The following is a 49,086-nucleotide window of genomic DNA, read 5'->3' as shown; positions in this document are numbered from 1 at the left end:
ACCTGCCGATATGCCATCCCCAGATCCTCTTCAGATGTCTCTTAGAGAATCGCAGATTCGCGATTTACGCAAAGCCCTCGCAAGCGGGAGAGGTGGAGCAAGCCGCACGGCCGGTGATCTTCCGACTCACCTCAACTATGAAACTTCAGCCCATCGACGATCTTGTCGATCACCTTGCGCTCGGCGCGCACGGCGAGACCGACGAGGTTGAGATCGGCCCGCGCCACCGCCCTCACCGCTTCGCGGTTGGCAGCATCGTGCGTGGTCTTGAACATGTCCTCGGTATAGACCGCCGGCTTGACGCTGCGCGTCAGCGCCCGATCGAGCGCGCGCGTCAATGCGGAACCGTCGGCACCATAGATCAGAATCGGCTGTCCGATCAGCGCGTGATATTTCGTACCCGACGCGTCCTCATAGGGCTCGCCGATGCATTCCGGAAAGGCCGCGGCAATGCCGCTGGTAAGGAAGGCCGCGACGTTGAACTTCTGCCAGGCCTGAAGATCGGTGCGGATCACGACGGCGATCTTGGTATCGAACTGCATGCAACTCCTCGACTGTCATTCCGGACTCGATGCTACGCAACATCGGAATGACGGCAACAGGAATCAACCCTTCGCGTCGCAGGCCCAGGCGCGGATGACGCATTCCTTGCCGCCGTATTTGTAGCATTCGCGCGTGGCGGCATTGAGCGTGGCCGAGATCTTCGGCTTGACGGCATAGCCATAGGCGCCGCAGGGATTGGAAAGGTCGACCGACATCGCGGCGCAGGCGCGCTTCATCGTCACGGTCGTGCAATCGCCCTTGCACTGCTTCTGCGCCGCCGCACGCGCATCGTGCTCGGCGCCATAATCAAAGGCCTGGCCATAGGCGCCGCACTTGCCGACCGCAAATGCTCCGGCGGCGTGCGCATCCGTGATATGGCGAGCGCCCGCGACGCAGACGGACAGCGCAAAGAAAAACATCGCGCAACGGCGCGCGACGACGTTCGAAGCCATGGAAAAACCCCTCCCCCCAAGGCAGGTGAAGGCGACTCTAACCTTCGGTCGTTTCCACTTGGTGAACGCGTGGTTGAAAAGCCGCGCCGGAATAGCGGTATGAATATGCACTTTATAGTTGTGTTTTTCAATCGCGTTATTTAAGGTCGTGAAGCTCCAAGCAGAGAGCCGGAGGAAGCGACCATGCGCCACATCAATGCAATGCTGTTCGGAATGCTCGCGTCGGCCTGTCTCGTCGGACCCTTGCCCGCATATGCGCAGTCGGTGAACTGGACCTGGACCAACCAGTATGGCTCGACCCTGGCCATCACCAACGTCAACACGACCACGGGCGCCATCACGGGGACCTACACCAACAACGCCGCAAACAGCTGCGACGAGGGCAAGCCGCAAGGCGTAACGGGTTGGCTGGCCTACGGCAACACAGGCACCGCGATCAGTTTCTCGGTGAACTTCCTTGGCTGCGGATCGACCACCGTCTGGACCGGGCAATTGAACAATTCATCGGGATTCCAGGGATTGTGGTATCTGTCCCTCGCAGAAGCCGTCGCGTGGAACGGCATCAGCGCGGGCGCCGACACGTTTACGTTCAACAACGGCGACAAGACCCTGTTGACGAAGAGCGGTGTCGAGCTGAAGGCCGGGGTCGAGAAGCTATCGAACACCAAGAAGTAGGCGAGCCGCGGACATCGGCGCTGTGCGCCTTTGCCCACTCTAGGGCAGCGTCAGCCCCGCCGTGCCGCTTCCAATGCCTGCGGCGTGTCGATGTCGAGAAAGGCGCTCTCGCCGTCGACCGGCACTTCGGCGACCGCCTCGGTGTGCTTCGCTATCAGGTGACGCGCGCCGACATCGCCGTCGAGCGTCATCAACTCCTTGAAGAAGCGGCGCGACCACAGCACGGGATTGCCGCGGCGGCCCTCGCTGACGGGCACGACGATGAGATTGCCGCGGTCGGGTGCGAACGCGTCGATGAGACGGTCGATCAGACCGGCATCGATCAGCGGCATGTCGCCGAGGCAGACCACAGCGCCGTCGCAAGCTTCGGGAACGGCCGCGATGCCCGCCTTGACCGAGCTTGCGATGCCGCCGGCGAAATCCGGATTCTTGACGATACGCACCTTCAGACCTTTCAAGGCTTGCTCGATCAGCTCGGTCTGATGGCCGGTGACGACGATGACCTCCGATGCTTTCGAGGCCAGCGCCTGCTCGGTCGCAATCCGCACCAGCTTCTTGCCGTCGAGCTCGGCCAGTAGCTTGTTCGGCCCCCCCATCCGGGTCGAACGGCCCGCTGCGAGCACGATGACCGCGACGTGGTTGTTGCCCTCGATCTCCGGTTTTGCGCGCGGCTGCGGGCGCGTGACGATCTCCATGAGCAGGCCACCGACGCCCATGCCCATCAGCTCGGACCGCGTCACCTTGATGCCGGCCAGCAGCCGCATCAGTACCCAATCGAACCCGTTCTCGACCGGCGAGCGCGCGCAGCCGGGCGCGCCCAGCACTGGCACGGTGCCGGCCCGGGCAATCAGCAGCAGATTGCCGGGATCGACCGGCATGCCGAAATGCTCGATCTCGCCGCCGATGCCGGTCACGGCCGCAGGGATCACGTCGCGGCGGTCGGCGATCGCGGATGCCCCGAACACGATCACGAGCTCGGCGCCAAGTCCCAGTAATTCCTTGATCGCAGCCGAAAGCGCCTGCTCCTCATGCGGGACCCGCCGCTCGGCGATGATGCCGGCGCCGGCTGGCGCCAGCCGCTCGGCGGTGACGCGCAACGTCTTGTCGATCACCTTGGAGGACAGGCCGGGCAGAAGCGTCGAGACCACGCCGACGCGCTTGATAACGTAAGGCGCGATCTTCAGAACGTCGCGACCCGCGGCCTTCACGGCGGCATCACGCAAGTTTCCTTCGACGCCGAACGGGATGATCTTGACGGTGCCGACCATCTCGCCCTCGACCACCGGCTTGAAGGCCGAGAGCGTGGCAAAGGTAATGGCTTCGTCGATATTGTTGATGCGGTCCACCGCGGCGCGATCGATCACCAGCACGCCGGGGCGCGCGGCGAACAGATTGGCACGACCGGTGAAGGCCCGCTCGACATGAATGCCGTCGCCACCGACGGCGAGCGCGATGCTGGCAGCCGCGATGTCCTCGGAGACATCGCCCTCCTCCATCCGCACCACCACGACGTCCTTGATGCCGGCGCGCTCCAGCGCCTCGACCTCGGCAGGGCCGATCGTCGTGCCCTTCTTCAGCACCAGCGGTCCCTGGCGCAGGGTGTGGACGGTCACCCCGCCGATCGCATCCCTGGGGCTCGCCGGGCCGAATTTCATGCGGCTTCTTCTTTTTCTTTGGGCGGCAGCCGAAGCACCGCCGTGATCTCGGCCATGATCGACACCGCGATCTCGGATGGCGAGACCGCGCCGATCGCAAGCCCGATGGGCGCGCGGATGCGCGCGATGTCAGCCTCCTTGGCGCCCTGCGCCCGCAGCCGGTCGCCGCGCTTGGCATGCGTCTTCCGCGAGCCGAGTGCGCCGATATAGAAGCAGTTGCGCTCGAAGGCGTGCAGCAGCGCGGGGTCGTCGATCTTGGGATCGTGCGTCACCGCGACGAAGGCCGTGTAGGCATCGACGTTGAGCGGCGGCAGCGCCGTGTCGGGCCATTCCGCGACCAGTGGAACGTCGGGGAAGCGCTCGGGGCTCGCAAAGGCCGTGCGCGGATCGACCACGGTGACGTCGTAGCCGAGCGAGCGCGCCAGCGGTGCCAGGGCCTGGCTGATATGGACGGCGCCGACGATGACGAGCTTGGCGGTCGGGGCATAGACGTTGAGGAAGAGCTTCTTGCCGCCGGCTTCGACACTGGCGCTCTTGCCCATGCGAAGCTGCTTGTCGAGCTCGGCGCGCAGGGGATCCTTACTGAAGTCCTCGGCCTTCACCAGGCGTTGCTCGCCGCTCTCGGTGTCGGTCACCAGGATCACCGGCCGGCGCGCGGCGCGCTCGGCATTGAGTTCGTGCAGGATTGCGAGCTTCACGGCTAGCCGACCTTCTCGACGAAGACGCGGATGGTGCCGCCGCAGGACAGCCCGACATTCCAGGCAGTCTCGTCGGCAACGCCAAACTCCAGCATCCTGGGCTTGCCGCTCTGGATCACATCCATGGCCTCGGTGACCACGGCGCCCTCGACGCAGCCGCCGGAGACGGACCCCAGGAACGTGCCCTCGTCATTGATGACGAGGCTCGAGCCCGCCGGACGCGGTGCCGAGCCCCAGGTCTCCACCACGGTGGCGAGCGCGACGCCACGGCCGGCCTTCTGCCAGTCCTCCGCCGCCTTCAGAATATCCTCGTCGCGATCGAGCATGGCTACCTCTCAGGCTGCGGAGCGGATCAGGCTGCGGTGATGCGGCGGCAGCGGCCCGGAGAGCGTGATGATCAGCTCCTGGATCGAGCTCAAATTATGTACCGGACGGAATTCGTCAACGTGCGGGAGCATCATTTTGATGCCCTGCGCCTTGGCCTCGAAGCCGCCGAACCGCAGCAGCGGGTTGAGCCAGATCAGCCGCCGGCAGGAGCGGTGCAGCCGGTCCATCTCGAAGGCCAGCTTGGAATCGGCCTCCCGCTCGAGCCCGTCGGAGATCAGCAGCACGATGGCGCCCTGGCTCAGCACGCGCCGCGCCCACAATTTGTTGAAATTGTGCAGGGACGCCGAGATCCGCGTGCCGCCGGCCCAGTCCTCGACGGAGGCCGAGCAGCTCGCCAGCGCCTCGTCAGGGTCGCGCTGACGCAGCGCCCGGGTCACGTTGGTGAGGCGAGTGCCGAACAGGAACACCGAGACACGTTTTCGCGCGTCCCCTATGGCATGCAGGAAATGCAGGAACAGGCGGGTGTACTCGCTCATAGAACCCGAGATGTCGAGCAGCGCGACGATCGGGGCCGGTTTCTCGATCCGCCCGAGGCGATGGATGTCGATGATGTCGCCGCCGGTGCGCAACGAGGCGCGCAGTGTGCGGCGGAGATCGAGGCGCAGGCCGCGGGGATCGGGCCGGTGCCGACGCGTCAGAAGCTCGGCCTGCGGCAACCGCATTCGCTCGACGGCGCGGAGCGCTTCGGTGATCTCGGCCGCGCTCATCTGCGCAAAATCCTTTTTCTGAAGGATTTCCTTGTCGGAGACCGACAGGCGCAAATCCTGCTCCTGGTGCTGCGGCGTCTCCGTCATGCGCGGCTGCGACATCGCCTCCTGCACACGACGCGAGCCTGCCTGCGGCTTCTTCTTGGCCTGCTCCGGCAACGGCACCGAATCCAGCATGTGCTTCCACTCTTCCGAGGCGCGGAAGAACAGGTTGAAGGCTTGCTTGAAGATCAGCGCATGCTCGTGGCGCTTGACGAAAATCGCCTCAAGCGTGGTGAAGACGTCGGCGCGTTTGCCGATGTCGATCACCTCAAGCGCGCTCATGGCATCGATGACCGCACCCGGCCCAACCGGCATGCCGGCCGAACGCAGCGCGCGGGCGAAGCCCACGACGTTGTCGGCGAATTGCTCGGTTTGCTCAGGCGCCAGGTGATTGATGGCCATGGTCTGCTGTCTCTGCCGTCATTCCGGGGCACGCGAAGCGTGAACCCGGAATCCATTTATCCATAATCCCCGCCGCACAATGGATTCCGGGCTCGCGACTTCGTCGCACCAGGAATGACGGCTAGTCGCTCGTCGCTTCCTTCAGCACCTTCTGCAAGGTGTCGCCCTGCATCCGCGTGATGTCGTCCTGGTATTTGAGCAGCGCGCCCAGCGTGTCGCCGACCACTTGCGGGGTCAGCGAGCGGGCGTCGAGCTCCGACAGTGCGGTGGCCCAGTCGATGGTCTCGGCGACGCCCGGCGACTTGTAGAAATCCTGATTGCGTAGTGCCTGGACGAAGCGCACGACCTGCTGCGACAATTTTGCGGAGATGCCCGGCACGCGCGACTTGACGATCGCGAGCTCGCGATCCGCGTCGGGATAATCGACCCAGTGATAGAGACAGCGCCGCTTCAGCGCGTCGTGGATCTCGCGGGTGCGGTTGGAGGTGATGATGACAATCGGCGGGCTCGGCGCCTTCACGGTGCCGAATTCGGGAATCGTCACCTGGAAGTCGCTGAGGATTTCGAGCAGATACGCCTCGAACGCCTCGTCGGCGCGGTCGAGCTCGTCGATCAGAAGGACCGGCGGCCCGGCGACGTCGGGCTCCAGCGCCTGGAGCAGCGGTCGCTTGATCATGTAGCGATCGGCGAAGATGTCGGACGACAATTGATCGCGATCGGTGTCGCCGGCGGCTTCCGCCATCCGGATCGCGATCATCTGCGCGGCGCTATTCCACTCGTAGACCGCCGAGGAGACGTCGAGGCCTTCGTAACACTGCAGACGGATCAGCTTCCGCCCCAGTGCCGCCGACAGCACTTTTGCGATCTCGGTCTTGCCGACGCCGGCCTCGCCTTCCAGAAACAGCGGCCGGCCCATGCGCAGCGACAGATAGGTCACCGTGGCCAGCGATCGCTCGGCGAGATAGCCGCGCGACGTCAGGAGTTCGAGCATCGAATCGACCGATGCCGGCAAGGCACCGGACGTGTTGGCCACTGAGGTCATGAAAAAGCCAGTCTCGCTACGCCCTCACCGGGACAAGTTTGGGCCGAGGCGTGAGGATCACTCACTCCTTGGCGTTGGCGGCGTCGAGGGCACGCCGCGTCAGCACGCCGATGAGGTGCGCGCGGTATTCGGCGCTGCCATGGATGTCGCTGTTGAGGCCGTCGGCCGGCACCTCGATGCCGTCAAGCGCTTTCGCGGCGAAACGCTTTTTCAGGGCTTCCTCGAACGCGGTGACACGGAACACGCCTTCGGAGCCGGCGCCGGTGACCGCGACCCGCACGTCGGAGGGACGCCGCGCCACGAACACGCCGACCAGCGCGTAACGCGAGGCCTGGTTGCGGAACTTGATATAGGCCGCCTTCTTCGGCAGCGGGAACATCACCTTGGTGATGATCTCGTCGGCTTCGAGCGCCGTCGTGAACAGGCCTTGGAAATACTCCTCTGCCTTGAGGCGGCGCTTGTTGGTGACGATGGTGGCGCCCAGCGCCAACACGGCAGCCGGATAGTCGGCAGTCGGATCGTTGTTGGCGAGCGAGCCGCCGATCGTGCCCTTGTGGCGCACGGCGGGATCGCCGATCTGGCCGGCAAGGTTCGCGAGCGCCGGGATCGCCTCGCCGACGATAGCCGAGGTTGCGACCTCGGCATGCCTGGCGGTGGCACCGATCACGAGCGCGCGGCCCTTCATCTCGATCGTGTTGAGCCCATCGATATGGGAGAGGTCGACCAGATGCGGCGGGCTGGCGAGGCGCTGCTTCATGACGGGAATCAGCGTGTGGCCGCCGGCGATCACCTTGGCGTCTTCGTTCTTCACCAGGAGGTTGGCGGCCTGCCGAACTGTCCCGGGGCGATGGTATTTGAAGTCGTACATCTGAATGTCCTGATCGCAGAGTGCGCGCGCGGTTTACGCGAGATCGGATTTCGCCATCGCCTTGGCGCCGGCGGAGATCGAGGTGACGATGTTCTGGTAGCCGGTGCAGCGGCAGAGATTGCCTTCCAGCTCCTCGCGGATGGTGTGGTCGTCGAGCTCGTTGCCCTTGCGATGGACGATGTCGATCGCGGTCATGATCATGCCGGGCGTGCAGAAGCCGCACTGCAGTCCATGGTGTTCGCGGAAGGCCTCCTGCATCGGATGCAGCGGCGCGCCGTCGGCGGCCAACCCCTCGATCGTCTTGACCTCGTGGCCATCGGCCATCACGGCGAGCGTGGTGCAGGACTTCACGGCCTTGCCGTCCAGATGCACGACGCAGGCGCCGCACTGCGAGGTGTCGCAGCCGACATGGGTGCCGGTGAGCCGCAGATTCTCGCGCAGGAACTGCACCAGCAGGGTGCGGGGATCGACGTTGGCCGTGACAGGATTGCCGTTCACGATGAGGGAGATTTTTGCCATAAGCACTCTCTATCAGCGCCCCGACGGGTCCCGTCGAAGCGGTTCTTATAATTATTCCGACCCATCATATGGGCCATTATGCCCCGGGGCAACATCACCGGGAATGCAAGGCGCCATGACAAAACGCGATATGCCGGAAGGCGCAATGCTTGAGGTATCGGCCCTCAGCCCTGTACCGCCTTGGCGAAGTTCGCGAAAAATTCGTCGGCCAGTTTCTTGGCGGCGCCGTTGATCAGGCGCTGGCCGAGCTGCGCCAACTTGCCGCCGATCTGCGCCTCGACCTCGTAGGACAAAAGCGTACCGCCGTCCTTCTCCGCAAGCTTGACCACGGCGCCTCCCTTGGCGAACCCAGCCACCCCGCCCTCGCCTTCGCCGGAGATCTTGTAGCCGTTCGGCGGATCGAGATCGGACAGCGTGACCTTGCCCTTGAAGCGCGCCGACACCGGGCCGACCTTCATTTTCGCCGTCGCACGAAAGCCGCCATCCTCGGTCTTCTCCAGCTCCTCGCAGCCGGGGATGCAGGCCTTTAGCACCTCGGCATCGTTGAGCTTGGCCCACACGGCCTCGCGCGGCGCCGCAAGCTGGACTTCGCCGTTCATCGTCATGGCCATTGGGTGCCTCCCGGGATGGATCGCGCAACTAAACTATAAGGCAGCTCAAGTACCGCACGGAGGCGGCAAAAGAAAGGGTGGCCTCGGTCACGTGCAATGCATATTCGCAACTGCAAAAAGCTTGCGCCGCCGGTTTGGGATTGGCACAGGCGGGCCATGGTGGTTAGGTCCCGCACAATATGAGCACATCCCTCTCCCCCCTGCTCGCGCCGATGCTGTCGAGCGTGGCCATGCGCGCGGTCTGCGACGACCGGTCGACCCTCCAGAACATGCTCGATTTCGAGGCAGCACTGGCCCGAGCCGAGGCGGCCACGGGTGTGATTCCCGCGTCCGCGGTGGGCCCGATCGAAACCGCGTGCAAGGCCGATGTCTTTGACATGGCCGCGCTGGCCGAGGCCGCCACTAGATCCGGCAATCTCGCGATCCCCCTGGTCAAGATTCTGACCGCCAATGTCGGCAGGGCCGACGCAGAGGCCGCCCGCTACGTGCATTGGGGCGCGACCAGCCAGGACGTCATCGACACCGCGACCATGCTCACGCTTCGCGCCGGCATCGATGCATTGGACGCCGATCTCAGCCGCGCCATCAAGGGCTTTGCCGCACTGGCGCGGGCCCACCGCAACACGGCAATGGTGGCGCGAACCTGGCTCCAGCACGCCCTGCCGATGCCGTTCGGCCTGAAGGCCGCCGAATATGCCGCAAGCCTCGCCCGCGCCCGCTGCCGCCTCAGGCGGCTCTCCCGCGAGGGCCTCGCACTGCAATTCGGCGGCGCGGCCGGCACGCTTGCAGCCCTTGGCGACAAGGGGCTCGTCGTTTCCGAACGGCTGGCGCAGGAGCTGAACCTGCCGCTGCCCGAAGCGCCCTGGCACACCCATCGCGACCGCATCGCGGAAGCCGCGTCGAGCTTTGCGATTCTCGCCGGAAGCTGCGGCAAGATCGCGCGCGACGTCTCGCTGCTGATGCAGACCGACGTTGCCGAGGCGTTCGAGCCGGCAGGGGAAGGCCGCGGCGGCTCCTCGACCATGCCGCACAAGCGCAACCCGGTCGCGGCCGCAAGTGCGCTCGGCTGCGCAACCATGGCGCCGCAGCTCGCCGCGACGATTTTCGCGGCCCAGGTGCAGGACCATGAGCGCAGCGCTGGCCCGTGGCACGCGGAATGGCCGACGCTGCCGCAATTGATGCTGGTCACCTCCGGTGCCCTCGCAGCCATAGTCGACATCGCGGAAGGACTCGATGTCGATGCGGCGCGCATGCGCAGCAATCTCGATGCGACCCACGGCCTGATCATGGCGGAAGCGGTCACCTTTGCGCTGGCCGAGACGATCGGCAAGAGCGATGCGCATCATCTCGTCGAAGCCGCGAGCAAGCGCGCGGTCGCCGAGAAGAAGCATCTGCGCGAGGTGCTCGCAGCCGATTCGCAGGTCACTGCGCATCTTTCGCCGGAAAAAATTGCGGCGTTGTTCGAGCCGATGGCCTATCAAGGCGCTTCCCAAGGCCTGATCGATCGCCTGCTCGACAGCCTCGAACGCGAATAAAACAGTCCTGACCGCAAATAAACGGAGACGCCCGCATGCCCATGATCGATGCCGACGGTTGCCTGATCAACGTCTCCGTCGAGGGCCGCGACGGCGGGCCGACGCTGATGCTGTCAAACTCGCTCGGCTGCACGCTGCAGATGTGGGAGCCGCAGATGAAGGCACTGACGCAGATATTCCGCGTCATCCGCTACGACCGCCGCGGCCACGGCAAGTCCAACGTTCCGCCTGGCACCTATACGATGGAGCGCTTCGGCCGCGACGTGCTGGCCATCCTCGACGACCTCAATATCGAGAAAGTGCACTGGTGCGGCCTGTCGATGGGCGGCATGGTCGGGCAATGGCTGGGCGCGAACGCGCCGGAGCGCTTCGGCAAGCTCATCCTCGCCAACACCTCCTGCTACTATGCCGAGCCAACCAAATGGCTCGAGCGCATCGACGCCGTGAAGAAGGGCGGCATCGCTTCCGTCGCCGATGCCGTTATCGCCGGCTGGCTCACCCAGGATTTCCGCGAGCGCGCGCCCGACATCACCGCCAGGATGAAGGCGATGCTGCTGGCCTCGCCGGTCGAAGGCTATCTCGCCTGCTGCGAGGCGCTGTCGACGCTCGACCAGCGCGCGCTGCTGCCGAAGATCAAGAGCCCGACACTGGTGATCGCCGGCCGCCACGACATGGCGACGCCGATTTCGGCGGGTGAATTGATCCGCTCAAGCATTCCCGGCGCGAGCATGACCATCATCGACGCCGCCCACATTTCCAATGTCGAGCAGCCGCACGCGTTCACCGACGCGGTGGTGGGCTTTTTGACGCAACGTTAGTCACAACCGTCATTGCGAGCGCAGCGAAGCAATCCAGAAATCCCTCCGCGGTGACAGACTGGATTGCTTCGCTACCTCGCGATGACGGAGAGGAGGATAGAGAATGGACGACCAGAAACGCCGCGATGCCGGCATGAACGTGCGCCGAAAAGTGCTGGGCAATGCCTGGGTCGACAAGTCGATCGCGGGTCGCAATGCATTCAACACCGATTTCCAGGACATGATCACCCGCTACGCCTGGGGCGAGATCTGGACGCGGCCGCATTTCGACGAGCGCACGCGGCGCGTGCTGGTTATCGGCACCATGGTTGCGCTTGGCCAATGGGACGAATTCCGCCTGCATGTGCGCGCGGCCCTCGCCGAGGGCGGCTTCACGCCCGACGACATCAAGGAAATCCTGCTGCAGCAGGCGATCTATTGCGGCGTGCCGGCGGCGAACCACGCCGTCAAGGAAGCCTCAGCGATTGTGCAGGAGCTCGGCCTGCTCAAGACCTAGCGGCGGAGTGGCCTCTACGGTCTTCTGAACGATCTTGGGCGCCGCCTCGGGCCGTTCGATCACCACCACGACGGCGGCACCGAGCAAGAGCAGGAGCTCGGTGGCGTGCAGCCGCAGCGCGGCCATCTCGCCGACCTTCGAAGCCATGATCATGCTCGCAAACGAGATCAGGCTGCCGATCGCAAGCGCAATGCCGAGCGCTTCGTCGCTACCCCCGTTCTTGCGGATGCGGGGAATGCAGAGCAGCGCAAGGTAGATCGCAAAGAACGCCACCACCGTCAGTCGCCCCAGTGCCAGCAGCCAGGCGGCGCGCACCGTGTCCATCCCCGCCATCTGGAGATGGTCGCTGAGGAAAAGCGCCACTGCGACGCTCGGCCGCTCATAGAGCCCGTGCACCGGCGCCACCATGATGTTGAAGGCGACGAGGGTCCAGGCCGGGATGAAATAGGCCGCCAGAAGTGCGCCGTTGACCGAACCGATCCGCCAGTTTCCGAACATGCCGCTTCCCGCTTCGTTTGGTCCGCGCCTTCGATGGAAGGCTTTGCCGGGAGCTAACTCGCATCAGACTGTGGCGGCAATTTAAACCCTTTGTTTACCTTAACTGGCACCCACAGGCTTCCAATTGGGGCACGGGGGAACCGGTTCCGCCCATTGCGGGGGGAACCAGAGCGCCAAATGATCTCTGTAAAAGCCTTGATGCGGAGGCGGGGCCGGTTGCAGCCGCCAGTTCCCTCCTGTTACAAAACGAGAATGCTTAAGGGCTGCCGGGGCCCGAGAAGAAACCAGCACTCTCTCTCGAAGAGCTCCCTTTGAGCCGCGTCAGATTTGGGTACGGCAGCCTATGGATTATTTCGCCCAGCAGCTCATCAACGGCCTCGTGCTCGGCTCGATCTACGGGCTGATCGCGATCGGCTACACGATGGTCTACGGCATCGTCGGCATGATCAACTTCGCCCATGGCGATGTCTTCATGATCGGCGGCTTCATCGCGCTGATCACCTTCCTGCTCCTGGTCTCGACCGGCCTGACCGCGGTCCCGGTGATCCTGTTGATCGTGATCCTGGTCTCGATGGCGGTCACCGCCCTGTATGGCTGGACCATCGAGCGCATAGCCTACCGTCCGCTGCGCCACTCCTTCCGCCTCGCGCCGATGCTGTCGGCGATCGGCATGTCGTTCGTGCTGACCAACTATTCGCAGGTGGCGCAAGGCGCGCGGGTGAAGCCAGTGCCGCCAGTGATCACCGGCGGCTACACGCTGCACGAGAGCGCCGATGGCTTCATCATCCAGCTCTCCAACATCCAGATCGTGGTGGTCATCACCACCATCGTGCTGCTGGCGATCTTCACCTGGCTGGTGTCGCGCACCCGGCTCGGGCGCGACATGCGCGCCTGCGAGCAGGACCAGACCATGGCGGCGCTGCTCGGCGTCAACGTCGACCGCACCATCTCCATGACCTTCGTGATCGGCGCTGCGCTCGCCGCAGTGGCCGGCCTGATGTACCTGCTCTATTACGGCCTGGTCGATTTCTTCATGGGCTTCGTCGCCGGCATCAAGGCGTTCACCGCGGCCGTGCTCGGCGGCATCGGCTCGCTGCCCGGCGCCATGCTCGGGGGGCTGGCGATCGGGCTGATCGAGACGTTCTGGTCGGCCTATTTCTCGGTCGAATACAAGGACGTCGCCGCGTTCTCGATCCTGATCGTCGTGCTGATCTTCATGCCGACCGGCCTGCTCGGCCGCCCCGAAGTCGAAAAAGTCTGACGGTCGCGCGTGAAAACTCCCTCGATCAATACGGCCAAAACTGCATCGGGCATCCCCGCTCTCCTGAAGACCGCCTGCGTCAACGCGCTGATCGCGCTGGTGCTGTTCTCGCTGATGGTCGGCGTCCGCACCGAAGCCGGTTCCGACGGCCAGCTCACCTATTGGACGCGCTTCGGCGAGGTCGCCTCCCTCGTCGCCGCCGTGTTCGGCGGCTCGATCGTGCTCGAGCTGCTCAAGCAATGGATCGGACCGAGCGGCGCCGAGAAGCTGGTGCCGCCGGCGGTGCAGAGCGGAATGTCGTTCCTCGGCCGCTATCTCGCACCGGCGCTCCTGATCTTCACGCTGCTGGTGCCCGTGATCTTCTATGACCAGCGCTACATCCTCGATCTCGCCATCCTCGTGCTCACCTATGTGATGCTTGGCTGGGGGCTGAACGTCGTGGTCGGGCTGGCCGGCCTGCTCGATCTCGGCTACGTCGCCTTCTATGCGGTCGGCGCCTATTCTTACGCGCTGCTCGCGACCAATTTCGGCTGGTCATTCTGGATCTGCCTGCCGCTAGCGGGCGTCCTCGCCGCATTCTGGGGCGTGCTGCTCGGCTTCCCCGTGCTGCGCCTGCGCGGCGACTATCTCGCCATCGTGACGCTCGCCTTCGGCGAGATCATCCGCCTCGTCATCATCAATTGGCAGGATCTGACAGGCGGGCCCAACGGCGTCTCCAGCATTCCCCGCCCCTCCTTCTTCGGTATCCCCCTCGACAACAGCGACAACGGGCTCGCCGCCAGGCTCGGCATCGAATATTCGCCGACCCACCGCATCGTCTTCCTGTTCTACCTGATCCTGGCGCTCGCGCTGCTCACCAACTGGGTGACGATCCGGCTGCGCCGCCTGCCGATCGGCCGCGCCTGGGAAGCCCTGCGCGAGGACGAGGTCGCCTGCCGTGCGCTCGGCATCAACACCACGACCACCAAGCTCACGGCATTCGCGACCGGTGCGATGTTCGGCGGCTTTGCCGGCGCGTTCTTCGCGACCCGCCAGGGCTTCATCAGCCCGGAATCCTTCACCTTCCAGGAATCGGCGCTGGTGCTCGCCATCGTCGTGCTCGGCGGCATGGGCTCGCAGCTTGGCGTGGCGCTCTCCGCGCTCGCCATGATCGGGGGCTTCGAGCTGTTCCGCAGCCTCGAGAGCTACCGCATGCTGGTGTTCGGCATGGCCATGGTGCTGATCATGATCTGGCGGCCGCGCGGCCTGATCGGCCATCGCGCGCCGACCGTGTACCTGACCAAGGCCCACGCGATCTCATCCGACCTCGTCAAGGAGGGGCACGGATGAGCCGCGACCAGATTCTCGAGGTCGACCGGCTCACCATGCGCTTCGGCGGCATCGTCGCAGTCCAGGACCTGTCGTTTGCTGCAGAGCGGAACAAGATCACCGCGCTGATCGGACCCAACGGTGCCGGTAAGACGACGGTCTTCAACTGCATCACCGGGTTCTACAAGCCGAGCGGCGGCGCCATCCGCCTCAGCCATGACGACGGCAAGGTGATCGCGCTGGAACGGCTGAACGATTTCCGCATCGCCAAGCAGGCCAAGGTCGCCCGCACCTTCCAGAATATCCGCCTGTTTCCCGGCATGACCGCGCTGGAAAACCTGATGGTGGCGCAGCACAACGCGCTGATGCGCGCCTCCGGCTTCACCTTGCTCGGGCTCATTGGCGCGCCCGTCTACCGCGGCGCCGAGAAACGCGCGATCGATCTCGCCACCGACTGGCTCAAGCGGGTCAATTTGCTCGATCGCGCCGACGATGCCGCCGGTAATTTTGCCTATGGCGACCAGCGACGGCTCGAGATCGCACGCGCGATGTGCACCGAACCCGCGCTCTTGTGCCTGGACGAACCCGCCGCCGGCCTCAATGCGCGCGAGAGTGCCGCCCTGAGCGAACTGCTGCTGTCGATCCGCAACGAGCTCGGCACCTCGATCCTGCTGATCGAGCACGACATGTCTGTGGTGATGGAGATCTCCGACCACATCGTGGTGATGGACCACGGTGTGAAGATCTCTGAAGGCTCCCCGCGCGAGGTTCGCGACGATCCAAAGGTGATCGCCGCTTATCTCGGCACCGATGAGGAAGAGGCGGTGGCCGTGATGGAGAGCGGGTCGTGACATCGCCCACTGCCCTGCTCGCGGTCCACGGCCTTCGCGCCTCCTACGGCAAGATCGAGGCGCTGAAAGGCGTCGACCTCGATATCAATGCCGGCGAGATCGTGGCGCTGATCGGCGCCAATGGTGCCGGCAAATCGACACTAATGATGACGATCTTCGGCAAGCCGCGCGCCCGCGCCGGCCAGATCCTGTACGAAGGCCGTGACATCACCGAAGTGCCCACCCACGAGATCGCGCATTTGCGCATCGCGCAATCGCCGGAAGGCCGCCGCATCTTCCCGCGCATGAGCGTGGCGGAAAATCTCCAGATGGGGGCGGACGCCACCGAATGCACCGACGCGGAACGCGAGGCGACGCTACAACGCGTGTTCACGCTGTTTCCGCGGCTGAAGGAACGCTACGGCCAGCGTGGCGGAACCCTGTCCGGCGGCGAGCAGCAGATGCTGGCCATCGGCCGCGCCTTGATGAGCCGTCCTCGCCTGCTCCTGCTCGACGAGCCCTCGCTCGGTCTGGCGCCGCTGATCGCGCGCCAGATTTTCGATGCGATCCGCACCCTGAACCGGCAGGATGGCCTGACCGTGCTGATCGTCGAGCAGAACGCCAACCATGCGCTCAAGCTCGCCCATCGCGGCTATGTCATGGTCAATGGCCTGATCACGCTGGCCGGGACCGGCGCCGAGTTGTTGCAGCGCCCCGAGATTCGCGCCGCCTACCTGGAAGGCGGCCGGCACGGTTGAGGCCGCCCAAGGCGAACCCGTGCTGCCGAATGTGGCGAGATATCTCTGCCCATGCCCGTATTTTGCCGGTGACTTCTCCTCGAATTCATTCAAGAATGGCGCCGGTTTGAACCGGGTATGCCCGGTAACTTCCACAGGCGACCACCCTCGAGGTATCTCATGAAATCACTGAAGCTCATCGGTCTGGCATTCGGCGCATCGATCGCGCTGTCGAGCGCAGCATTCGCGCAGGATGTCACCGTCGCAGTCGCAGGTCCGATGACCGGCGGCGAGTCCGCTTTCGGCCGCCAGATGAAGAACGGCGCCGAGATGGCCGTAGCCGACATCAACGCCGCCGGCGGTCTCAATGGCAAGAAGCTCGCGCTGTCCGTCGAGGACGACGCCTGCGATCCGAAGCAGGCGCGCTCGATCGCCGAGAAGATCGCCGGCGCGAAAATCCCCTTCGTGGCCGGGCATTATTGCTCGTCGTCGTCGATCCCGGCGTCGGAAGCCTATGCCGACGGCAACGTGCTCCAGATTACTCCCGCCTCCACCAATCCGAAGTTCACCGATAGCGGCCTGTGGAACGTGGCGCGCGTCTGCGGCCGCGACGACCAGCAGGGCCTGGTCGCCGCCCAGTACATCGCCAAGAACTACAAGGGCAAGAACATCGCCATCCTCAACGACAAGACCACCTACGGCAAGGGTCTTGCGGACGAGACCAAGAAGGCGCTCAACAAGGCGGGCGTCACCGAGAAGATGTACGAGTCCTACAATAAGGGCGACAAGGACTTCAACGCGATCGTCTCGCGACTGAAGCGCGACAACATCGATCTCGTCTATGTCGGGGGCTACCATCAGGAGAGCGGCCTAATCTTGCGCCAGATGCGCGACCAGGGCCTCAAGACCGTGCTGATGGCCGGCGACGCGCTCGCCGACAAGGAATACGCCTCCATCACCGGCCCGGCCGGCGAAGGCACGCTGTTCACCTTCGGCCCCGATCCGCGCAACAAGCCGACCGCGAAGAAGATCGTCGAGGCCTTTAAGGCCAAGAACATCGATCCCGAGGGCTACACGCTCTACACCTATGCGGCGATGCAGGTCTGGTCGCAGGCGGCCAAGAAGGCCGGCACCACAGATGCCAAGAAGGTCATGGCGGCCATCAAGGCCGGCAAGTGGGACACCGTGATCGGGCCGATCGAGTATGACGCCAAGGGCGACATCAAGCAGCTCGACTACGTCGTCTACAAATGGGACGCCAAGGGCGGCTACGCCGCGATCAGCGGCAACGGCACCTAAGCACGGTTGCCGGGGCCTGAAGGCCTCATCAAATCATCATCGCGCCCCGGCTTGCCCCGGGGCGTTTCTTCCTGCGTCAGGATCAGACGGCTGCGGGCAGCGCGCCGTCCGCCGCGACTTGGGCCTTCCTTAGCGCTTGAAGAAGATCGTTCGGCCGAAACGGCTTTTGCAGGCAGACCACGTTGGCAAGGTGAGGCGATTGTTCCATGAAATCCAGCGCCGTCATCCCCGACACGGCAACGACCGGGAGGGTCGGTGCAAGCTCGCGCAGGGTCGCGATGACCTCGACGCCGCTGGTATCGCCGAGGAAAATGTCCACGATTGCCGCATCGAAGCGGGCCTCGGTGAAGGCTTTTACCCCGGCTGCGCCGCTATCGGCCTCAACGACGTCGTAACGGTTGACGCGCAGCACGATCGCGACCATCGCCCGGACGTCCTTCTGGTCGTCGATGATGAGAACGCGGGGCATAGGAACAACTCCCGGATCGTGAAATCAAAATGCTGATTCAAACCTGGAACCCGTAGCAGCGGGAGAGCATTATAGCACCGTCCAGTAAAGCGCATCTTACCCGATCCCCCGTGCGCGTTCCCCCTAAAATTAAGTAAGCTGTAACCTTCGGTTGAGTCGCGGTGGGTTTTGTCATGATGCGTGCCCAGAACCCGCTACCATGGACGGAAACTGATTAAGCCAAATGAGATTGGCAAAAATGCTCAAGACCGATCTGCGAGAGCTGCACGTGTCCGCGCCGACCGATCGGAACACATTCCTTTCGACGCTGCCGGCCACCCCGAAAGACCGCACCGCAGCATTGACGATCGTGGGCGTCTCCTCGATCCTGTTCGCAATGGCCGTGCCCTTCGCAGGTATCCCGCTGCTGCCTGTGCCAGCCTTCGTCGCGAGCTATCAATCCGCTCTCGTCGTCGCGGACATCGTGACGGCGGTCCTGCTGTTGTCGCAGTTTGCGGTGCTCAGGACCCGCGCGCTGCTCGTGCTCGCGGCCGGCTATCTGTTCACCGCCGCCGCGGCCGTGGTCCACGCCCTCACCTTCCCCGGACTCTTTTCGCCGACCGGGTTGCTGGGGGCCAACCAGCAGACCACGGTCTGGCTCTACATGATCTGGCACGGCGGCTTCCCACTCTGTGTGCTGGCCTATGCCTGGCTGAAGGAGGCCGAGGGCGGCGCCAGGATCGCGGGCTCGGCAAGCAAGGCGATCTACGCCAGCGTGGTCGGCGTCGTCGCGGTCATGATCGTCTTGACCTGGGCCGTCACTGCCCAGCACGACCTGCTTCCGGTCCTGCTGCGCGATGGCCGTTACACGCAGATCATGATCGGCGTGGTGTCCTTTGTCTGGTCCTTGAGCTTCGCCGCGCTGGTCTCGCTGTGGTTCCGCCGTCCGCATTCGGTCATCGATGTATGGCTCATGGTGGTGATGTGCGCATGGCTGTTCGACATCGCGCTGTCGGCGATCGTCAACGTCGCGCGCTTCGATCTCGGCTTCTACGCCGGTCGTGTCTACGGCCTTTGCGCGGCGACCTTCGTGCTTGCGGTGCTCCTGATCGAAAATGTCCGCCTCCAGGCGCACACGCTGGGCCTCGTCGGCAGGCTGCGCCAGCAGTCGGCATTGGATCGCGACTACTACGGCAAGCGCCTTGCCCTGTACGGCGCCGTCGTCGAATCCGCCAATGATGCCATCATCACGAAGACGCTCGACGGCGTCATCACGGGCTGGAACAAGGCCGCCGAACATCTGTTCGGCTATGCCGCCGCGGAGGCCATCGGGCAGCCCATCGACATCATCGTGCCGGAGGACCGCAAGGCCGAGGTCAGGGGTATCCTGAACCGGGTCGGCGGCAACGAAACGATCGCCCAGCACGAGACGGTCCGCATCCGCAAGGACGGCCGGCGCGTCGATGTCGTCCTCAATGTTTCTCCGCTCAAAACAGCCAGCGGAGAGATCATCGGCGCCTCCAAGATCGCCCACGACATCACGGAAGAGAAGCAGGCACGAGAAAAACTGCGCCGCGAGGTCGAGGAGCGGGAGCGGATCTTCGAGACCTCACAGGACCTGATCCTGGTCACCGACGGTTTTGGCAATTTCATCCAGGTCAGCCCGAGCGTGAAGACCATTCTCGGCTTGAATCCGGAAGACATGATCGGGCACAGCGCCACCGAGTTCATTCATCCCGATGACCTCCAGAAGACGCGCGACGAGATGCGCGCGGCGCGGCGTGGCGCGGTCAAGCGCAGCTTCGAGGCACGCTACTACCATTACGACGGTCACGAGGTCACGCTGAACTGGATGGGCACCTGGTCCGAGCCGGTCAAGCGCCATTTCTTCATCGGCCGCGACCTCACCGAGAAGCAGGCAGCCGAGGCGCAGTTCAGGCACGTCCAGAAGATGGATTCCATCGGTCAACTGACCGGCGGTGTCGCGCACGACTTCAACAATGTGCTGACCGTCATCACCGGCACCATCGGCATTTTGGCGGACGCCGTCGCTGACCGTCCCGAACTCGCCGCCATCACCAAGCTGATCGACGACGCCGCCGAGCGCGGCGCGCAACTGACCAAGCATCTGCTCGCCTTCGCCCGCAAGCAGCCGCTCCAGCCGCGCGAAATCGACGTCAACGCATTGACGCTCGAGGCCGCAAAGCTGCTGCATCCCACGCTCGGCGAGCAGATCACCATCATGCCGCAGCTCACCGAGGATGCGTGGCCGGCACTGATCGACCCCGGCCAGCTTTCCACCGCGATCCTCAATCTCGCGCTGAACGCGCGCGATGCCATGCCCGACGGCGGCACGCTGGTGCTGGAGACCCGCAACATCTTCCTCGACGACGGCTATGCCAGCATGAATCCCGACGTGGTGGCCGGCAATTACGTCATGATCGCCGTCAGCGATACCGGCTCCGGAATCCCGCCGGAGTTGATGGACCGGGTGTTCGATCCCTTCTTCACCACGAAGGAGGTCGGCAAGGGCACCGGCCTCGGGCTCAGCATGGTGTTCGGCTTCGTCAAGCAGTCCGGCGGACACATCAAGATCTACAGCGAGGAAGGCCACGGCACGAGCGTGAAGATCTACCTGCCGCGCTCGAGCGGCGTGCAGGAGACCGATTTCGAGGCGCTCCAGAACGCACCCGTCACCGGCGGCCGCGAAAAGATCCTGATCGTCGAGGACGACGCGCTGGTACGGCAATATGTCGTGACTCAGATCAAGAGCCTCGGCTATACCGCCCTCGAAGCCGCCAACGCGGCCGAGGCCCTCGTCATCATCGACGCCGACAAGAACATCGACCTGCTGTTCACGGACGTCATCATGCCCGGCAACATGAACGGCCGCCAGCTCGCCGACGAGGCGGCTCGCCGCCGCCCCGATTTGAAGACGCTGTTCACCTCGGGCTACACCGAGAACGCTATCGTCCATCACGGGCGGCTCGATTCCGGCGTGCTGCTGCTGGCGAAGCCCTACCGCAAGTCCGAACTCGCCAAGATGCTGCGGACCGCGCTCGCGGGTTGAGCCTGCGGCATCCCTGCGATATCGCTGAAGCGAGCACCTTTCAGCCTTCGGAGCCGCCTTGAAAAACCTTCTCACCGATATCGCCGGCGTCCGCGTCGGCCATGCCGAGGATGCGAAAATCGCCACTGGCACGACCGCAATCATCTTCGACGCCCCCGCGGTTGCGGCCATCGATGTTCGCGGCGGCGGACCCGGCACGCGCGAAGACGCGTTGCTCGACCTCGCCAGCACCGTCGATCGCGTTGACGCGATTGCGCTGTCCGGCGGCTCCGCCTTTGGAATCGACGCCGGCGGCGGCATCCAGGCCTGGCTCGCCGAACAAGGCCGCGGCCTTCGGATTCGCGAAGCGGTGATTCCGATCGTGCCGGGCGCGATCGTTTTCGACCTGCTCAACGGTGGCAACAAGGCTTGGGGACGCTTCGCGCCCTATCGCGATCTCGGCTACGCCGCAGCGTTGGCAGCCAGCGACGATTTCGCACTGGGCAGCGTCGGCGCCGGCCTTGGAGCCACCACCGCAATCTTCAAGGGCGGACTGGGGTCGGCCTCCGCGGTCCTGGCCAATGGTATCAAGGTCGCAGCGATCATGGTCGTCAACGCGGTCGGCAGCACAACCGTTGGCGAAGGGCCTTGGTTCTGGGCTGCGCCGTTCGAGGAGAACGGCGAGTTCGGCGGGCGCGGTCTGCCGTCCGCGTTCACGCCGGACATGCTGGCGATGCGCATCAAGGGCGGACCCGCCGCGAGCGCGCGTGAGAACACCACGATCGGCCTCGTCGTTACCGATGCCATGCTGACCAAGGCCCAGGCCAAGCGGCTTGCGATGATCGCGCATACCGGGTTCGCCCGTGCGATTTATCCGGTGCATGCTCCAACCGATGGCGACGTGCTGTTCGCCGCCGCAACGGGCGAGAAGCCGATCGAGCCGCTGGTTGGCCTCACCGAGCTCGGAACCGTCGCCGCCAACGTGGTCGCACGCGCGATCGCTCGCGGCGTCTATAATGCGACGGCCCTGCCGTTTGCCGGCGCACTGCCGGCGTGGAAGGATCGGTTCGGCTAGAAACGAAATGGCGGAAACGGCGTTACCCCGAGGGAACGAGGCGCACCGCCATGCCGTCTTCCGTGATCCGGTTTTTCCGCTATGCGCCCGCGACGCGCGAACTGAAAGTGACTTTCGTCAGCGGACGCCTCTATGTCTACGAGGACGTCCCGCCCGAGGTCGCCGCCGCATTCAAGGCCGCGCGCTCAAAGGGTACCTTCTTCAATCAAGAGATCCGCGATCGGTATGTCTACCGTGACATCACTCACGAATATGCGGGCTAGCCGTGAGCAGGGTTACACGCTCATCGACATCGATGAACCTGCAGTCGCTGAGGCGCCTTGTCCCTGCCCGCCCTGCCGCTGCATCAACTGCGCGAACAGATCGTACGCCGAATTACGAGAGCTGGAGGCGCCCGGGACCGTCGTCGACATCTTGAAGCCGTCGGCGTAGGTGACGGTGGTGGTGGTCGATCCGTCGGCGCCGGTCGTCGAGGTCGAGGTCGAGCCGCCCTTGGCCTGCGAGGAGGAATCCGAGCCGCTGCCGGACGCATCGCCCGCACCTTGCGCGTGATGGTGGCCGCGATGGCCGCTCTTCAGCGCCTTCGACATCTCATCGAGGCTGACGCTGCCGTCCGTGTTCGAATCCAGCTTCGAGAAAACGTCGTCGGCCTGCGCGAGGTTGGTGCCGCCGGCACCGAGCGCATTCTCGAATTCCGATTTGGTGATCTTGCCGTCGCCATCGCCATCGATCTGCGAGAACAGATCCTTCAGGGCGGCGTCGCGGCGCGTCGAGGACGAGGACGTCGAACTCGACGAGGTCGAGCCGGCAGTGCTGCTCGTACTGTCCGAGGATTGGCTCTGCGCGGCGAACAGCGCGTTCATCGTCTCCGGCGAGATCTGCGGGGTTTTGCCCGCATTGACCGATGAGGTCGCGCCGGTCGTGCTGTTGCTGCCGCTGTCGATCGCGAACGGATTGGTCGCAGGCTTTTGCGAGGACCCCGTCTTCTGCGTCGACGTGGACGATTTTGAATTTGTCAGCGACTGGATCGCGTCGAGCGCGCTCGATACGGCCCCAAGAGCGAACAACATTGCACAACTCCAACCGATGCGGCATGCCGCGGCCAATGTTCTGTTCAGGTGAAGTCAGCAAGCGCCGTGCCAGCGCAAAAAGCTCAATGAAATCCGCTTTCACCGCACTTTGCACGGCCGGGAACACCGGCAATTCATGCCGGGCGCGGCAGAAATTTCCGCCCACAGGAAGCACGCCGCCCCTGCATTGCCCGGCTGAGAGGCCCATGTTAGGCGAGTCCATCTTTCACGGCCGCCACGGGAAACCGCCATGACCCAAGCCTTCGCTCCCCGCCCCCTGGCAATCGCGCCCTCGATCCTGGCTTCGGATTTCTCCAGGCTCGGCGAGGAGGTGCGCGCCGTGGACGCCGCCGGAGCCGACTGGATCCATCTCGACGTCATGGACGGGCACTTCGTTCCCAACATCTCGTATGGCCCCGACGTCATCAAGGCGATGCGTCCGCACACCAAGAAGATCTTCGACGCGCATCTGATGATCTCGCCCTGCGACCCCTATCTCGAGGCCTTCGCGAAAGCCGGCTGCGACCACATCACCGTGCATGCCGAGGCCGGTCCTCATCTGCACCGCTCGCTTCAGGCGATCCGCGCACTCGGCAAGAAGGCCGGCGTTTCGCTCAATCCGGGCACGCCGATCAGCGCACTCGAATACGTCCTGGACCTGGTCGACCTCGTGCTGGTGATGTCGGTCAATCCCGGCTTCGGCGGCCAGGCCTTCATCCCCTCCGCGATCGGCAAGATCCGCGACATCCGCGCAATGACAGCGGGCCGCCCGATCGACATCGAGGTCGATGGCGGCGTCGGCGCCGACGTCGCAGGTCCCCTGGCCGCGGCCGGGGCCAACGCCTTCGTCGCCGGCACGTCCGTGTTCAGGGGCGGCACGCAGGACGCCTACAAGACCAACATCGCCGCGATCCGCAACGCCGCCGCGGCTGCACGCGGCGAGGCGATCTGAGGGCCCGCTCGGCTCCGCAGACGTGCGGCTTCTACGGGTGCTGCGGCGCGCAATGCCTAAATTTGCAACCTTGATCCGTACTCCTCCGGGCTTCCCTGATTCGCGCAAATCACCGCTAGTGATTCTTGCCTGTTTTCGCGGGAGCACATCATGACGACGACCCTGGTTTGGACTGGCGTGGCGTTGTGGCTTGGTTTTTGTGCGTTTGTTGTGTTTGGTCCATCGGCCGGACCGGTGAAGGTCTCGGCTCGCTCGACCCGCATCGCTCGTCGCGACTGGTATCGGGCCTGACCCCATGCAGATCGAGTTCGTGAAGCGTCAGCCGAAGCGCCGGTGCCGCATCCCGCGGCGCCCGCATCCCGACCTCGATTTTTTCTTCGGTCGGCTCGAACGCACCGAAGGCGAGATGCGCGACGACACCGGGCCCGAGACGGGCCTGGATCACCCGCTCCGGTCACCGCGCCGGCAATGAATTCTTTTCTGGACCAAGCTCATGAAGCCGCATTGCCCGAACTGCCTGAAGGAAATGACCAAGGCATCCGCGTCGCGTAATCTGTTCAACTGCGAGCCCTGCCGCGAGATCATCCAGTTCTTCGGCGGCAGCGCGGATCACGGCGAGCCCGGCCCGCAATTCTCCTGGCCGATCCGTCGTAAGCGCTCCGTCCACACCGCTCACGCGGCCTGAACCTCCACGATCCAGAGCGCGGCCCTATCCGACCTCCTCGCCCGCATCCGCAGCCATTCGCGGCGGCCGGACCACGGTGACGGTGCAGGCCGCTTCCGAGGCCACCTTGGCCGAGACGCTGCCGAGCAGCGTGCGCCGGAACGAGCCCTGCCGCGCGCCGATGATGACGTGGTCGACGTGGTTGACCTCGCAAAACTCCAGGATGGCCGCCGCGGGATCGACGGCTTCCAGTACGTGAGCCGACAGCCGGCTCTCATCCAGCTTGAGCGGAGTGGCCCAGTGCCTGAGCGCCACCAACCGGTCGATATGCTTGTTGGAGCCCTGCTCATCCAGCGTCCTGTCGATCGCGATGCGGTTGAGCTTCAGCACGTTGAGACATGCGAGCCGCGCCGACGGCAGCGTGGCGAGAATGCGTTCCGTCGTCATGCGCAGAGCCTCGTTCAACTCCGGCTCGCCTTCCGCCGTATCGAGCGCGACCGCAACGATCGGGCTCGATGCGATTTGGGCTGCGACATCCGATTTCGCGCGGGGCGCCATGCCCCCCTGGTTGAACCGGCGGCGCCATGCGACGCTGAGCGGATCGCGCTTCATTCGCTCCGAGCGCATCGTGAGCCTGATTTGGTCCGGATGGGTCAGATCGAAGGCGAGCTGCGACGCCGTCGGATAGCGCCGCACCGGCTCGATCTCGAGGCACCGCAGCGCCACCTCCTGGAGCCAGGGCGGATAGTCGGCGCGAAGCGAGCGCGGCGGGTGCGGATCGCGCCATAGCCGGCGCCGCATCGCACGCAGCGTCTCGCCCTCGCCGAACGGCCGCTCGCCGGTCGTGAAGAAATAGAGCAGCACGCCCAGCGAGAACAGATCGCTGCGCGGATCGTCGCGCACCCCCGACAGCCGTTCCGGCGCCATATAGGGCGCGGTGCCGTAAGGAAGGCGGAATTCCTCCTGCAACAGGTCCGGCAGATGGTTGTGATGCGACAGGCCATAGTCGATCAGCACCGCCTCGCCGCTCTCGCGGAACATGATGCTGCTCGGCTTGATGTCGTGATGGATCACGTTCTGCCGGTGCAAATCCGCGAGCCCCGTCGCGATCCTGGCGACGAGCTGCCGCGCCTCGTCATACGGCAGCGGCAGGTCGGGCAACCGCTTGTAAAGCGTGGTCCCGGAGATGCGCTCGATCACGACATAGGCCTGGTGGGCGAAATCGCCGGTGCCGAAACATGAGGGCACGTGCGGCCCGGCCAGCCGCGGCAGGATCATCATCTCCATCTCGAAGGAGACGATCGCGGCAGGGTCCTCGCCCTCCGACACCCGCGGAATTTTCATCAGCAGCGGCACGTCGAGGCCGGGACGGGTGACGGTCCACAGCGTCGCCATTCCGCCGGCATGGACGCATTCGCCGATCGTGTAGCCGTCGATCGCTGCGCCTGATTTGACGAGGGGTTTCGGCATCGGCCTCTAGCGCCCCTGCGACAGCCGGTCGGCGAGCCAATGCGGCAGGCCGTTCTCACGGATCCGGTTCGCGGCCGTCTCGACGTCGTAGGGCGCGCGGCAATAGGTGATCTGGCACGAGACCGTGTCGAACAGCGCGAAAGCCGCGGATGGATCGCTATCGCGCGGCTGGCCGACCGAGCCGAGCACAGCAAGCCATTGCCGCCCGCGCAGCAGCGGTACGGAGACGTCGGTCTTGGGCACGAGTCCCGACATCTTCGCCGTCACCGACATCGAATAGATCGCCGGGCGGTGGATGTGGCCGCAGAAGGTGACATGAGCCGGCGTCGCGATCAGGCTTTTGGCGGCGTCGGCGGTCGATCGGACATAGTGCCAGCTTCGGGGGCTGGAGGCTTCCGAATGCACGAACAGACGATCGCCGTCCTCCACCAGCATCGGCAATTCCGCCAGGAACCGCCGCTGCGCGGTGTCGAGCCGGCCGCGCGTCCATTCGATCGCGATTTGCGCCTCGGCATTCATGGTCTCGGCGGAGGAATTCACCGCCTGGTCATGATTGCCGCGCACGGCGACGGCGCCCTGGGCAACCAGCTCCATCGCGGTATCCACCACCCATTCCGGATCGGCGCCATAGCCGACGAAGTCGCCAAGCAAGATAAAGCGCTCGGCGCCACGCGCCCGCGCGACCTTCAGGCACGCCTCGAACGCCTGCCGGTTGCCGTGAATATCCGAGAAGACAGCGAGAAGCACGCACCCTCCACCCCTCGAACCTTATTGGGAGCCGATAAGGCCAAATTGAGGGAGGTCAAGAACATGCGCCAGCGGCGCGCGGTTTGCCAGCGCTGCCCTGTCGCGATGGTGAAGAGCCTATTGCTCGTCCTTCGGCGGCATCCGGGGCGGCGGAATCGGGGTGAACACGGCGCCTTGCGCGCCGACCGGGGGTGCCGCGAATTCGCCGGTCGAGGAATCGCCGCCGCTCGTCTCCAAGATCGTCTTGGGGGTCACATATTCCCGGACCATGTCGATGAGGCTGCCATCGCCGCCGCCGAAATCGGCGGCCCGGCCGCCTTGCGGATGTCCCAGCGCGATCTCGTTCTCCGCCGCGTGCGTCTTGTCGGCCAGCGTGTCATTGTAGGGCACACGAAAGGCGCGCGGGATGCCGCTCGGCCGATTGTCCTCGTCGAGCTGCTCGACCCAGAGATAGATCGAGCCGGGATCGCCCTCGAGCGAATGCGGCTCGACGATGCGGGCCTTCAGCAGCTTGAAGGAGACCGGCAGCCGGTCGGCGCTGGCCCAGCCGAGCAGCCCGCGCATTTCCGTGAAGCTGACGACATAGAAGGCGCTGGTCACGACCACCGCGACCGCCTTGAACGACCAGTGCAGCCGCGCATAGACGAGCACGACCAGCAGCAGCGCGCCGATGACGGCGTAGGCTATCGATAGCGTGAGGATGACCGTCTGCAAGCTAGTCACGGCGCACTCTCACAGCGTTCTTGCTCACACCGGTGTTCGGGTCGAGATCGGCGCCGTTGCGCCAGCCGCTGCGGAACGTCTCCAGCAGCGATTTCGGCCGCTGGTCCACATTGACGACCTTGCCTTCGGCATCGAGCCGGAACCGCACCGCGGTCTTCTCGTCGCCGGTGTGATCGACCGTGAACTTGTTATCGAAGATCACCTGCGCCGTCGGATTGAGTTTTTGCACCTTGACATTGGCCGTGACGGGTTCGCCGGTCGTCGCGACGAAATGTGAGACATTGACGGTGTATTCGCCGGCAATGATGCCGCGCACCGTGACGATCTCCTCGCGAATCGGCGAGGCAATCTTCTTGCCGTTGACGACGATGAAGTCGTTGGCTCCGCCCCGGTCGTCGCGATCGAGCGTGAGGAAGCCGGCCTCGCGGTGGCGATACCAGGCGATGTTGCCGGCGGGATCCTGCACGAACAGGTCGAGATCGTCGGGGTGGCTGTCCGGCCAGTCCAGCGTGATCATGAACTCGGCCTTGGAATCGATCTTGCCGTCCTTGGCGTCCGGCGAGACCGCGAGCAGCGCGAGGAAGAACAGGAAAGCGATCACCTGGAGCGCCTTGAACAGCATCACGCCCAAGGGATCGAACGGCTCCTCGCGCGGATAGAGACCGAAATCATCCATCATGTCGCGATTCCAGCCCCCTTGATTCCAGAACCCTTGTGCTCCAGCACCGGCGTCACATAGGTCTCGGTCAGCACCACCGCATCCGAGAACACCCGCTGGGTCGCGGCATCCAGCATGTAATACTGGATGCGGACCAGAATCGAGCCAACGAGACCCGCCAGCGTCGTGTACATCGCGACCGCCATGCCGTCGCTCATCAACCCCATCGAGGATCGCATCGCGACCTTGTCAGCGGCATCCAGCCCCGCGATCGGCGCCAGCATGATGATGAAGCCGACGATGGTGCCGAGCAGGCCGAGCTTCATCAGCGTGTCCGAGACAAAGGCGCCGAAGCCGTTGGAGCCGCGCAGCCGGTCGGCGAGCGTGCGCAGCAATAGCGTCTGGTCCACCGGGCGGTAATCCTGCGCCGCGGCCTTGGTCACGAGACTCTCGATGTGGTCCCGCACCAGCCCGCGTGGCAGCGCGGCTGCGCCGCCGGCCTCGAGCGCCCTGCCGCCCTCGAGCGCCGCGAGCACCGCGCGGCAGCGCCGGGCTGCCGCGCCCTCACGGGCAATGGCCCGCGTACGCAGGAAGCAGTGACCGCAAGTGACGACATAGAGCAGCGCGATCAAGCTGGAAATGTAGGTCCGGTCCGAGGTCAGCATCAGGCGGATCAGGCCGAACCGCCACAGCAGCACGACGGCGAAGATCGAAAGCCCGGTGAAGATCATCCAGAACAGGAGCGCACTGCGCTCGGATGGGTCGGCAGCAGGCCCCGCGATCGGCCCAATCGTCATCGAACTCATGCTGCACCGCTCCTGGCCGTGAATACCGCCCATTAGATCAAAGCCGCCGCGCCCGGTCCAAAGAGCCATGCCCAATCCGGCTTGGGAAATTTGCCCGAGCTGCCATCCTGCCGATCCCCGCAATTGGCAAGGCGCGGCGGCGTTGTTAGGCTGACCTTAGCAAACTTTGGGGTGATCGCATGCGCCTTGTGCTTCAGCTTGTCGCCCGTCTGTTTCTCATCGTCGTGCTCTGCCTTGGTGCGGCGACCATCTGGGCCACGTTCGACGCCTATCGCAGCGTCGACCGGGCGACCGCGGCCTCGGCGCAGCGGGTCGCCCAGGCGCTTCAGGCCCTGTATTGGCACGAATTCTTGTTGCGTAGCAGCAGAACACGCGAGCAGCTTCTGCCGGTTCCGGAGTGGCGCACGCTGGAGACGATGAAGCTGATCTCCCCTGGCGTCTGCGTCGAATTCCAACCTGCCATCGCATTCGAAAAGTCGCTCTGCGGCCAGAGTGAGGGGCTCGGCAAGGCGCCGCCGCGCTGGTTCGCGTCGATTGTGCCGACCTTCCTTGGCAGCCATGCCGAAGTGATACGGCCGGTCAGTCCCCGCGCGGCGACCGCCGGAACGGTGGTCGCGACGCCGGATGAAGCGGCCGCCATCTCGCTCGCCTGGGAGTACATCCTCAACGTGATCGACGTGGCGCTTTTGATGGCGGCGGCGATCGCGCTCCTGGCTTCGCTCGCGATTGCGCATGCGCTGGCGCCGGCGCGCACGATCGTGACCGCCTTGCAGCGCATGGCCCGCGGTCAGTATCGGACGAAACTGCCGCGCTTCCGCTCGATGGAGCTGGCGATGATCGGCAGCGCCGTCGACGAGCTCGGCGGCCGGTTGGAGGAAGCGACCGAACAGCGCGCGGCGCTGACGCGGCGCCTGATCGAGATCCGCGACGACGAACGCCGCGCGCTCGCCCGCGAGTTGCACGACGAGTTCGGACAAAATCTCTCGGCCATCCTCGCCTTCGCCAACACCATCGAGACGGCGAGCACGAAGGCAGACAAGCGCAACGACATCGTGCAGGACGCGCGGATGATCTCGCAGGCCACGCATCATCTGATGGCCTCGCTGCGCGACGCGCTGAAGCGCCTGCGCAATCCCCTGCCCGCCGAGCTCGGACTGGAGGCGAGCCTCGTGAATTTGGTGGATAGCTGGCGCTCGCAGAGCTCGGTGCGGCCGACGATTCAGCTCGATCTCAGGGGCGACCTCACCGACATCAGCGGCCCGGCCGCGACCACCGCCTATCGCGTCGCGCAGGAATGCCTGACCAACGCGTTGCGCCACGGCACGGCACGCGAGATTTCTCTGCACGTCGAGCGGCGCACGGGCGACGACGATGCATTGCTGATCCGTGTCGATGACGATGGCGGCGGCGACGCAGCACGCGTCAAGCAGTCGGCCGGCTTTGGCCTCACGGGCATCCGCGAGCGCGTCGCAGCGGCCGGCGGATCATTCTCGATCCTGCCCGCCCGAGGCGGACTCAGCATCGCCGCCACCATCCCGCTCGCCGCGTGAGGCCGGGATGAACGAGATTATGGCAACAGGCATCTCCGTGCTGTTGGTCGACGACCATCCGATCGTGCGGCAGGGCTATCGGCGCGTGCTGGAGAGCCAGGGCGATCTGCATGTCGTGGCGGAAGCCGACAACGCCGCGGATGCCTACAGCGCCTTCAAGGCGCGCGATCCCGATGTGGTCTTGCTGGATATCTCCATGCCCGGCGCGAGCGGGCTGGAAGCCATCCGCAACATCCGCGCGCGGAGCCCGCGGGCGCGGATCCTCGTTTTCACCATGCACAACGAGGCCGTGCTGGTGAAGGCAGCCTTCAGTGCCGGCGCCAGCGGCTTCGTCACCAAAAGTAGCGAGCCGTCCGCGGTCGTGTCCGCGATCCGCAGCGTGGCGCGCGGCGAACGCGCCATGAGCGACGACATCGCGCACATCCTGGCCGAGGACAGCCTGTCGGCGGGCTCTGCGCTGGATCAACTGGGAGAACGCGAGATCGAGATTCTGCGCCAATTCGCCGGCGGCGCCACGACCGAACAGATCGCAACGAATCTCAATCTCAGCGTCAAGACGGTGCAGAACTATCACTATCTGATCAAGACCAAGACCGGCGCGCGCACGGATGCGCAGCTCGTACGATTGGCGGCGAATTGCGGACTGACGAAGATCTAGAGGGTGACGGCGTGCCGTTCGCTGCGACCAGAATATCTGGTCCCCGACTGGCCACCCCCAACGAAGGTCTCCAAGTCTCTCTTAGATTGTGCTACGCTCCACCACAGGCACGGCATCCAGCATCAAGCGGCCAGTGGATGTGTGTCCGGCTCCGATCTTTCGACTGGAGCCAATTTGGACGGCTCTCGAAGCCGCCCTCGTTCCCGTTGTATGTCTTGCACGACAACAGGAGACGCTTCCATGAACATCAGGGACAGCCTTCTTGCAGCACTGATCGCCTCCAGCGTTTTCGCGACCGGGCTTACGGAAAGCGCGGCAGCTGAGGCGAAAGACCAGATCACCATTCTCTATGACGCCTTCGGCACCAATGACGCGATGACAAAGGACTGGGGTTTCTCCGCCCTTGTCGAAATCGCGGGAAAACGCATCCTGTTCGATACGGGTAACGATCCCGAAATATTCGCGGCGAACGTGAAGGCCAAGGGAGTTGATCTCTCGGACCTCGACTTTGTCGTTCTTTCGCACCGCCACTCCGATCACATGGCGGGCTTGTCCTACCTCCTGAGCATCAATCCAACCGTCAAGATCTACGCGCCAAAGGAGGGATTTGGCATCTACGGCTCGTCCTTGCCGTCCAGCTTCTACCGCAAAGACGAGGCCTTGCCGCCGGAGATGCGGTACTATTCAGGCAAGCCGCCCGCGACGATGAAGTTCGGCACGGCATGGGCCCACGCGAACTTCGAACTGATCGATCAGACCACCGAGATCGCTCCCGGTATCACGCTTATCTCGCTGATTTCCGACGCACCGGGGACGAGAGAACTCAAGGAGCTGTCCTTGGCCGTCAACACGGCCGACGGCTTGGTCCTTCTGGTCGGTTGCTCGCACCCCGGGATCGAGCGCATCGTCGAAGCGGCGGCGGGTATCAATCCCAGGATTCATCTCATCGCGGGAGGATTTCATCTGGTCGTCGCACCTGACGAAGCTATCGCGAAAGTCGTTACCGCCCTGAAGGACAGGTTCAAGGTCGACAGCGTAGCCCCGGGACATTGCACCGGTGAGCCGACTTTTGCCGCGCTCAAGACGGCGTTCGGCGACAACTATCTCTACGCAGGCCTCGGCACGTCGATTCCGGTTGCAACGGTTGCGGGCGTGAATGTCAGACGCGGGGAAGGTCCGACGCTTGACGACCTTGCGACCTATCGCAAACTCGCGGGGCGCGAAGACCCGTTCGGCATATTGCGGTTGCGCAGCTCGCGGTTGGCACCCGCGCTTTAGGGCGCTGGCGCGCGGCTCGCACCTTTAGATCACGTGTGGCCGGATAGAATTGGAACTGACGCCGTCGCGCCGTGGTTAGTAGCGGAGTGAGGGAGTTGCGCCATGAGTAAGGCTATCCGCGAAGCCATCCATCATCCCCCGATCATCACTGTCGGCGAGCTCATCGATGAACTCTGCCGTCTGCCAGACACAGCGACGATCCAATTCCACTGCCCCATTCTCGAACAGGAACTTGCGTTCTACCGCCTTCGAAAGCGGTCAAAGGACGTGGTCGAAATCGAAGTCAATACCTATCCGGAAAGCCCGTCGGTCGTGCCATCGGCCAACGCCGCCCTACGCGCGCGAAAAAAGACCCATCATCCGCGCTCGCTCGGCAATGGCGTTGCCCATAAGGTCTGAGATAGAACCGCGACAGGTCACGTCAGGTGTGACGGCTTCGGAACGCGTGAAGGAAGTTGGCCTACGCCTTCAGCCCGCGCAATACCAGCGTGAGCGTCAAGACGGTGCAGAACTATCACTATCTGATCAAGACGAAGACCGGCGCGCGTACGGATGCGCAGCTCGTGCGGCTCGCAGCGGCTTGCGGGCTGACGAATTTCTAGCGTCCGCCGAGTTCCGCCACCCCGCGCCGAAGTTCCTTTGGTCGCAATGAAATCCAACCCAAAGCAAATCTCCGCCATCAACTCCGAGCAGATTCGACGTCAAGCGCGGCCACAGCGCGTCTCGCAAAGAGCTCCGCTGCTTTCAGGCCCCGCGACTGAAATGAAATCGGAGTGAAGCGACATGCACCAACTGCCAAACGACACTATCGCAGTCACCCTGCCGGACTTCGGTCAATCCATGACCGTGCTCGGAGATCCCGGGTTGGCAACCGATGACTGGGGCGGCAACGATGCGCTGACGGCAGCCATATCGAGTCTCAACTCGAACGTGACGCTCGTTGGGGAAGACCTGGCGGCCATGCATGGCAATTCTCACGGAGGAAACGACAGTCTCGTGGTGAGCGTGGATGGCGGCTGGGATAGTGCCGTCGCCGTTGGCGATTCCCAATCCATGGCGGACAACACCCAGGGCGGTAACGACACCCTCAATGTCGATGCCCACAACTCGCTCTACACCAATGTTTATCTCTATGGCGATGTCCAAGGCGACATGTCGGGCAACGCGGGAGGCGGAAATGACACATTGACGGCGTCGACCGGATGGAGATCGTTCGGGTCGCTCAGCGGGGACGCTGGTGGGGCCATGAGCGGCAATGCGCACGGCGGAAATGATACGCTGAGCGCGACGGACTATGGGATAAATGGCGGCGGCGACGCACTCAGCGGCGATGCCACCGGCGCTATGACCAACGCGGTCGGCGGAAACGACATCCTGACCTTTGCGGCGAGCAGCGACGCCCAGCTCGGAGGAGGAAGCCTGTCGGGGGATTCGGGAACGTCCATGTCCGACAATGCTCAGGGCGGGAACGATATCCTCACCGCCATCGTCGATGGCGAGCGAGCTGCTTTCAGCACGACGTTGACCGGCGACGCTCCCACAATGTCGGGCAATGCTCACGGCGGGAACGACATCCTCACCGGCGGATCGAGCCCCGATCGCCTGGCGGGCGATGCGATGAGCTACGCTCCTTCCTCACCCGGCTCGATCACCGGAGGCACGGATACCCTCAACGGTGGCGCCGGCAATGATCTCCTGTGGGGCGGGCCCAACAACGACACGTTCGTCTTCAACACGGGCTCCGGCCAGGACATCATCAACGACTTCAATCAAGGCAACCAGGCTGTCGGCAGCACCACCACCGAACATGACCTGATCAACCTGCATGACTACGGCTTCGCAGACTGGGCAGCCGTCTCCAGCCTCATCGGCGACAATAGCGCCGGCGATGCCGTGATCCACCTCACCGCCAACGATACGATCACGTTGGACGGCGTGCACACGGCGGCCCTGCATCCAACGGACTTCGTCATCTGACGGCTCACAGCCAAGCAGGATGATGGGATGGTGGTCACGAGAGAATCGTCGAGGCCAAGCCCGTCATCCTGCCAAAGGCATGAGCAGGAGCGGATCAAGCGCCAAGCTGCGATACGCGTTGGCTCCGCAACCTCACGCCGCCTTCAGCCCGCGCAATACCAGCGCCAGCGTCGCATCGACACGCGCCGAAAGATCGGCGTCCTTCCACTCGTCGGCGTGGGCCGGATGGTGGAAGCGGACGGTCGCATCGAAGATGGCGCGTGCGGTGGCCTTGACGTCGCCCACCTCGAACACGCCCTGCTTCACGCCGTCGGTCAGGATCGCCGCGATCTGGTCGATCATGGTGTCCTTGTGACACTTGACGGCTGCACAGGCCTCGCGCGCCAGAGTCAGATAGGTCTCGAACATCTCGGGGTCGTCGAGCACGCGCGAACGCTTGGCGGCGAACAGGGTGCGCAGCCAGCGGTCGAGCCTGTCAGGGGCCGGGCCCTGCTCTTCGGCAAGCTGGCGTAAGGGCGCGTCGATGCGGTCCAGCCAGCGTTTGGCGACGGCCTCGCGCAGTGAGGCCTTGCTCGGGAAATGGCGGTAGACGCTGCCGTGGCTCACATCGAGCGCACGAGCCACGTCGACCACGGTGGCTTTGGCGAGCCCGTAGCGCCGCAGTACGTCCTCGGTGACTTCGAGGATCCGCTCCGGCGTCAAGATAACGGCTTCGTTCATGCCAGCACCATGTTCCCGTTGAGGGCTCAGTTACCCGGCGACGGAGCTGCTTCCGAAGCGCCCGTGCCGGTCGTTTCGGAAAGCTCTCGCCCTAATGAGGCAGTTTTGCAGCCTGCGCCGCGATTTGGCGCGCCACCAGTAAATTGAGCCAGTGCCCAATCGTCCCGGTCAAATTGATGATTTCGGTCGTCATTGTCGTAAGTCTCCAATCAATTGGCGGTCCCCGTTGTTCAATTGCAGCCCTCAATCCCCCATTTGCTTGGGACGTCGGGCTCTCGGAATGCCGCCAGACGCCCAATTGGAGCGTCCGAGAACGGATATACACGTCTCGCTGACAGATTTCAATATCTGTCAGTCAATGGTTCGTGATTGACAGTTAATTTTTGCAGCTCCGGGGCGCCGGGCTGGCCCGTCGCCCGCCACGGCCGGGGGATGACCCCGCCCAGCCCAATCATCCCCTGCTACCTTGCCGGCGCTGTTTGTTTCGCCCTCCCCGCTCTGCTAGATCACGGCGTAAAAAACATTCTGGCCGGTGTCGCCCTTTGGGTCGCCCGCCCACCTTCCTGGAGCAGTCCAATGATCCCCCGCTATACTCGCCCGGAAATGGCCTCGATCTGGGAGCCGCAGACCCGGTTCAAGATCTGGTTCGAGATCGAGGCGCATGCGGCGGACGCCCTTGCCGAGCTCGGCACGATTCCCAAGGAGGCCGCCAAGACGGTCTGGGCCAAGGCCAAGGACGCCACTTTCGACGTCGCCCGCATCGACGAGATCGAGCGCGAGACCAAGCACGACGTCATCGCCTTCCTCACCCACCTCGCCGAGATCGTCGGCCCCGAAGCGCGCTTCGTGCATCAGGGCATGACCTCTTCCGACGTGCTCGACACCTGCCTCAACGTCCAGCTCACCCGCGCCGCCGACCTGCTGCTCGCCGACCTCGACAAGGTGCTGGCGGCGCTGAAGAAGCGCGCCCTCGAGCACAAGATGACGCCAACCATCGGCCGCAGCCACGGCATCCACGCCGAACCCGTGACCTTCGGCCTCAAGCTCGCCTATGCCTATGCGGAATTCTCTCGCGCCAGGGAGCGCCTGATCGCGGCGCGGAAGGAAGTCGCGACCTGCGCCATCTCCGGCGCGGTCGGCACTTTTGCCCAGATCGACCCGCGCGTCGAACAGCATGTTGCCAAGGCCATGGGCCTCGTACCCGAGCCGATCTCGACGCAGGTGATCCCCCGCGACCGCCACGCGATGTATTTCTCGACGCTCGGCGTGATCGCGTCCTCGGTCGAGCGTTTCGCGGTGGAGATCCGCCACATGCAACGCACCGAAGTGCTCGAAGCCGAGGAGTTCTTCTCCGAAGGGCAGAAGGGTTCGTCCGCGATGCCGCACAAGCGCAATCCGGTGCTCTCGGAAAACCTCACCGGGCTGTCGCGCATGGTGCGCGCCTATGTGACGCCGGCGCTGGAGAACGTCGTGCTCTGGCACGAGCGCGACATCTCTCACTCCTCTGCCGAGCGCATGATGGGCCCCGACGCGACCGTGACGCTCGACTTCGCGCTGGTGCGCCTCGCCGGCCTGATCGACAAGCTGCTCGTGTACCCCGCCAACATGCAGAAGAACCTCGACCGCCTCGGCGGCCTCGTGCATTCGCAGCGCGTTCTGCTGGCGCTCACCCAGAAGGGCGCAAGCCGCGAAGACGCCTACAAGCTCGTGCAGCGCAACGCCATGCCGGTCTGGCGCGGCGAAGGCGACTTCCTCCAGCTCCTGAAGAAGGACGCTGACGTGAAGAAGTATCTCACCGACGCCGAGATCGAGGAGCAGTTCGACCTCGGCTATCACTTCAAGCACGTCGACACGATCTTCAAGCGCGTGTTCGGCGAGAGCTGAGCGTCATTGGTGGCCCGGGTGAGCGCAGCGACACCCGGGACTTCTCCCACAAAGATCCCGGATTTCGCTTCGCTCATCCGGGCTACAAATCAAGGCGGACCTTCCTCATGCCCATCGTCAACCGCGTTGCCGCCCTCTCCGACGAAATGGCCGCCTGGCGCCATGACTTCCACGAGAACCCGGAACTGCAATACGACGTCCACCGCACTGCCGGCATCGTCGCCGATCGCTTGCGCGAGTTCGGTTGCGACGAGGTGGTGGCGGGCATCGGCCGCACCGGCGTCGTCGGCGTGATCCGCGGCCGCAAATCCGCCTCCGGCAAGACCATTGGCCTGCGCGCCGACATGGACGCGCTGCCGATCATGGAGACGTCGGGCGTGCCCTATGCCTCCAAGGTCCCCGGCAAGATGCACGCCTGCGGCCATGACGGCCACACCGCCATGCTGCTCGGCGCCGCCAAATATCTCGCCGAGACGCGCAACTTCGACGGCACGGCCGTGGTGATCTTCCAGCCCGCGGAAGAAGGCGGCGGCGGTGGCAAGGCGATGGTCGAGGACGGGCTGATGACACGCTGGAACATCCAGGAAGTCTACGGCATGCACAACATGCCGGGCCTGCCCGAAGGACATTTCGCGACCACGCCCGGCGCGATGCTCGCCTCCTCCGACAACATCCAGATCACGGTCCACGGCAAGGGCGGCCACGCCGGCGCGGGTCCGCACAAGTCCATCGACAGCGTGCTGATCGGCGCCCAGATCGTCAACGCGCTGCAATCGATCGTCGCGCGCAATGTCGATCCGCTGAAGTCCGCCGTCATCTCGATCACGCAATTTCACTCCGGCACGGCCTTCAACATTATTCCGGAGATCGCCGAGCTCGGCGGCACCGTGCGCACGCTCGACCCTGAGGTGCGCGATCTGGTCGAGCGCCGCATCGGCGAAGTCGCCGACAGCGTCGCGCGCGCCTATGGCGGCTCGGCCGAGACCAAATACACGCGCATGTATCCGGTGACGATGAACCATGCGCGCGAGGCCCGCCTTGCCGCCGACGTCGCCCGCGACATCGTGGGTGCCGAGCGCGTCAACGACAAGTTCATTCCGATGATGGGCGCCGAAGACTTTTCCTTCATGCTGGAAGCGCGCCCCGGCGCGATGATTCTGGTCGGCATGGGCGACGGCAACGAGTGCCACCACCCGGCCTACGTCTTCAACGACAACATTCTCGGCCACGGCGCATCCTATTGGGCGCGCCTGGTGGAGACGCGGATGCCCGCGGGTTAGCGCAGGTCTCGTAGGGTGGGCAAAGCGAAAGCGTGCCCACCAGAGCCTTCTCCTCTGCGAATGGTGGGCACGGCGCTTCGCGCTTTTGCCCACCCTACAACCTGCACGCTCATCCCTGATATTGCAGCACGTGCATGCCGGCGTTCCAGTCGGAGACGAACATCAGCCCGTCCGGCCGGACATACGCATCACAGGTCTTGGCCGCGAGCGCGACGTTCGGGCGCGGGTCGATGAGCTTTTTCGGTGTCGGCGGCACCCAATACGCGATCTCCTTCGGTGCGAAGGCGTCCCTGACGTCGAACACCCTGACGCCGGCATTGTTGTAGGTCGCGAAGATCGTCTCCTCGCTCTGGAACGAGCCCGGGCGGTTCTCGTGCAGATTATGCGGCCCGAAGGTGCCGTTCGTGCAGAAGTCGCGGTCGCGCGGGGTCGGCAGCGTCGCGATCGGCACCGGGTTTCCAGGCGCGCGCACGTCAAGAACGAATGTATGGAACAGGCCCTTGGCGCATTGATCAGCATTGGCTTCGTCCGCGACGATCGCAAGCTGTCGCTTGGGCAGCGGCAGCGGTGTATGCGTGCCGCCCGCGAAGGGCGGCGACCAGTTGATGTGGGACAGCAGCTTCGGATTCATGGGATCGCTGATGTCATGAATGGTGAAGCCGCCATCGCGCCACGCAGCATAGCCGCGATCACCCGCCGTGATCATGTGATGGAGCGCAAAGCGCTTGCCCTTCGGCGTCGCCGGCTCGCCGGCCGCACGGTTCATGCCCGGCAGCCACCATTTCGCGACGATCTCAGGCTTGGTGATGGTCTTGAGATCGACCACGCAGAGGATGTGGTCGGTGAAGCCGTCGAGATGCGCCGACACATAGGCATAGCGGCCGCCCGGCCACCACAGACGGTTGATGCCGAAGCCGGGCATTTCAAGGAACACGATCTCGCGCATCTCGTTCGGTTTTGATATGTCGTGGATCGAGAGGCCGCAGCGGAATTTCTTGGCCTTGGTGATGCTGTCGACCAGCGTGTTCTCGAAATAACCGCGCATGTTGTCGTAGGACTGCATCGCGACGATGTTGGCGCCGTTCGCAAGCAGCAGCAAATCTTCCGCCACCTGTAAATGATGGGTGCGGGTGTATTGCCCTGCGGTGAAGAAATTGACCGGCTTCAGCGCACGCGGATCGGATGCGTCCAGGATCGTCACGCCGTCGCTGAACATGTGTCCGACATAGACGTGCTGCCGGTTGAACATCACCTGCACACTGTCGGGGCGTCCGCCGATGTCGCTATAGGAGATGTGCTTGATGCCCTTGCCGATGCCCTCGGGGGGAATGTCTGCCTCCGAAGCCGATGCGGACCTCGACCACCCAGGCAGCGCGGCGGATCCGAGCACGGCCGACATTTGCTGAAGGTGGCTGCGGCGAGAGAGTTGTGGCATCGGTTTACCCCTTTTTGGAGGATGATGCTCGCTCGCGGCAAGGCATGCAAGCTGAGAAGTTCACGCCCCTGATGAGCGCCGAGGGCATCAGTGCATGCTCACCTTCCCGGCGCGCATTGAATGCGCCGGATGGTCCAAGCACTCGAGCAATTTGCAAGAGCTCGAGACGAGGATGCAGTGCTCAGCGATGCACGACTAATTGCACACTTCCGCTTGTGACATGCCCGCGCTACCCGGCCTTGGATCTCGCACAATGCGACACCCTTTCGCAACCGGCCTGCATCCAGCACTCGTGCAAATTATCTGTCCTGAGGCTTGCGACTTTGGGGCAGCAGATTCCGCTTCTTTCCGATCCGTGTCCCGCCGCTTCGAATCCTCGCGCGTCGCCACCGGCTTCTTCTCCGGTACCTTCTCGCATTCATTGTCGTCGCCGACATGATAGCCGGCCCGGCAGGTGATCTTCGCGCATTGATCGCCGTCGGCTTTGAAGCCGAAATTGCATACGAGCGGGCAGACCCGTCCCGGCTTTGCCTTCAGCGCATCGAGCGCGTCGACACTCGCAAGCTTCGCGTCGAACTGGGTGCCAGCATATTTGTTGAACAGCGTCAGCGAGCGCTGCGTTGCGGCGTTCCAGTCGCCGTCGGCGGCGGCCGACAGACAGCCGACGCGGCGCAGTTCGTTCTGAACAGACTTCGTGAGATCGCCGGACGGCGGGGAGCTTGACGGCGGCGACAGCGCCGCGACCTTCCTGCTTTCGGCATCAGCCGCCTGCTTGTCCGCTGCCTGCTTCGCTGCCGCCTCAGCTGCTGCCTTCTCCATCGCCCGCTTCTCTGCGAGCGACTTGGCCGCGGCAGCTTCCGCCGCCTTGCGATCTCGTTCGGCCGCCTCCGCCTTGGCCTGCTCGACCTGCTTGGCTTTCTCGGCCGCGATCCGCGCCTCTTCCGCGGCTTTCGCAGCAGCGGCCGCTTTCTCCTGCTCGGCCTTCTGGGCTCGTTCGGTCGCGAGCCTCGCCTTCTCCTGTTCGGCCAGACGCGCCTTCTCCGTCGCCGCCGTGCGATCCTCCTCGGCGGCAATCTTCTTCAACTGCACGCGGGCGAGGTTGGCGTAAAAGCCGTCCGGATAGGTCTGGAGGAATGCTTCCCAGGCCTCGCGCAGGCCGGCCTGAAGGGCAAGCTCGTAGTCTTTGCGCACACCATCCTGCGGATTTGCCTGCGGACCGGCTGCGGCGGCCGGCCTTGCCGGCACCAGCGGCACATCGCTGCCACCCAGAGAGCCATAGACATACGGCTCCTGCTTGTTGCCGGTTTTCTTCAAGACGTCGTCACGGACAAACCCGAACGCCTTGCGCAAATCGAGCCCGGGCTTCGGCAGATGATCGGTCAACGCGACCGCGAACGGGCTATTGCGGGAGTCGCCATCCGACGCCGTCGATCCCGCCTTGGCCGCAAACGCGATCATCGTGTTCGGACTGGTTGGCTCGACCTTGGCAAGTCCGCCACCAATCGCGCGCGAGGCCAGGGTGCGCTTCATCGTCTTGGCAAAAGGATTGTCACGACAGGCATCGAGGATGACGAGACGGAGTTGTTTGGCCGGTTCGACCGCATAGAGCGCGCGATCCAGCGCGACGGTCTCGTCGAGGACGTCGCCGTCGGTTTCCAGCATGGCATCGGTTGGAACGAGGTAGTTGTTGCCGTCCAGCTCGATGCCGTGGCCCGCATAGTAGATCACCGCCATGTCGGCATCGCGCGTCCTGGCCGCGAACTCGCGTAGCGATCGCCGCATTTCGCTGGCATTGAGGTCCAGCCTGATCTCGACCGTATCGAAGCCCGCATTCCTGAACATGCCGCCGACCAGCCCGGCGTCGTTCACCGGGTTCGCGAGCCGCGGCGCGTTCTTGTAGGCAGAATTGCCGATGACGAGCGCAACGCGCTTGTCGGCGAGGGCCGGGCTGCAGCTCGCCAGAACAATCAGAACAAGAACTTTGAGCCCGAGGGCGCAATCTCGGAGGGCAGGCATCGCCATCAGTTACACACCTCACCGGTGATCTTGACGCTGGCGTTGCTGGGATGGGGAACCAACGCGAGCCGACATCCCTTAGCAATCGGCCTGCATCCTGCGTTGTTGCAGATCATCTGCCCGGACGCTTGCGATTTCGGTGCCGCAGATTCTGCGTCCTTCCGGTCTTGGTCGCGCCTTCTCGGCTCGTCGCGGGCGGTAGGCGCTGGCTTCTTCTCCTGAATCTTCTCGCACTCGTTATCGTCACCGACGCGATAGCCGGCGCGGCATGTAATCTTCACGCATTGGTCGCCGTCGGCCTTGGAGCCGAAATTGCAAACCAGCGGACAAACCCGGCCTGGCTTCGCTTTCAGCGCATCGAGCGCGTCGACGCTGGCGAGCTTGGCGTCGAACTGGGTGCCGGCATATTTGTTGAACAGTATCAGCGAGCGCTGCGAGGCGGCGCTCCAGTCGCCGTCCGCGGTGGCGGACAGACAGCCGACGCGGCGCAATTCACTCTGCACGGATTTTGTCAGATCGGCCGCCGACAATGTGGATGCCGGCGCTGGCGCAAGGGCTGCAACTTTTTGCTCGGCCTCAGGCATCTGCCGATCGGCCACAGGCTTTGCGGCCTGCTCCGCCTTCTCGGCGGCCTGCCTGGCGGCAAGCTCGGCCTTGGCCTTCTCCGCCGCCTGCTTCTCGGCCTGTGCTTTTGCCGCGGCAGCTTCGGCCAGCTTGCGCTGCTGCTCGGCCGCGTCCGCTCTCGCCTGCTCGATCTGCTTCTGTTTCTCCGCCGCGGTCCGCGCCTCTTCGGCGGCTTTGGCCGCCGCAGCCGCCTTGTCCTGCTCGGCCTTCTGGGCACGTTCGGCAATGAGCCTTGCCTTCTGCTGCTCGGCCGCATTCGCTTTTTGCTCGGCCGACGCGCGCGTCTCCTCGGCGCCGATCTTGTTCAATTGGCCCTTGGCGAGATTCGCATAGAACCCCTCGGGATATTGCGCCAGAAATGCTTCCCAACCGTCGCGCGTGGCAAGCTGCAGCGCGAGCTCGTAATCCCTGCGAATAGAATCCTGCGGATTGGCCTGCGGACCGGTCGCTGCCGGCTTGGTCGCGACCAGCGGCACATCGTCGCCGCCGAGCGAGCCGTAGACATAGGGCTCCTGCTTGTAGCCGGTGCTCTTGAGCACGTCGTCGCGCACGAAGCCGAACGCCTTGCGCAAATCGAGGCCCGGCTTCGGCAAGTGCTCGACCAAAGCGACGGCGAACGGGCTGTTCTTGGAATCGCCGTCAGACGCGGTCGAACCGGCCTTCGCGGCGAAAGCAATCATGGTGTTCGGGCTGGTCGGCTCGACCTTGGCAAGCCCGCGTCCGATCGCGCGCGAGGCCAGCGTCCGCTTCATGGTCTTGGAAAACGGATTGTCACGGCACGCGTCCAGGATGATCAGGCGCAGTTGCTTGGCCGGCTCGACCGCGAACAGCGCGCGCTCGACCGGGATGGTTTCGTCGAGCACGTCGCCATCGGTCTCCAGCGTCGCGTCGATCGGAATGAGATAGTTGGTGCCTTCCAGCTCGATGCCGTGGCCGGCGTAATAGATCACCGCCATGTCCGCATCGCGCGTCCTGCCGGCGAACTCACGCAACATGCGCCGCATCTCGCTCGCACTGAGATCCAGCCTGACGTCGACGGAATCAAATCCCGCCTTCTTGAACATGCCGCCGACCAGAGTGGCATCGTTGACGGGGTTGCCGAGCTTGGGCGCGCTCTTGTAGGCGGAATTGCCGATGACAAGCGCCACCCGCCGGTCCGCATGGGCCGGTCCGCAGGCGAGGCCAATGGCCAAAATCAACAAAGCAAATATCCGAAACGGAATCACTTGCGTCCCCCCGGATGCAATTCCACGAGACTATTCGGACCATCGCTCAATTGCCAATTCTTCCTATGTGATATTTGTCACATAGGGGGCTCTATCGGGGGTATGACTAATGCGGCGAAGCGTCGCCCTGCTTTCGAGCTGACGTCAAAGCCGTCTGTTGAATCCGTCACATTTGCACCACCTCGTGGCGCATCACGAACGGTGCAAGCAGTGCGTGCACCTCGCTCGCAACCGCCTCGCGCTGATCCGCCGGCAGCCCCGCCAGCGTCACGGTGGCGATCGAACCGTGGCTGCCGTGAGCGCCGACCCTGACCTTGCAGTCGATGCCGCGCTCAGTGAGCGGTGTCAGCACCTTCGTGAACACGCGCTGGGCTGCGTCCCAGCGCAGCTGCGGCTTGAACACTTTGCCGACGCCCGTCACAGGCATCGGATCGATCGGGATGACCTGCACCGGGACAGCCGCGCGCTCCGGCGTGCGCTCGCGCACCCATGTCTCGAGTTCGCCCGGCTCGACGGTCGCGCCCGGCTTCAGCTGCACGTAGCCCACCGGCAGTTCGCCGGCATAGCGTCGGGCTGGCCGACCACCGCGGCGAAGCCGACGGCGGGATGGCGGAACATGATCTCCTCGATCGGCGCCGGATCGATGTTGTGGCCGCCGCGGATCACGAGATCCTTGGCGCGGCCGGTGATCCAGAGATAGCCGTCGGCATCGAGCCGGCCAAGATCGCCGGAATTGACCCAGACCTCATCGACGAAGGCACCCTTGTTGTGCTCGTTGTTGAGATAGCCGCCGAACACGCCTGGACCGGCCATGATGACGACGCCGATCTCGTCCGGCGCGCAGTCGCGGATCAGCTTGCCCTCGGCATCGAGCTGGACGATGCGGACCCGCGCGTAAGGCATGGGAAGGCCGACCGAACCGAGCCGGATCGGCCGCGACCGATAGGCCAGCGTGTGCACGCTCGAGGTCTCGGTCATGCCGTAGACCTCGACGACCGGTAGCTTGAGCTTGTCCTGGATCGCAGCCCCCACCGCGACCGGGATCGCCGAGCCGCCACCAGCTGCATATTTCAGGCTGGAGATGTCGGTATTGCCAGGCGGCACCGCGAGCGTTGCGGCGAGCACCGTCGGGACGCTCGACAGCGCCTCCGGCTTGAAGCACTCGACCAGTTGCCAGATGTTCTTGACCGCATTCGGATTGCGCCATCCGCTCGGCGACAGCACGACCAGCGAGCCGCCGGCCGACAGCGTCGTCAGCACCTGCGTCAACGAGCCCCCGACGTGAAACAGCGGCATGCCGAACAGCATGTTGGCGCCCGGCTTCGACTTCAGCAGCAGATTGAGCGCCCAGGCCTGATAGACTTGGTTGACATGCGTGTGCCGCACCAGCTTTGGCGTGCCGGTGGTGCCGCCGGTGTGGAAATAGGCGGCGATGTCGCTGCCTAAAATCTTGCGTCCGCTGATAAGGCGGTCCGAAGGCTGCTGCTTGATCAGGTCGCTGAAGGCAAAGACTCCCTTCCCCGGGTCACCGCCACCGAACACCTGTACGATCGCCTTGAGATGCTTGAGTTGCGGCCTGATCTGCTCGACTTTCTGCCAGATGTCTGTGCCCGGCATCGGCCCGAGCGCCACCAGGACTTTTGTGTTCGCCGCTTCCAGAATCTCCGCGATCTGGTGCGGCTCCAGCAGGGGGTTGACGGGATTGGCGATACCGGCGGCCTCCGCGCCGAACAGCGTTACGAAGGCGTCCGGCAGCAGCGGCAGCATGAAGCTGACGACGTCGCTCTTCTCCACGCCAAGCGCGTGAAACATGTTGGCGGCCTGCGTGACGCGCGCGATGAAGTCGCGGTACGTGACCACGACCGGCGTGTCGGCGGGATCGGCATTTTGCAGGAACTGGATCGCCGGTCCGTCGGGGTTGCGGGCCGCCCCGAGCCTGATGGCGTCGTAAGTGCTCTCGGCCGCGACGCGATCGGCGTAAGCGACCTGCTCGAAGGCCCGAACTTCGGCGTCCGTCGCCAGGTCCGGATAGTCGCTGCCGATGAGCCGATCGAGCGCGTGGATGCCCGCCATGGAATTCCGTCCTCCCTCAGATGCATGTCCCCGCGCCCTGTCTTTTGACTTTTGGGGCTGGCGGGGCCTCGACCGATTGGCCGGCCGAGCATGGGCAGAATGATGGATGATTTGGCGTTCGTCCATGATCTAACGTCCGCGACAATGGGCTCTGGCACAGGCCTTTGAACCTGCGCGCCCGATCCGGGGACCAAGAACTGGCATCGGACTCACATTGCAGCGCCCTTGCCAGCGCCCTGCCGCAAGACTTGAGGTGATCATGACTACGCCCCCGCGGGATTGCGCCACCCGGCTGTTCATCGCGTTCGCCGTCACAACGGGGATGTTGACTTCGGTGATGGCCCTGCCCCGCGCGGCACTCGCCGAGGACGGCCAGCTCGACAAGATGCGCGCCAAGATCTCGGCCTTCATCGGCGACAAGATGGAGAAGCTCGGCGGGTCTCGCATCGTCTACAAGGTGGACACCGATGGCCTGCGCGAGAGCGTCGTCACGGATTTGCGCGACGACGTCTACAAGACCCTGCGCGAGGGCAAGATCGCCTTCTCCGGTCTTGCGATCCGCGACGGCGGCGTCGAGTTGAAGATTGCCGACGTCAAGGGCCGCGAGCAACTCGCACGCAAGCTCGCGTCGGCAGCGGAAGGATTGCCGTCGCATGCACTCGCCGTGACCGACGGCGGCGACGGACTGGTCAGGCTCGCGCCGACCAATGCGGCATCCGCCGCGCGGTTGCACGAACTCGTCGAAGACGCCATCGCCATGATCGAGCAGCGTCTGAAGGAGGCCGGCGTCCAGCTCGCCAGCGTCCAGCCCGATGGCTCCGACCGCATCCGAATCTTCCTGCCCGGTGTGATGGAGCCCGAGCGCGTCACCGCGGTCTTCGCCCGAAGGGTCAAGGTCGGCTTCCGCCTGATCGACCTCTCGATGCCGGCGGAGCAGGCGCAATCCGGCACGCCGCCGACAGGCACGGAAGTCCTGCCCGGCTTCAAGGACAAGACCCTTTATCTGGTCGCCAAGGACAGCGTGCTCGACGGCGACGACATCAGCTATGCGGGCCCGGGGTTTGCGAGCGCCACGAAAGAGCCGATCGCCTCGTTCCGCTTCAACGGCCGCGGCAGGCGGCGCTTTGCCCACATCACCGAGGAGAATATCGCAAAGCCCTTCGCCATCGTGCTCGACGGCAAGGTGATCTCCGCTCCCGTGATCCGCGAGCCCATCACCGGCGGCTCGGGCCAGATCTCCGGCAATTTCACCCTGGAGGAAGCAAACAGCGTCGCCATGCTGCTGCGCGCCGGTTCGCTGCCGGGGCATCTCGGCCTGGTCGAGCAACAGGTCGTGCCGCCCGCCAAGCCCTAAGGCGGGGATCGCCCCCACGCACGCCTGGTCCCGCCCCGCCCGGCCGGACGCCGAGGTCCACCACGCCGAGGCTCGGACCCGGTGGTACCCGAATCGCGGGCGCGCCACGGCCATACGCACCGCCAAACAGGCAATTGCCGAAACGCCCGATCAGGCTAAAATTTGCCTCTTGCGGCACGGCGGCCCAAAGCTTCATTCAAGCGGTCGTCGTTCGATTTCGGCTATAGGTGTCGAGAATACGACCGTGACTGAAGGCCTTACACGGGGATAGTACCATGCCGTCCGGCAGCGCAGACATTTCGTCGATCCTCGATCGCATTCTCGAGGCGGCAACGGATAATCTCAGGATCGCGAAGATCCTGGTCCAGATGGGCCTCGATCCGAACAACGTGACCTATGACTCGATCTTCAATCGGATGCTGGAGATCTTCGTCCAGAACATCACGCTGGCCAATATGTTCGCCGCGGTCGGCGCCGGCTTCTTCGTCGCCACCCTCCTGATGCGAACGATGGTGCCGCTGCGCGTCGCCAACATGGTCGGCTGCGCGCTCTTCGCCGTGTTCGGCGCGCTCTCCGCCAACGTCTCGACCTTCCTGCTCTATCTCCTGCTGCTACCGATCAACGCCTTGCGCCTGCGGCAGATGCTCAAACTCGTCAAGAAGGCGCGCCATGCGGCCGAAGGCGACATGTCGATCGAATGGCTCAAGCCGTTCATGACCGAACGCAAATATCGCCGCGGCGATACGCTGTTCAAACTCGGCGATCCAGCCAAGGAAATGCTCCTCACTGTCACCGGCAAGTTCCTGGTCAAGGAAATCAATATCGAGATCATGCCGGGCGCGCTGATGGGCGAGCTCGGCTTCCTCACGCCGGGCAACCGGCGCACCGGAACGATCGAATGCATCGAAGATGGGCAGGTGCTGACGATTACCTATGACCGGTTGCTCGAGATCTACTTCCAGGATCCGCAGTTCGGCTATTACTTCCTGGTGCTGACCAGCCAGCGGTTGCTGCAGAACATCGATCGCTTGCAGAAGCAGCTGGCGTCGGAACGCGCTGCCACCACGAACAGGATCGCGTGATCGATTGCGCGCCGCCGCTCAGTTCAAGAGCAACGCCATGCCCGGATCCCCCTTCTCCATCGCACGGCGATAGCCCGCCCGCGCGCTGATGCGGCCGAGATATTTGACCACGTTCGGACATCGCTGGAGGTCATAGGGCTGGAAGTAGCGCATCGTAGTGAGCGAGAAAGCTGTCATGATGTCGGCGGTCGTGAAGGCGCTGCCCGCAAGGTATTCGGCCCCGCGAAGCCTTGCGTCGAGAAGATCGTAGGCCCGATCGAGACGCCCCTTCATCGCGAGCAGGGTCGGATTGTCCTTGGCGAGATCGAGCCGGCTCAGGATCATCATCCGCCCCATGCCGGGTTGCAGGGTGCCATTGGCGAAATGAAGCCAATACAAAAACTGCGCGAAGGCGGGGTCAGTGGGACCGAGCACGAGTCGGCCGTCGCCATATTTTGCAACGATGTAGTCGACGACGGCGCCGGATTCCGCCAGCACCAGCTCGCCGTCGGTGATCACAGGCGCCGCCCCGATCGGATGCAGCGCCTTGTACTCGGCTGGAGCCAGCATGGTGACGGGATCGCGCGTATAGCGCTTCAGCTCGTAGGGAATCCCCAGCTCCTCGCACAGCCAGACGATACGCTCCGACTGCGACTTGCCGAGATGATGGACTGTGAGCATGAGGCCTCCTGGACAGATGATTTCGGCGATTGCGCCGGCATGTGCTTGTCGCGATGCTGCATCATACTCCGTCATTGCGAGCGCAGCGAAGCAATCCAGAATCTTTCCGCGGAGGCACTCTGGATTGCTTCGCTGCGCTCGCAATGATGGGGTGGACGGCCCCCGAACGGCATCGGTGTGCCAGACTGGTGATGTTGAGTCGAACCAGACAGAGGGAGCCGTCC

At 64.2% G+C, this 49,086-nt stretch carries 48 protein-coding genes and 2 pseudogenes; 26 read left to right on the top strand and 24 right to left on the bottom strand.

Annotated features, from left to right (window positions below; genetic code table 11):
* Window positions 1-131: 131 nt before the first annotated feature.
* Both ABIB90_RS38055 and ABIB90_RS38050 read right to left on the bottom strand, forming a co-directional pair.
* On the bottom strand, window positions 132-542 hold the full coding sequence (locus ABIB90_RS38055; protein ID WP_354202577.1) for a DUF2000 family protein: 411 nt from the start codon (window positions 540-542) through the stop codon (window positions 132-134).
* Between the two features lie 63 nt (window positions 543-605).
* Entirely contained in the window at window positions 606-995 is a 390-nt protein-coding gene (locus tag ABIB90_RS38050; protein WP_007602435.1) for a DUF4189 domain-containing protein, read from the bottom strand.
* Between the two features lie 183 nt (window positions 996-1,178).
* On the opposite strand from ABIB90_RS38050, the gene ABIB90_RS38045 reads away from it, so the two are divergent.
* The gene (locus tag ABIB90_RS38045; RefSeq protein WP_354159049.1) at window positions 1,179-1,670 is read left to right on the top strand and encodes an avidin/streptavidin family protein; all 492 of its coding nucleotides are present in this window, start codon (window positions 1,179-1,181) and stop codon (window positions 1,668-1,670) included.
* A 50-nt stretch (window positions 1,671-1,720) separates the two neighbouring features.
* On the opposite strand, the gene ABIB90_RS38040 is transcribed toward ABIB90_RS38045, so the two are convergent.
* From ABIB90_RS38040 to ABIB90_RS38005, 8 genes are all read right to left on the bottom strand, one after another.
* A complete protein-coding gene (locus ABIB90_RS38040) occupies window positions 1,721-3,325 on the bottom strand; it encodes an NTP transferase domain-containing protein (protein WP_354202575.1) in 1,605 nt (534 codons plus the stop codon).
* Entirely contained in the window at window positions 3,322-4,023 is a 702-nt protein-coding gene (locus tag ABIB90_RS38035; RefSeq protein ID WP_354159053.1) for an XdhC family protein, read from the bottom strand. Before ABIB90_RS38035 ends, ABIB90_RS38040 begins: the two co-directional genes overlap by 4 nt.
* 2 nt (window positions 4,024-4,025) lie before the next feature.
* On the bottom strand, window positions 4,026-4,349 hold the full coding sequence (locus ABIB90_RS38030) for an XdhC family protein (protein ID WP_007602422.1): 324 nt from the start codon (window positions 4,347-4,349) through the stop codon (window positions 4,026-4,028).
* Window positions 4,350-4,358: 9 nt separating this feature from the next.
* Complete coding sequence (locus ABIB90_RS38025; RefSeq protein WP_354159055.1) at window positions 4,359-5,561, bottom strand: vWA domain-containing protein; 1,203 nt, start codon at window positions 5,559-5,561, stop codon at window positions 4,359-4,361.
* 121 nt (window positions 5,562-5,682) lie between these two features.
* The gene (locus ABIB90_RS38020) at window positions 5,683-6,603 is read right to left on the bottom strand and encodes an AAA family ATPase (RefSeq protein ID WP_219684944.1); all 921 of its coding nucleotides are present in this window, start codon (window positions 6,601-6,603) and stop codon (window positions 5,683-5,685) included.
* A gap of 61 nt (window positions 6,604-6,664) precedes the next feature.
* Window positions 6,665-7,471 (bottom strand): FAD binding domain-containing protein, encoded by an 807-nt coding sequence (locus ABIB90_RS38015; RefSeq protein ID WP_007602419.1) that lies wholly within the window; start codon window positions 7,469-7,471, stop codon window positions 6,665-6,667.
* Window positions 7,472-7,504: 33 nt separating this feature from the next.
* Complete coding sequence (locus ABIB90_RS38010; protein ID WP_007602418.1) at window positions 7,505-7,990, bottom strand: (2Fe-2S)-binding protein; 486 nt, start codon at window positions 7,988-7,990, stop codon at window positions 7,505-7,507.
* Between the two features lie 164 nt (window positions 7,991-8,154).
* The gene (locus tag ABIB90_RS38005) at window positions 8,155-8,601 is read right to left on the bottom strand and encodes an SRPBCC family protein (RefSeq protein WP_007602417.1); all 447 of its coding nucleotides are present in this window, start codon (window positions 8,599-8,601) and stop codon (window positions 8,155-8,157) included.
* A 179-nt stretch (window positions 8,602-8,780) separates the two neighbouring features.
* Between ABIB90_RS38005 and ABIB90_RS38000 the strand changes: the two genes are divergently transcribed.
* The 3 genes from ABIB90_RS38000 (at window position 8,781) to ABIB90_RS37990 (ending at window position 11,450) form a co-directional block, all read left to right on the top strand.
* Complete coding sequence (locus tag ABIB90_RS38000; protein WP_354202574.1) at window positions 8,781-10,136, top strand: 3-carboxy-cis,cis-muconate cycloisomerase; 1,356 nt, start codon at window positions 8,781-8,783, stop codon at window positions 10,134-10,136.
* 35 nt (window positions 10,137-10,171) lie between these two features.
* The gene (gene pcaD / locus ABIB90_RS37995) at window positions 10,172-10,954 is read left to right on the top strand and encodes a 3-oxoadipate enol-lactonase (protein ID WP_354202573.1); all 783 of its coding nucleotides are present in this window, start codon (window positions 10,172-10,174) and stop codon (window positions 10,952-10,954) included.
* 103 nt (window positions 10,955-11,057) lie between these two features.
* The gene (locus tag ABIB90_RS37990) at window positions 11,058-11,450 is read left to right on the top strand and encodes a carboxymuconolactone decarboxylase family protein (RefSeq protein WP_027567707.1); all 393 of its coding nucleotides are present in this window, start codon (window positions 11,058-11,060) and stop codon (window positions 11,448-11,450) included.
* Here the strand turns inward: ABIB90_RS37990 and ABIB90_RS37985 are convergent.
* The gene (locus ABIB90_RS37985; protein ID WP_354202572.1) at window positions 11,412-11,948 is read right to left on the bottom strand and encodes a hypothetical protein; all 537 of its coding nucleotides are present in this window, start codon (window positions 11,946-11,948) and stop codon (window positions 11,412-11,414) included. The two genes, ABIB90_RS37990 and ABIB90_RS37985, sit on opposite strands and share 39 nt — an antisense overlap.
* A gap of 343 nt (window positions 11,949-12,291) precedes the next feature.
* Between ABIB90_RS37985 and ABIB90_RS37980 the strand changes: the two genes are divergently transcribed.
* The 5 genes from ABIB90_RS37980 to ABIB90_RS37960 all read left to right on the top strand — a co-directional run bounded on the left by ABIB90_RS37980 (window position 12,292) and on the right by ABIB90_RS37960 (window position 17,383).
* On the top strand, window positions 12,292-13,209 hold the full coding sequence (locus ABIB90_RS37980) for an ABC transporter permease subunit (RefSeq protein WP_354159066.1): 918 nt from the start codon (window positions 12,292-12,294) through the stop codon (window positions 13,207-13,209).
* Between the two features lie 9 nt (window positions 13,210-13,218).
* Complete coding sequence (gene livM, locus ABIB90_RS37975; RefSeq protein WP_354202571.1) at window positions 13,219-14,538, top strand: high-affinity branched-chain amino acid ABC transporter permease LivM; 1,320 nt, start codon at window positions 13,219-13,221, stop codon at window positions 14,536-14,538.
* Window positions 14,535-15,368 carry an ABC transporter ATP-binding protein gene (locus tag ABIB90_RS37970; protein WP_007602409.1) on the top strand — a complete coding sequence of 278 codons (834 nt, stop codon included), beginning with the start codon at window positions 14,535-14,537 and terminating at the stop codon, window positions 15,366-15,368. Before livM ends, ABIB90_RS37970 begins: the two co-directional genes overlap by 4 nt.
* Window positions 15,365-16,105 carry an ABC transporter ATP-binding protein gene (locus ABIB90_RS37965; RefSeq protein WP_354159069.1) on the top strand — a complete coding sequence of 247 codons (741 nt, stop codon included), beginning with the start codon at window positions 15,365-15,367 and terminating at the stop codon, window positions 16,103-16,105. The genes ABIB90_RS37970 and ABIB90_RS37965 overlap by 4 nt, the downstream gene beginning before the upstream one ends.
* Window positions 16,106-16,264: 159 nt before the next feature.
* Window positions 16,265-17,383 carry a branched-chain amino acid ABC transporter substrate-binding protein gene (locus tag ABIB90_RS37960; RefSeq protein WP_007602405.1) on the top strand — a complete coding sequence of 373 codons (1,119 nt, stop codon included), beginning with the start codon at window positions 16,265-16,267 and terminating at the stop codon, window positions 17,381-17,383.
* 82 nt (window positions 17,384-17,465) lie between these two features.
* On the opposite strand, the gene ABIB90_RS37955 is transcribed toward ABIB90_RS37960, so the two are convergent.
* Window positions 17,466-17,852, bottom strand: coding sequence for a response regulator (locus ABIB90_RS37955; RefSeq protein WP_354159071.1), 387 nt, complete (start codon window positions 17,850-17,852; stop codon window positions 17,466-17,468).
* Window positions 17,853-18,090: 238 nt separating this feature from the next.
* On the opposite strand from ABIB90_RS37955, the gene ABIB90_RS37950 reads away from it, so the two are divergent.
* The 3 genes from ABIB90_RS37950 to ABIB90_RS37940 are packed head-to-tail and all read left to right on the top strand — an operon-like array spanning window position 18,091 to window position 22,218.
* Complete coding sequence (locus ABIB90_RS37950) at window positions 18,091-20,901, top strand: PAS domain S-box protein (RefSeq protein WP_354159073.1); 2,811 nt, start codon at window positions 18,091-18,093, stop codon at window positions 20,899-20,901.
* Window positions 20,902-20,959: 58 nt separating this feature from the next.
* Window positions 20,960-21,955 (top strand): P1 family peptidase, encoded by a 996-nt coding sequence (locus ABIB90_RS37945; RefSeq protein ID WP_219684960.1) that lies wholly within the window; start codon window positions 20,960-20,962, stop codon window positions 21,953-21,955.
* Between the two features lie 50 nt (window positions 21,956-22,005).
* On the top strand, window positions 22,006-22,218 hold the full coding sequence (locus ABIB90_RS37940) for a KTSC domain-containing protein (protein WP_354202570.1): 213 nt from the start codon (window positions 22,006-22,008) through the stop codon (window positions 22,216-22,218).
* A 12-nt stretch (window positions 22,219-22,230) separates the two neighbouring features.
* Here ABIB90_RS37940 and ABIB90_RS37935 read toward each other — a convergent pair whose 3' ends face one another.
* Window positions 22,231-23,025 carry an EF-hand domain-containing protein gene (locus ABIB90_RS37935; protein ID WP_354202569.1) on the bottom strand — a complete coding sequence of 265 codons (795 nt, stop codon included), beginning with the start codon at window positions 23,023-23,025 and terminating at the stop codon, window positions 22,231-22,233.
* A gap of 250 nt (window positions 23,026-23,275) precedes the next feature.
* Here ABIB90_RS37935 and rpe point away from each other — a divergent pair, with 250 nt between their 5' ends.
* The 4 genes from rpe to ABIB90_RS37915 all read left to right on the top strand — a co-directional run bounded on the left by rpe (window position 23,276) and on the right by ABIB90_RS37915 (window position 24,662).
* Window positions 23,276-23,977 carry a ribulose-phosphate 3-epimerase gene (rpe, locus tag ABIB90_RS37930; RefSeq protein WP_007602383.1) on the top strand — a complete coding sequence of 234 codons (702 nt, stop codon included), beginning with the start codon at window positions 23,276-23,278 and terminating at the stop codon, window positions 23,975-23,977.
* Window positions 23,978-24,127: 150 nt separating this feature from the next.
* Entirely contained in the window at window positions 24,128-24,268 is a 141-nt protein-coding gene (locus tag ABIB90_RS37925; RefSeq protein WP_007602382.1) for a hypothetical protein, read from the top strand.
* A gap of 4 nt (window positions 24,269-24,272) precedes the next feature.
* Entirely contained in the window at window positions 24,273-24,449 is a 177-nt protein-coding gene (locus tag ABIB90_RS37920) for a hypothetical protein (RefSeq protein WP_354159078.1), read from the top strand.
* A 21-nt stretch (window positions 24,450-24,470) separates the two neighbouring features.
* On the top strand, window positions 24,471-24,662 hold the full coding sequence (locus ABIB90_RS37915; protein ID WP_007602380.1) for a hypothetical protein: 192 nt from the start codon (window positions 24,471-24,473) through the stop codon (window positions 24,660-24,662).
* Between the two features lie 24 nt (window positions 24,663-24,686).
* Here ABIB90_RS37915 and ABIB90_RS37910 read toward each other — a convergent pair whose 3' ends face one another.
* From ABIB90_RS37910 to ABIB90_RS37890, 5 genes are all read right to left on the bottom strand, one after another.
* On the bottom strand, window positions 24,687-26,111 hold the full coding sequence (locus ABIB90_RS37910) for a protein kinase domain-containing protein (protein ID WP_354202568.1): 1,425 nt from the start codon (window positions 26,109-26,111) through the stop codon (window positions 24,687-24,689).
* Window positions 26,112-26,117: 6 nt separating this feature from the next.
* On the bottom strand, window positions 26,118-26,858 hold the full coding sequence (locus ABIB90_RS37905) for a metallophosphoesterase family protein (RefSeq protein WP_354128090.1): 741 nt from the start codon (window positions 26,856-26,858) through the stop codon (window positions 26,118-26,120).
* 117 nt (window positions 26,859-26,975) lie between these two features.
* A complete protein-coding gene (locus tag ABIB90_RS37900; RefSeq protein WP_354202567.1) occupies window positions 26,976-27,581 on the bottom strand; it encodes a hypothetical protein in 606 nt (201 codons plus the stop codon).
* Window positions 27,574-28,260, bottom strand: a complete 687-nt coding sequence (locus ABIB90_RS37895; protein ID WP_354159085.1) for a DUF2135 domain-containing protein — start codon at window positions 28,258-28,260, stop codon at window positions 27,574-27,576. The genes ABIB90_RS37900 and ABIB90_RS37895 overlap by 8 nt, the downstream gene beginning before the upstream one ends.
* Window positions 28,257-29,045: a MotA/TolQ/ExbB proton channel family protein gene (locus ABIB90_RS37890; protein WP_354202566.1), complete on the bottom strand. Its 789-nt coding sequence runs from the start codon at window positions 29,043-29,045 to the stop codon at window positions 28,257-28,259. The genes ABIB90_RS37895 and ABIB90_RS37890 overlap by 4 nt, the downstream gene beginning before the upstream one ends.
* 179 nt (window positions 29,046-29,224) lie before the next feature.
* On the opposite strand from ABIB90_RS37890, the gene ABIB90_RS37885 reads away from it, so the two are divergent.
* The 6 genes and pseudogenes from ABIB90_RS37885 to ABIB90_RS37860 all read left to right on the top strand — a co-directional run bounded on the left by ABIB90_RS37885 (window position 29,225) and on the right by ABIB90_RS37860 (window position 34,508).
* The gene (locus ABIB90_RS37885) at window positions 29,225-30,595 is read left to right on the top strand and encodes a sensor histidine kinase (protein ID WP_354202565.1); all 1,371 of its coding nucleotides are present in this window, start codon (window positions 29,225-29,227) and stop codon (window positions 30,593-30,595) included.
* Between the two features lie 7 nt (window positions 30,596-30,602).
* The gene (locus ABIB90_RS37880) at window positions 30,603-31,253 is read left to right on the top strand and encodes a response regulator (RefSeq protein WP_354202564.1); all 651 of its coding nucleotides are present in this window, start codon (window positions 30,603-30,605) and stop codon (window positions 31,251-31,253) included.
* 240 nt (window positions 31,254-31,493) lie between these two features.
* Entirely contained in the window at window positions 31,494-32,531 is a 1,038-nt protein-coding gene (locus ABIB90_RS37875) for an MBL fold metallo-hydrolase (protein ID WP_354159092.1), read from the top strand.
* A gap of 102 nt (window positions 32,532-32,633) precedes the next feature.
* Window positions 32,634-32,930: a hypothetical protein gene (locus ABIB90_RS37870; RefSeq protein WP_007602351.1), complete on the top strand. Its 297-nt coding sequence runs from the start codon at window positions 32,634-32,636 to the stop codon at window positions 32,928-32,930.
* An 86-nt stretch (window positions 32,931-33,016) separates the two neighbouring features.
* Window positions 33,017-33,133: pseudogene (locus ABIB90_RS37865) on the top strand (DNA-binding response regulator); the annotation flags it as partial.
* Window positions 33,134-33,314: 181 nt separating this feature from the next.
* Window positions 33,315-34,508 (top strand): calcium-binding protein, encoded by a 1,194-nt coding sequence (locus ABIB90_RS37860; RefSeq protein WP_354202563.1) that lies wholly within the window; start codon window positions 33,315-33,317, stop codon window positions 34,506-34,508.
* A 132-nt stretch (window positions 34,509-34,640) separates the two neighbouring features.
* Here the strand turns inward: ABIB90_RS37860 and ABIB90_RS37855 are convergent, their stop codons facing one another.
* Entirely contained in the window at window positions 34,641-35,228 is a 588-nt protein-coding gene (locus ABIB90_RS37855; protein WP_354159096.1) for a TetR/AcrR family transcriptional regulator, read from the bottom strand.
* Between the two features lie 576 nt (window positions 35,229-35,804).
* Here ABIB90_RS37855 and purB point away from each other — a divergent pair.
* Entirely contained in the window at window positions 35,805-37,112 is a 1,308-nt protein-coding gene (gene purB, locus ABIB90_RS37850) for an adenylosuccinate lyase (RefSeq protein ID WP_007602341.1), read from the top strand.
* A 107-nt stretch (window positions 37,113-37,219) separates the two neighbouring features.
* The gene (locus ABIB90_RS37845) at window positions 37,220-38,392 is read left to right on the top strand and encodes a M20 aminoacylase family protein (RefSeq protein WP_354159099.1); all 1,173 of its coding nucleotides are present in this window, start codon (window positions 37,220-37,222) and stop codon (window positions 38,390-38,392) included.
* Window positions 38,393-38,501: 109 nt separating this feature from the next.
* Here the strand turns inward: ABIB90_RS37845 and ABIB90_RS37840 are convergent, their stop codons facing one another.
* The 4 genes and pseudogenes from ABIB90_RS37840 to ABIB90_RS37825 all read right to left on the bottom strand — a co-directional run bounded on the left by ABIB90_RS37840 (window position 38,502) and on the right by ABIB90_RS37825 (window position 45,766).
* Window positions 38,502-39,827 (bottom strand): LVIVD repeat-containing protein, encoded by a 1,326-nt coding sequence (locus ABIB90_RS37840; RefSeq protein WP_354202562.1) that lies wholly within the window; start codon window positions 39,825-39,827, stop codon window positions 38,502-38,504.
* A 195-nt stretch (window positions 39,828-40,022) separates the two neighbouring features.
* Window positions 40,023-41,843 carry a caspase family protein gene (locus ABIB90_RS37835; RefSeq protein ID WP_354159301.1) on the bottom strand — a complete coding sequence of 607 codons (1,821 nt, stop codon included), beginning with the start codon at window positions 41,841-41,843 and terminating at the stop codon, window positions 40,023-40,025.
* A gap of 5 nt (window positions 41,844-41,848) precedes the next feature.
* A complete protein-coding gene (locus ABIB90_RS37830; protein WP_502916930.1) occupies window positions 41,849-43,693 on the bottom strand; it encodes a caspase family protein in 1,845 nt (614 codons plus the stop codon).
* Between the two features lie 166 nt (window positions 43,694-43,859).
* Window positions 43,860-45,766 (bottom strand): annotated as a pseudogene (locus ABIB90_RS37825) (acyl-CoA synthetase).
* Between the two features lie 259 nt (window positions 45,767-46,025).
* Between ABIB90_RS37825 and ABIB90_RS37820 the strand changes: the two are divergent.
* Complete coding sequence (locus tag ABIB90_RS37820; RefSeq protein ID WP_354202561.1) at window positions 46,026-47,120, top strand: SecDF P1 head subdomain-containing protein; 1,095 nt, start codon at window positions 46,026-46,028, stop codon at window positions 47,118-47,120.
* Window positions 47,121-47,395: 275 nt separating this feature from the next.
* Window positions 47,396-48,202, top strand: coding sequence for a Crp/Fnr family transcriptional regulator (locus ABIB90_RS37815; RefSeq protein ID WP_354202560.1), 807 nt, complete (start codon window positions 47,396-47,398; stop codon window positions 48,200-48,202).
* Window positions 48,203-48,220: 18 nt separating this feature from the next.
* Here ABIB90_RS37815 and ABIB90_RS37810 read toward each other — a convergent pair whose 3' ends face one another.
* Window positions 48,221-48,862, bottom strand: coding sequence for a glutathione S-transferase family protein (locus ABIB90_RS37810; RefSeq protein WP_354202559.1), 642 nt, complete (start codon window positions 48,860-48,862; stop codon window positions 48,221-48,223).
* Window positions 48,863-49,086: the final 224 nt, after the last annotated feature.

The sequence above is a fragment of the Bradyrhizobium sp. JR4.1 genome (assembly GCF_040548605.1).
In the GTDB taxonomy this organism is placed as follows: Bacteria; Pseudomonadota; Alphaproteobacteria; order Rhizobiales; family Xanthobacteraceae; genus Bradyrhizobium; species Bradyrhizobium canariense.
The sequence above is the reverse complement of the archived record's forward strand: the minus strand, read 5'-3'. Positions and strand labels throughout refer to the sequence as shown.

Excerpts from the sequence above, each read along its gene's own strand:
- ABIB90_RS38055 (WP_354202577.1), bottom strand. The coding sequence starts at position 542 with ATGCAGTTCGATACCAAGATCGCCGTCGTGATCCGCACCGATCTTCAG.
- ABIB90_RS38050 (WP_007602435.1), bottom strand. The coding sequence starts at position 995 with ATGGCTTCGAACGTCGTCGCGCGCCGTTGCGCGATGTTTTTCTTTGCG.
- ABIB90_RS38045 (WP_354159049.1), top strand. The coding sequence starts at position 1,179 with ATGCGCCACATCAATGCAATGCTGTTCGGAATGCTCGCGTCGGCCTGT.
- ABIB90_RS38040 (WP_354202575.1), bottom strand. The coding sequence starts at position 3,325 with ATGAAATTCGGCCCGGCGAGCCCCAGGGATGCGATCGGCGGGGTGACC.
- ABIB90_RS38030 (WP_007602422.1), bottom strand. The coding sequence starts at position 4,349 with ATGCTCGATCGCGACGAGGATATTCTGAAGGCGGCGGAGGACTGGCAG.
- ABIB90_RS38025 (WP_354159055.1), bottom strand. The coding sequence starts at position 5,561 with ATGGCCATCAATCACCTGGCGCCTGAGCAAACCGAGCAATTCGCCGAC.
- ABIB90_RS38020 (WP_219684944.1), bottom strand. The coding sequence starts at position 6,603 with ATGACCTCAGTGGCCAACACGTCCGGTGCCTTGCCGGCATCGGTCGAT.
- ABIB90_RS38015 (WP_007602419.1), bottom strand. The coding sequence starts at position 7,471 with ATGTACGACTTCAAATACCATCGCCCCGGGACAGTTCGGCAGGCCGCC.
- ABIB90_RS38010 (WP_007602418.1), bottom strand. The coding sequence starts at position 7,990 with ATGGCAAAAATCTCCCTCATCGTGAACGGCAATCCTGTCACGGCCAAC.
- ABIB90_RS38005 (WP_007602417.1), bottom strand. The coding sequence starts at position 8,601 with ATGGCCATGACGATGAACGGCGAAGTCCAGCTTGCGGCGCCGCGCGAG.
- ABIB90_RS38000 (WP_354202574.1), top strand. The coding sequence starts at position 8,781 with ATGAGCACATCCCTCTCCCCCCTGCTCGCGCCGATGCTGTCGAGCGTG.
- pcaD (WP_354202573.1), top strand. The coding sequence starts at position 10,172 with ATGCCCATGATCGATGCCGACGGTTGCCTGATCAACGTCTCCGTCGAG.
- ABIB90_RS37990 (WP_027567707.1), top strand. The coding sequence starts at position 11,058 with ATGGACGACCAGAAACGCCGCGATGCCGGCATGAACGTGCGCCGAAAA.
- ABIB90_RS37985 (WP_354202572.1), bottom strand. The coding sequence starts at position 11,948 with ATGTTCGGAAACTGGCGGATCGGTTCGGTCAACGGCGCACTTCTGGCG.
- ABIB90_RS37980 (WP_354159066.1), top strand. The coding sequence starts at position 12,292 with ATGGATTATTTCGCCCAGCAGCTCATCAACGGCCTCGTGCTCGGCTCG.
- ABIB90_RS37970 (WP_007602409.1), top strand. The coding sequence starts at position 14,535 with ATGAGCCGCGACCAGATTCTCGAGGTCGACCGGCTCACCATGCGCTTC.
- ABIB90_RS37960 (WP_007602405.1), top strand. The coding sequence starts at position 16,265 with ATGAAATCACTGAAGCTCATCGGTCTGGCATTCGGCGCATCGATCGCG.
- ABIB90_RS37955 (WP_354159071.1), bottom strand. The coding sequence starts at position 17,852 with ATGCCCCGCGTTCTCATCATCGACGACCAGAAGGACGTCCGGGCGATG.
- ABIB90_RS37950 (WP_354159073.1), top strand. The coding sequence starts at position 18,091 with ATGCTCAAGACCGATCTGCGAGAGCTGCACGTGTCCGCGCCGACCGAT.
- ABIB90_RS37940 (WP_354202570.1), top strand. The coding sequence starts at position 22,006 with ATGCCGTCTTCCGTGATCCGGTTTTTCCGCTATGCGCCCGCGACGCGC.
- ABIB90_RS37935 (WP_354202569.1), bottom strand. The coding sequence starts at position 23,025 with ATGTTGTTCGCTCTTGGGGCCGTATCGAGCGCGCTCGACGCGATCCAG.
- rpe (WP_007602383.1), top strand. The coding sequence starts at position 23,276 with ATGACCCAAGCCTTCGCTCCCCGCCCCCTGGCAATCGCGCCCTCGATC.
- ABIB90_RS37925 (WP_007602382.1), top strand. The coding sequence starts at position 24,128 with ATGACGACGACCCTGGTTTGGACTGGCGTGGCGTTGTGGCTTGGTTTT.
- ABIB90_RS37920 (WP_354159078.1), top strand. The coding sequence starts at position 24,273 with ATGCAGATCGAGTTCGTGAAGCGTCAGCCGAAGCGCCGGTGCCGCATC.
- ABIB90_RS37915 (WP_007602380.1), top strand. The coding sequence starts at position 24,471 with ATGAAGCCGCATTGCCCGAACTGCCTGAAGGAAATGACCAAGGCATCC.
- ABIB90_RS37910 (WP_354202568.1), bottom strand. The coding sequence starts at position 26,111 with ATGCCGAAACCCCTCGTCAAATCAGGCGCAGCGATCGACGGCTACACG.
- ABIB90_RS37895 (WP_354159085.1), bottom strand. The coding sequence starts at position 28,260 with ATGATGGATGATTTCGGTCTCTATCCGCGCGAGGAGCCGTTCGATCCC.
- ABIB90_RS37890 (WP_354202566.1), bottom strand. The coding sequence starts at position 29,045 with ATGAGTTCGATGACGATTGGGCCGATCGCGGGGCCTGCTGCCGACCCA.
- ABIB90_RS37885 (WP_354202565.1), top strand. The coding sequence starts at position 29,225 with ATGCGCCTTGTGCTTCAGCTTGTCGCCCGTCTGTTTCTCATCGTCGTG.
- ABIB90_RS37880 (WP_354202564.1), top strand. The coding sequence starts at position 30,603 with ATGAACGAGATTATGGCAACAGGCATCTCCGTGCTGTTGGTCGACGAC.
- ABIB90_RS37875 (WP_354159092.1), top strand. The coding sequence starts at position 31,494 with ATGAACATCAGGGACAGCCTTCTTGCAGCACTGATCGCCTCCAGCGTT.
- ABIB90_RS37870 (WP_007602351.1), top strand. The coding sequence starts at position 32,634 with ATGAGTAAGGCTATCCGCGAAGCCATCCATCATCCCCCGATCATCACT.
- ABIB90_RS37860 (WP_354202563.1), top strand. The coding sequence starts at position 33,315 with ATGCACCAACTGCCAAACGACACTATCGCAGTCACCCTGCCGGACTTC.
- ABIB90_RS37855 (WP_354159096.1), bottom strand. The coding sequence starts at position 35,228 with ATGAACGAAGCCGTTATCTTGACGCCGGAGCGGATCCTCGAAGTCACC.
- purB (WP_007602341.1), top strand. The coding sequence starts at position 35,805 with ATGATCCCCCGCTATACTCGCCCGGAAATGGCCTCGATCTGGGAGCCG.
- ABIB90_RS37845 (WP_354159099.1), top strand. The coding sequence starts at position 37,220 with ATGCCCATCGTCAACCGCGTTGCCGCCCTCTCCGACGAAATGGCCGCC.
- ABIB90_RS37840 (WP_354202562.1), bottom strand. The coding sequence starts at position 39,827 with ATGCCACAACTCTCTCGCCGCAGCCACCTTCAGCAAATGTCGGCCGTG.
- ABIB90_RS37835 (WP_354159301.1), bottom strand. The coding sequence starts at position 41,843 with ATGCCTGCCCTCCGAGATTGCGCCCTCGGGCTCAAAGTTCTTGTTCTG.
- ABIB90_RS37820 (WP_354202561.1), top strand. The coding sequence starts at position 46,026 with ATGACTACGCCCCCGCGGGATTGCGCCACCCGGCTGTTCATCGCGTTC.
- ABIB90_RS37815 (WP_354202560.1), top strand. The coding sequence starts at position 47,396 with ATGCCGTCCGGCAGCGCAGACATTTCGTCGATCCTCGATCGCATTCTC.
- ABIB90_RS37810 (WP_354202559.1), bottom strand. The coding sequence starts at position 48,862 with ATGCTCACAGTCCATCATCTCGGCAAGTCGCAGTCGGAGCGTATCGTC.